Source organism: Micromonospora matsumotoense, assembly GCF_900091525.1.
Lineage (GTDB): Bacteria > Actinomycetota > Actinomycetes > Mycobacteriales > Micromonosporaceae > Micromonospora > Micromonospora matsumotoensis.
In genome coordinates, this window is sequence record NZ_FMCU01000003.1 from 459622 (window position 1) to 516433 (window position 56812).

Below are 56812 nucleotides of genomic sequence, written 5' to 3' on the forward strand. Positions count from 1 at the left end.
TCGGTGCTCAAGAGTTAACACGGTGGTCAATATGACCTGTTCAACTAGGGGGCGTCCGTCGATGCGATTCCCGCCGGCGGGCCGCCTGTCCACTACGGACTCCCCTCTTGAGGAGGATCGAGCCTTGCGCAAGCTGGGTAGCAGGACCGCACGTCTGGGCGTACTCGCCGGTGTTCTCGTCGGCGCGCTCGCCACCACCACCAACGCCGCCGTCGCGGCACCGGGCACCCCCGGCCCGGGACGGGCCGCGCCCGCGCCGCTGCTGGCCGGCAGCGCGGAGGCCGCGCCGGACCGGTACATCGTCGTGCTCTCCGACAAGCCGACCGGCACCGACCGCACCGACCGCCTCGCCCGGACCGGCCAGTCGGCCGCCGCCGCCGAGCGGGCCGGTGGCACGGTGCTGACCCGCTACACCCAGGTTCTCGAAGGGTACGCCGCCGTGCTGCCGCCGGCCGCCCTCGCCGCCGTCCGCAACGACCCGGCCGTGCAGTACGTGGAGCGGGACACCCGCATCCAGGGTGGCCTGACCAGCACCACCCCGGACCGGACCGGCCCGATGACGGCCCGGGCCGACCGCAGCCAGGCCGGCGGCGTCTCCATCCAGGCCGTGCAGAGCAACCCGCCGTCGTGGGGGCTGGACCGCATCGACCAGCGCAACCTGCCGCTGAGCAACAGCTTCGGCTACACCTCGACCGGTTCCGGGGTGACCGCCTACATCGTCGACTCCGGCATCCGGGCCACCCACGTCGACTTCGGCACCCGGGCCGCAGGGGTCTACGACGCGGTCGGCGACGGCAACGGCACCAACGACTGCCACGGCCACGGCACGCACGTCGCCGGCACCATCGGCGGGACCACCTACGGGGTCGCCAAGTCGGTGACCCTCCGGGCGGTCCGGGTGCTCCAGTGCGACAACTCCGGGTGGAGCACCGACCTGATCGAGGGCGTCGACTGGCTGGCCACCCACCACGCGACCACCTCGGTGGCGAACTTCAGCCTCCAGGGCTACGGCACCTCCGCCAACACCTCGATCGAGAACCTGATCGACCACGGGGTGTACCCGGTGTTCATCGCCAACAACTTCAACACCGACGCCTGCACCAACGGCCCCCGCTCCACCCGGGGAATCACCGTCGCGGCGACCGACATCAGCGACAACCGGGCCTCGTTCTCCAGCTACGGGACCTGCGTCGACATCTTCGCCCCGGGGGTGGACATCACCTCCGCCGGCATCGCCTCGAACACCGCCGTGGCCAGCGGCTGGTCCGGCACCTCGATGGCGGCCCCGCACGTCACCGGGTGGCTGGCCCGCTACCGGCAGACCAACCCGTCGGCGACCCTGGCCACCGCCAAGAGCGCGTTGATCACCGCCGCCAGCACCGGCAAGGTGATCAACCCGGGGGTCGGCTCCCCGAACCGCCTGCTCTACGCCGCACCGTGAGCGCGCCGGAGGGGCCCCGGGAGTGTTCCGGGGCCCCTCCGGGCCGCGTCGGTGTGGTGCGGCCTCGGGTGGACGGGCCACCCGGGGGCATCCCGTGGGCCGACCCGAACGCCCCGCTCAGTTCAGCGAGAGGCGTACGGCGGCGGTGAGGACCAACTGGGCCAGCGCCGCCGGCACCAGGACCAGCCAGCACAGCCGCTGGAGCTGGTCCTCCCGCAGCCGGGGGAACGACACCCGCAGCCAGATGATCACGAACGAGACGGCGAACACCTTCAGCAGGGTCCACAGCCAACCGAGCTGGGCGTCGGCGAACGGGCCCTGCCACCCACCGAGGAAGAGCACGGTGGTCAGCGCGGCGATCACCACGATCCCGACGTACTCGGCGAGCAGGAAGAACGCGAACCGCAGCCCGGTGTACTCGGTCATGTAGCCGAAGACCAGCTCGGAGTCGGCGACCGGCATGTCGAACGGGGGCCGCCGGATCTCGGCCAGCCCGGCCACGAAGAAGACGATCATCGCGGGCGCCTGCCAGAACAGCCACCACGGCTGCCACGCCTCGACGATCCCGCCGAGACTCAACGTCCCCGCCGCCATCGCCACCGAGGCGGCGGCCAACACCAGCGGCAGCTCGTAACCGAGCAGCTGGGCCGCCCCGCGCAGCCCGCCGAGCAGGCTGTACTTGTTGGCCGACGCCCACGCCGACATCAGCACCGCCACCACACCGACCCCGACCACCGCCAGGACGAAGAACAGGCCGATGTCCAGCGGCTGCCCGACCAGGTCGTTCGGGCCGAGCGGGATCACCAGCAGCACCAGCAGGTAGGGCACCAGGGCCACCACCGGGGCCAGCCGGAACACCGCCCGGTCCGCCTCACGCGGGGTGATGTCCTCCTTCTGGACGAACTTGATCCCGTCGGCGACGAGCTGCGCCCAGCCGTGGAAGCCCCCGGCGTACATCGGACCGAGCCGGCCCTGCATGTGCGCCATCACCTTGTGCTCGGCCTGGCCGACGATCAGCGGCAGGGTGAGGAACGCGACCAGCACCCCGCCGATCCGGATCACCAGCTCCAACCAGGTCGGCATCAGGCCGTACCCCCCTCGTCGCCGCCCTGGTCACCGCGCGCCGGCCGGGCCGGACGCTCCCGGGGCGCGCGGGCCGGGGTGCCGCCGCGCGGCCCGTTGCCCACGGTCACCGGGCCGGCCGGGGCCGGCACCAGACCCCACTCCCCCGGGGCGGGCACCCCGGGCGGGCGGACCACGCGGCGACCGCCGCCGGCCTCGGACTCGCCCGGTTCCTTCGCCCCCGGCCACGGTTTCGCCACCCGGGAGGCGAGCACGAACTCCTTGCGCAACGGATGCCCCTCGAACTCGGGCGGAAGCAGCAGCGGGGTCAACCCCCGGTGGCCGGCGAAGTCGATGCCGAACATCTCGTGGGTCTCCCGCTCGTGCCAGGCCGCCCCCGGGAAGACGTCGACCACCGACGTCACCGTCGGCGTCGCCCTCGGCACCCGGGTCCGCAGCAGCACCCCGTGCCGGTGCCGGGTCGACCACAGGTGGACCACGATGTCGAAGCCGCCGGCCAACTCGTCCACGGCGGAGAGCCAGTCGAAGAAGTCGCAGGCCAGCTCGGCGTCGTCGCGTACCGCGCGGAGGGTGTCCGCCCAGGCCGCCGGGGGTACGTCGACGGTGGCCCGGGCGTGGGCCTGCCCGCCGGACACCGACGCGGTCGCCTCGACCGGCGTGAGCAGCGCGACCACCCGCCGACCGACCTCTTCCGGAGTCATGCGGTTGATCCTATGGCCGTCGCCCCGGCCCCGGGTCCGCCCGCCCGGTCGTACGCGCCCGGCGGACACCTGGATGAGGTGAACGGACGGCCGTCCGCCGCGTCGCGGAGTGGTCCCGGACGGGGCGGCTGCCGCGTCGCCGGGGGTCCCGGGCGGGCATCTGTCGCTTTGCCGGGCGGGGCGGGACTGGGCGGGGAAAGATGGGGCCGTGCGCGCTGTGACGGTGACTCCCGGGGTCCGCGACTCGCTGCGACTGGTGCAGGACTGGCCCGAGCCGGCGGCCGAGGAGGGCGCCATCCTGGTCGAGGCGCTCGCCGTCGGCATCTGCGGCACCGACCAGGAGATCACCGCCGGGGACTACGGCGAGGCCCCGCCCGGTCAGCGGGAGCTGGTGCTCGGTCACGAGTCGCTCGGCCGGGTCCTGGAGGACCCGTCGGGCACCCTGCAGGCCGGTGACCTGGTGGCCGGCGTCGTCCGGCATCCTGACCCGGTGCCCTGCCCCAACTGTGCGGTCGACGAGTGGGACATGTGCCGCAACGGTCGGTACACCGAGCACGGGATCAAGGGGCTGCCCGGCTTCGCCCGGGACCGGTGGCGGGTGCAACCCAAGTTCGCCGTCGGGCTCGACCCGGTCCTCGCCCCGGTCGGCATGCTGCTGGAACCGGCCAGCGTGGTGGCGAAGGCATGGGACCACATCGCGCGGATCGGCACCCGCGCCGAGTGGAAGCCGCAGACCGTCCTGATCACCGGCGCCGGGCCGATCGGGCTGCTGGCGGCCCTGCTGGCCGTCCAGCGGGGGTTGTCGGTGCACGTGCTGGACCGCAGCACCACCGGGCCGAAGCCGGACCTGGTCCGGGCGCTCGGCGCGACGTACCACACGGTGCCGGTGAACGAGCTGGACTTCGAGCCGGACGTGGTGGTCGAGTGCACCGGTGCGCCGACGGTGGTGCTGGACGCCATGTGCAAGGTCGGCCCGGCCGGGATCGTCTGCCTGACCGGGGTGTCCAGCGGGGGCCGGACCATCGACTTCGACGCCGGGGCGCTCAACCGGGCGCTGGTGCTGGAGAACAACGTGGTGTTCGGCTCGGTCAACGCCAACCGGCGGCACTGGGAACTGGCCGCCCAGGCGCTCGCCCAGGCCGACCAGTCCTGGCTGAACGCGATGATCACCCGCCGGGTGCCGGTGTCGGCGTACGCCCAGGCGTACGCCCACGCCGACGAGGACATCAAGGTGGTGCTGGAGTTCGGCCAGTGAACCCCGCCCGCCGCGGCCGACCGGCGCACCCGGCGGACCGGGCTGCTCAGATGCCGGGGAGCCGGCCGTTGCGGAACAGGTCGACGAAGAGTTGGTGATCGGTGCGGGCCCGGACCCCGTACGCGTGGGCGAACTCGACCAGGTGTCCGACGAAGCCGTCGGTGTCGTCGCCGATCGCCGCGACGATCGCCTCCTCGGTGGAGTAGTCGACCAGGTCGTGGCTGGACTCGTCGTCGGCGACCGAGTGCATCCGGGCCACCGCCCGGCCCAGGTCGGCGAGCACCCCGGCCAGTTCCTCGGGCTCGTTGACGTCCGACCAGTCCAGGTCGGCGGCGTACGGGGAGACCTCGGCGACGAGCTGACCGACCCCGTCCAGCTCGGTGAAGCCCAACCACGGGTCGGCGTGCGCCTGCAACGCCCGTTGCGACTCGGCCGTCCGGTGGCCCTGGTGCCGGAAGTAGCCCCGGACCCGCTCGTCGTCGATGTGCCGGGCCACCGCCGGCACCTGCGCCTGCTTCATGTAGATGACCACGTCGTTCTCCAGGGCCTCGGTGTGCCCCTCCAGCAACAGGTTGTACGACGGCAGCCCGGCCGAACCGATGCCCACGCCCTTGCGCAGCACCACGTCCTTGATCTGGGTGGCGACCGGACGCAGCCGGGCCGTCGCCTCGGGCAACGTCTTCAGGTACGCGGTGAACGCGGCGCAGACCCGCTCCCGGGTCTCCCCGTCGATCTCGTAGACCCCGTCGCCGAGGGAGAACCGCCGCTCGTAGTTGTCGACGGTGGTCTGCGCGGCCAGCAGGTCGACCCGGGTGTTGAGGCGGGCCTCCTGGAGCACCCTGCGCAGCACCCCGTCGGCGTTGTCCAGCGTGATCGACCCGATCGCGTCGTCCCCACCGGCGGCGATGGCCCGCAACTCGGTCAGGTACGACCGGGCGAACCCGGTGACCAGGTCGCCGATCGCCTGGTCGGACAGGGCTTTGGCGTAGCCGAGCAACGCCACGCTGGCCGCGAGCCGCTTGAGGTCCCAGGAGAACGGCCCGACGTACGCCTCGTCGAAGTCGTTGACGTTGAACACCAGGTGCCCGGAGCCGTTCATGTAGGTGCCGAAGTTCTCGGCGTGCAGGTCGCCGTGGATCCACACCCGGCTGGTCCGCTCGTCGAGGAACGCGTCGTCGGCGAAGTCGCCGCGCTGGTCTGCGTAGAACAGCGAGGCGCTGCCCCGGTAGAAGGAGAACGGCGACGCCGCCATCTTGCGGAACTTGCGACGGAACGCCGCCGGATCGAGCGCCATCGACGCGCCGAACTCATCGGTCAACACGTCGACGATGAAGGCGGACCGCTTGTCCGCAGAGTCGTTCATGCCCGCACGCTAACCCCCACCCACCACCCCACCAGTTGCCCCCCGCCGACCCACCCTCCCCCGCCCACTCCACCCCCGCCCACTGCTCCGCCGCTCCGCCGCTCCACCGCTCCGCCCCCGCCGGCCGGCCCGCCCCCGCCGGCCGGCCCTCGTTGATCAAGAGCTTTACGTCAAAATCCCGCGAAGAACTGACCCAAACTTCTTGATCACCGAGCCGAGCGGCAGCCGCACCGCTCGGCCTGCCTGCTCCGGCGGGGTTGCGGGTGGCGATCAAGAGGTTTGGGCCAGGTTTTGGTGTGGAGATGACGTAAAGCTCTTGATCAACGGGGGCAGCGCGGGGCGCGGGAGCACGGGGCAGCGCGGGAGCACGGGGCAGCGCGGGAGCACGGGGCAGCAGCGCGGGAATACGGGAGCAGCGCGGGGAGCGGGTGGGGCGGGGGGTCAGGGGGTGGGGGGGCGGTGGATCGGGGGGGCGGTCAGGGACTCGACCGGGCGTGGGGGGTTGCCGTCGGAGGGGGTGACGTCCGCCAGGGGGGCGAGGGGGTCGGTGCGGTCGACGCCGCCGATGCCGGACTGCTCGGCGGCGATCTTCTCCTGGAGGCGGAGGATGCCGTGCAGCAGCGCCTCCGGCCGGGGCGGGCAGCCGGGCACGTAGACGTCGACCGGGATGAGCTGGTCGACGCCCTTGGTCACCGAGTACGAGTCCCAGTACGGGCCACCGCAGTTGGAGCAGGCCCCGAAGGAGATGACGTACTTCGGCTCGGGCATCTGGTCGTACAGCCGCTTGATCGCCGGGGCCATCTTGTCGGTCACCGTGCCGGAGACCACCATCAGGTCGGCCTGCCGGGGCCCGTGGGCGAACGGGATGACGCCGAGCCGGATGAAGTCGTGCCGGCCCATGCTGGTGGCGATGAACTCGATCGCGCAGCAGGCCAGGCCGAAGTTGAACACCCAGAGCGAGTAACGCCGCCCCCAGTTGAGGACGAACCGGATCGGCTCGCCGAGCACTGCCGGCAACTGCACGACCGCCTCCTCGTCCGGCCGGGCGACAACCGTTACGTCGCCGTGGCCGCTGCGCTGTCTCCCAATGGACAGTCAACCACAGCTGGCGGACGCAACCCGGTGCGCAGGCAGAGGGCAGGAGACGGTGGCGGTGGTCCAGTGCGTCTTCGGCACCCACGGCTGGCAGCAGGTGGTGGCCTTCGACCGGGACTCCACCGGCCGGGTCGTCACCGTCGGGCGGGTGGTCCTCAGCGCCCGGGAGCGGCCCCAGTGGCTGATCGGAGTGCAGGTACGCGGCGACGGGGTGGTCCGGGTGCAGGTCGGGGACATCTACCCGGGCGGTGGTTGGGCCGGTGAGTGGTCGCAACGGCAGTGGCGCGGTTACCGCTGGGACGGCGGGTCCTTCCGCCAGGTCTCCGGACCGACCACCTTCCCGGTCAACCCGCACGAGGTGAATCTCGTGGTCACCGCCACCGACCTGGTGCTCGGCGTCGCGCCGGACGGCTCCCGTGCCGGCGGCACGACGGTGCGGGTCCGCAACGTGGGCTCCGCCCCGGCCCGCTCCGTGGCGCTCCGGTTCGACCTGCCGGCGGCGCTGCGCCCGGACGGCGACGGCTGGAAGGCCTGCCGGACCGCCCCGGGGACGGCCGGCGGGCCGGTGCGCTGCGATCTGGGCGGCCTGGCACCGGGGGCGGAGTTCCGGCTGTCCCTGGGGCTGCGGGTGGCGCCCGACGACCCGCTCGGGGCGGGCACGGCCGAGCTGACCGCGCAGGCGTTGGACGCCGAGAACCAGGTCGTCGCGGAGGTGGTCGAGTACGACAACGTCACCCCGCTGCCCTACCGGTGACCAGCTGGCCGGGCACGACGACCGTGCCCGGCCGGCTGGTCGGGGCCGGCCGGCTGGTCGGGGCAGGGCCCGCGCGTGGGCAGGGCCAGGGGTGGGCAGGGCCGAGGGTGGGCAGGTCCCCAAGCGGGCAGGGCAGGGCCGGGGGTGGATCAGACGGGTTCGGGGCGTTCCGGGGGCTGCCGAGACAGCCCCCGGGACGGTCACCAGGTGGGGCGTTGCAGCAGGCCGACGAACTCCACCAGCAGGCGTTCCCGCAGCGCGGCGGGGGCGGCGTCGAGCAGGGTGTTCACCATCGCCATCCGGTCCGGCGGCCCCGCACCCAGCCCCAACCCGGCGGCGAGTCCGCCGATCAGTTCCGGGGTGAGCGCCGCCGGGGTCAGCGACCCGGCCAGGGCGAGCAGTTCGGCCGGCAACTCGACCGGCCCGGCCCGGCGGGCGGCGGCCACCGCGGCGGCCAGGTCCGGGCCGAACTCGGCCACCCGGGGCGCCACCGAGGCGGTCACCGTGAGGTGCACGCTGGCGGGCAGGTCGGCGTACCGGAGCTGGGGTTGGGTGTGCCAGCCCCGGGCGGTCAGCTCGTCGACCAGGACGAACAGGTCGAGCGCCGGGTCGGTGCTGGTGAAGCAGACCACTGTCGACTCCGGCTCGGCCATCAGCCGCAGCCCGTCGACCCCACGGACGGCGGCGGCCAGGCAGCCGACCGCGTCCCGGGTGGCGGCGGCGAGCCGCAGGTAGCCGTCGTCGCCGAGGTGCCGCAGGGTGGCGTACGCCGCGGCGATCGGCCCACCCGAGCGGGTGGAGGCGAGCACCGGGTTGACCATGGTATAGCCGGGCCAGTCGGCGTACGCGAAGAACTGCGGGGCACGCAGCGTCGCATCCCGGTGCAGCAGCACCGACACCCCCTTCGGGGCGTACGCGTACTTGTGCAGGTCGACGGAGATCGAGGTGACCCCGTCGACGGTGAAGTCGAACGGCGGCACCGGCACGCCCAGGCGGCGCAGGTAGGGCAGGGTCCAGCCGCCGAAGCAGGCGTCCACGTGGCAGCGCACCCCGGCCGCCGCCGCGACCTCGGCGATCCCGGCCACCGGGTCGATCACCCCATGCGCGTACGACGGGGCGGAGCAGGCCACCAGCACCGTCTCCGGGCGGATCGCGGCGGCCACGTCGGCCACCGACGGGCGCAGGGTGGCCGGGTCGACTCCGACCGTGTCGAGGGTGACCCGGAGCAGGTGGGCGGCCTTGGCGAAGGCGGCGTGCCCGCTGGCCGGCACCACGATCCGGGGTGCGGTCAGCTCCGGGTGGGCGTCCCGGGCCGCCTTGACGGCCAGGATCAGCGACTCGGTGCCGCCGCTGGTGACGCTGCCCACCACGTCCGGCGCGGCGCTGCCCGGCCCACCGCCGAGCAGCCCGCCGGTCGCCCCGACCAGCCAGTTCTCCATGGCCAGCAGGGACGGGAAGGCGGTCGGGTCGAGCCCGTTGACGTGGGCGCTCGTGGCGTGGGCCGCACCGGCCAGCGCGTCCAGCCCGGCGACCCCGGGGTCGTACACGTAGGCGAACAGCCGGCCGCCGTGCACCGGGCGGTCCTGCGCCCGGAGCTGCCTGATCTCGTCCAGCACCCGCTCCGCAGGCACCCCGTTCTCGTCGATCATGGAAGCGTGGTGCCCTTTCCGGTGGCGTGGGTAACCTCGGCGCCCGCCCGGCCGTCGGGCGCGGCGGGACCGGCAGGCGGCAGGTAGCGGTGCGGGCGCAGCAGCAGCGTGGCCGGGGCGATCAGCAGGGCCGGGATGAGGGTGAAGCCGAGCAGCACGCCCAGCCGGGCGGTGGAGGTCTGCGCGGCGGCGGTGCCGGTGGCCGAGGAGACGTAGCCGGACAGGGCCAGGACCAGGCCGTAGATCCCCGGGCCGAGGGCCAGTCCGAAGGTCTCCCCGGCGGTCCACAGGCCGGTGAACACCCCCGCCTGACGTCGGCCGGTGCGCGCGGTCGAGGCGGCCACGCAGTCGGGCAGCAGTGCCAGCGCGAAGACCTGCTGCCCGGCGTACCCGACGCCGAGGAGCGCGACCACCGCGTAGACGGCGGCGGCGGGCAGCACCGGCGCGGCCACCAGGGCCGCCGCCCCGGCGGCCAGCAGCAGCGAGGCGGCGACCAGCGCGGTCTTCTTGCCCAGTCGCGCGCCGAGCCGGGTCCACAGCGGCATCACCAGCAGCGCCGGCCCGACGAAGCAGGCGAACAGCACGGTGGGGCCGGTGGTCGGGTCCCGCAGGATCTGGGCCGCGAAATAGCTGACCCCGGCCAGCACGGTCGCCACCCCGGCGGACTGGACGACGAAGCAGAGCAGCAGCGCCCGGAACGGCCGGTCGGCGGCGACCACCGCGAGCTGGGCGCGCAGCGTCGGTTCGGTGGCGGTCACCGTGCCGGTCGCCGCCGACCGGGTGCCGAGGAACGCGCCGAGCGCGCCGAGCGCGATCAACACGGCGACGAACACCCCCATCCAACGGTGCCCGGCCACCCCCTCGCCGCCCGCGGTCACCACCATCGGGGCCACCGCGCCGGAGATCAGGATGGCCAGCGCCAGCACCGCGACCCGCCAGCCCATCAGCCGGGTACGCTCCGCCGCGTCGTCGGTCAGCTCGGCCGGCATCGCCACGTACGGGACCTGGAAGAAGGCGAACGCGGTGGCGGTGGCGAGGAACGCGACGGCCACGTACGCCCCGGCGGCCGGCCCGACGCCGAAGGGGGCGGCGAAGATGGCGGCGAAGAGCACCGCCAGGGCGAGCCCGGCACCGAGCAGCCACGGCCGGCGCGGCCCCCACCGGGAGCGGGTCCGGTCGGAGATCCGCCCGGCGACCGGGTTGACCAGCACGTCCCACGCCTTCGGCAGCAGCACCAGCAGGGCGGCCAGCCCGGCGGCCACCCCGAGCGTGTCGGTCAGGTAGGGCAGCAGCAGCAGGCCGGGCACCGTGCCGAACGCCCCGGTGGCCAACGAGCCGAGCGCATAACCCGCGTGCACCCGACGCGGCAACGGGTCGGGGCCGGGACGGCCGGCAGGCCGGGCCGGGCCGCCGTCCGAGGTGGGCACCCGGGCGGCCGGCACGGAACCGCCGACGCCCGTCCGGGACACCCCGGCGGGCGGCGCGGGCGGGGAGCCGGGCTCGGCCGGTGGCGCGTCCATGCGGCCGAATGTTACTCACGTTCCCGCCTGGTCACCGCCCCTCATCCGGCCACCATTTGGCGGCATCCAGATCCACCCCGGCGCCCCGCAGCGGGCAGCCCTCGGCGCGCAGCAGCGCCCGCGCCCGCACCTCGTGCCCGGGTGGCAACCGGCCCGCCGCGTTCACCACCCGGTGCCAGGGCACCCCGCCGCCGTGCCGGGCCATGATCGAGCCGACCAGCCGGGCCGAGGCCCGCCCGGACCGCTCGGCCAGCGCGTCGGCGATCGCCCCGTAGGACATCACCCGACCCGGCGGAATCCGCTCGACCAGCGCGAGCACCGCCTCCACATACTCCTCAGGCGTCACGACCGGCCAGGATATGGGAACGCGGCGGGGTCCGCCGGGACCGACCACGCAGAATGGGCGGGTGCGTGAAGCAGTCACCCAGGCCCGACGGATCGTCGTCAAGATCGGTTCGTCTTCGCTGACCACCGCCACCGGTGGCCTGGACGAGACCCGGGTGGACACCCTGGTGGACGCCCTCGCCGCGCTCGCCGCCGCCGGCCGCGAGGTGGTGCTGGTCTCCTCCGGGGCGATCGCCGCCGGGCTCGCCCCGCTCGGGCTCCCCCGCCGCCCGCGTGACCTGGCCACCCAGCAGGCCGCCGCCAGCGTCGGCCAGGGCCTGCTGATCGGCCGGTACGCGGCCGGCTTCGCCCGGCACCGGCTCACCGTCGGGCAGGTCCTGCTCACCGTCGACGACGTGACCCGGCGGGCGCACTACCGCAACGCGTACCGGACCCTGCGCAAGCTGCTCGACCTGCGGGCGGTGCCGATCGTCAACGAGAACGACACGGTCGCCACCGAGGAGATCCGGTTCGGCGACAACGACCGGCTGGCCGCCCTGGTCGCCGCCCTGGTCGACGCCGACCTGCTGCTTTTACTCTCCGACGTCGACGCGCTCTGGACCGGCAACCCGACCCGACCCGGCAGCACCCGGATCACCGAGGTACGCGGCGAGGCCGACCTGGCCGGCGTCGACATCGGCGGGGCCGGGCGGGCCGGGGTCGGCACCGGCGGCATGGTCACCAAGGTGGAGGCCGCCCGGATCGCCACCGGCTTCGGCATCCCGGTGGTGCTGACCGCCGCTCCGCTGGCCGGCGAAGCCCTGACCGGCGGCCCGGTCGGCACGTTCTTCCACCCGGCCCGACGACGCCCGGCGGCCCGGCTGTTCTGGCTGGCGCACGCCACCGCGCCCCGGGGGCGGCTGCACCTCGACCCGGGCGCGGTGCAGGCCGTGGTGGGTCGGCGCAAGTCGCTGCTGCCGGCCGGGATCACCGCCGTGGACGGCACCTTCACCGCCGGGGACCCGGTGGACCTGGTCGACGTCGACGGCACGTCGGTCGCCCGGGGGCTGGTCAACTACGACGCGGTGGAGCTGCCCGGCCTGCTCGGCCGGTCCACCGGGGAACTCGCCGCGGCGCTCGGCCCGGCGTACGAACGCGAGGTCGTGCACCGCGACGACCTGGTGCTGCTGTGACACAGGTGGCCCTGCGCGGGGGCACCTCCGGACACCCAAGGAGTGCGCAATGAGCGTCGTCGAGCAGGCCCGGCGGGCCCGGGACGCGGCGGAGGCCCTCGCCGTCGCCACCCGTACGGTCAAGGATGCCGCGCTGCACGCGATGGCCGACGCGCTGGTGGCGCGTACGCCGGAGATCCTCACCGCGAACGCGGCGGACCTGGCGGCCGGGCGGGAGGCGGGGCTGAGCGCGGCCGTGCTGGACCGGCTCGCCCTCGACGCGGGCCGGGTGGCCGGCATCGCCGACGCGTTGCGTGAGATGGCCGCGCTGCCCGACCCGGTGGGCGAGGTGGTCCGGGGTTCGACCCTGCCCAACGGGCTGGAGCTGCGGCAGGTCCGGGTGCCGTTCGGGGTGGTCGGGATCATCTACGAGGCCCGGCCGAACGTGACGGTGGACGCCGCCGGCATCTGCCTGAAGTCCGGCAACGCGGCGCTGCTGCGCGGGTCGTCGTCGGCCGCGCACTCCAACGCGGCGCTGGTGGCGGTGCTGCGCGACGCGGTGGACGGGGCCGGCCTGCCGGCCGACGCGGTGCAGCTGCTCGACGCCACCAGCCGCGACTCGGTCAAGGAGCTGATGCGGGCCCGGGGCCTGGTCGACGTGCTGATCCCGCGCGGCGGCGCGTCGCTGATCCGCACCGTGGTCGAGGAGTCGACGGTGCCGGTGATCGAGACCGGGGTGGGCAACTGCCACGTCTATGTGGACGCCGCCGCCGACCAGGCCAAGGCGGTGGCGATCGTCCTGAACGCCAAGACCCAGCGCCTCTCCACCTGCAACACCGCCGAGTCGCTGCTGGTGCACGCCGATGTCGCCGACGGGTTCCTGCCGGTCGTGCTGGCCGCGTTCGCCGAGGCCGGGGTGACCGTGCACGGCTCCCCCGAGGTCGCCGCGTACTCCCCCGCCGTGGTGGCGGCCACCGACGAGGACTTCGCCACCGAGTACCTCTCGGCCGACATCTCCGTCGCCGTGGTCGGCTCGCTCGACGCGGCGGTCGCGCACATCCGCCGCTACGGCACCGGCCACACCGAGGCGATCGTGACCGACTCGCAGGCCGCCGCCCGGGAGTTCGTGGCCCGGGTCGACGCGGCGGCGGTGATGGTCAACGCCTCCACCCGGTTCACCGACGGCGGCGAGTTCGGCTTCGGCGCGGAGATCGGCATCTCCACCCAGAAGTTGCACGCCCGGGGGCCGATGGGGCTGCCCGAGCTGACCTCCACCAAGTACGTGGTGACCGGGGACGGCCACCTGCGCTGAGCGGACCGCCCCGGCCCGCCCGGCCCGAGCGGAACCGCGCCATCCGGGAACGGGCGACCGGGGACGGTCACGCCCGGGGCCAGTGGCCCGCAGCCGGGCGCTGCGGGCCCGGGGTCACCAGGTGCCGGGCTCGTCGTCGGCCGGCGGGACCACGCGGGCCCGGCGCACGATCGGTGAGCCGGGCGGGGCGACCGGCCCGATCGGGCGGCAGGCACGGATCGCGGTGAGCGTGGTGTGCACGTCGAACTGGTGGCCGTCGTCGCTGCTCCAGCCGCCGTCGCTGCGCTGGGTCTCGGCGAGCCGCCTGCGGGCCGACACCAGCACCCACTGCTCCTCGCCCACCTCCACCCGACGCAACGTGGCGGCCAGCGCGGCCACGTCGGCCGGGGACAGCTGCGGCATCCGTTCGGCCAGCACCGCCTGGATCCGGGCCGACTCGTAGTAGAGCTGCTGGCGGTGCAGCACCGCCGCGCTCAGCCAACCGGCGGCGAGGAAGGACGGCCAACTGCCGTCCGGGGCGAGTTGCCCGGCCAGGGCCTGCGCCGCCGCCTGCACCACCCCGGCGTACGCCCCGCCGACCCGTTGGTCCAGCGGGCCTGCGGCGCGGGCGTCCCGGCCGGCCACGCTGAGCCAGAACGCGGCGTTGGCGGAGAGGTAGAGCCGGGCCTCCGGGTCGCCCGGGGTGGCCCACTCGGGGGCGCTGCCGGCCAGCCTCGGGTCCTCGTCCCAGCCGCCGTCGGGCAGTTGCCGGGCGGCCAGCCAGTCCAGGGAGCGCCGGGCGGCCGGACGACCGAGCGCGCCGAGATCGTCCAGCTCGGCCAGGCGGAAACAGGTGGCGTCGATGGACGGCACGTCGCCGCCGAGAAGCGCCGGCCAGCCGCCGTCGACGGTCTGCCCGACCTCGGCCGCGTCGAGCAGGTCGGGGGGTACGGGCGCACCGGTGCGCAGCCGGGACAGCCGGGCACGATCCACCGCGTCGCCATGCGCCACGACGAAACCGATCGCCGCATCCAAGTCCACCACGGCGCAGACGCTACCGGCGCGGACGCGATCCCGCCTCGGGGAATCGGTCGGGGCCGGGGGCGGTTCGTCGCCGGCCCCGGCCCCGACCACCGGTCAGTACGCGGGCAGCGAGGGATCGATCTGCTTGATCCAGGAGAGCACCCCGCCCTGGACGTGCACCGCGTCACGGAACCCGGCCGCCTTCAGCGCGGCGAGCGCCTCGGCCGAGCGAATCCCGGACTTGCAGTGCAGCACGACCTGCCGGTCCTGCGGGAGCTTCGCCAGCGCCTCGCCGGAGATGATCTCGCCCTTGGGGATCAGGGTGGAGCCGGGAATCCGGACGATCTCGTACTCGGCGGGCTCCCGGACGTCGACCAGGAAGATGTCCTTGCCGGCGTCCTGCCACTCCTTCAGCTCGGTGGCGGTGATGGTCGAGTCGACGATCGCCTCCTGGGCCTCCTCGGAGACCGCGCCGCAGAAGTCCTCGTAGTCCTCCAGCAGGTCGGTGACCGTGGGGTTCTCCCCGCAGAGCACGCAGTTCGGGTCCTTGCGGATCTTGATCCGGCGGTATTCCATCTCCAGCGCGTCATAGACCATCAGCCGGCCGACCAGCGGCTCACCGATCCCGGCGAGCAGCTTGATCGCCTCGTTGACCTGGATCGAGCCGATCGACGCGCAGAGCACACCGAGCACGCCGCCCTCGGCGCAGGACGGCACCATGCCGGGCGGCGGGGGCTCCGGGTAGAGGCAGCGGTAGCAGGGACCGTGCTCGGCCCAGAAGACCGACGCCTGGCCGTCGAACCGGTAGATCGACCCCCAGACGTACGGCTTGCCGAGCAGCACCGCCGCGTCGTTGACCATGTACCGGGTGGCGAAGTTGTCGGTGCCGTCGACGATCAGGTCGTACTGGGCGAATATCTCCCGGACGTTCTCCCGGTCCAGGGCGGTGTTGTGGATCTCCACCTGGACCAGCGGGTTGATCTCGCGGATCGACGCGGCGGCAGACTCGGCCTTGGACCGGCCGATGTCGGAGACGCCGTGGATGATCTGGCGCTGGAGGTTGGACTCGTCGACGGTGTCGAAGTCGATGATGCCGAGCGTCCCGACCCCGGCGGCGGCCAGGTACATCAGGGCCGGCGAGCCGAGGCCGCCGGCACCGACGCAGAGCACCCGGGCGTTCTTCAGCCGCCGCTGCCCCTGCACCCCGACATCCGGAATGATCAGGTGACGGGAGTAACGGCGGATCTCGTCAACGGTCAGCTCGGCGGCGGGTTCGACGAGCGGGGGCAACGACACGGTGGACTCCCCGGTGATCGGCTGGTGGCGAACCGAGCCATTGTCGCTCGGACGACCACCGCCCGGCCATGAGCAGTGACACCCCGTCCGACATACGGGAGGGGAATAACTCAGCTGCCGGGGATCAGCTCGCCGGAGTAGCGGGAGCCGTCGACGTACGGCCAGGCGTTGGCCACGCAGCCGTCCAGCCCGTATGTCTGCTGCTGCATCACCGGTGCCGGCTCGCCGGGGCCGGGGCAGGCCTGGTGCTCCTCGCCGAGTTCGTGTCCCACCTCGTGGTTCACCACGTACGTCCGGTAGACCGACAGCGGGGCACCGTAGTCCGGCACGGCGTCCATCCAGCGGGCCAGGTTGATGATCACCCGTCCGGGTAGCCGGCAGGAGGTGTAGCCCTCGGTGTCCAGCCCGCCCTCGGCGCACATCCGCTCGGAGGTGGCCGGGGTGGCCAGATAGATCGTGAAGTCGGCGGCGGCGGCCTCCGGGACCCGCCGGAACCGCAGTTCGCCGGAGCCGATCCAACTGTGGGGATCGCCCAGGGTGTCGTCCACGGCGGCGGCGAACGCGTCCACGTCCTGGCCGGTGCCCTGCTCCACCTCGATCCGGTAGCGGTACAGCGGGCCGTCGGAGCCGTACACCTCGGAGCGGCCGTCGGCGGCGGTGAAGCGGCCGGGTCCGCTGCGCGGGTAGCCGGTGGTGGTCGGGTCGCCGTCCGGTCGCCCGCCGCCCGGCCCGTCGGTGGGCCGTCCGCCGCCGGCCCCGTCGGCCAGTCGTCCGGCGACCGGCGCCGGGGTGCCCGCCGGGTCGTCCGGGTAGAGCCCGACGAACCCGCCCGCGCCGAGCAGGGCCAGGCCGAGCAGCGCGGCCCGGCGGCGACGGCGCAACCGGCGGCTGCGGTACGGCTCGCGTGCCGACCCGCCGTGCCCCGCTGCGGCGTGGCGCGATCCGCCGTACCGGTGCCCGGCGTGCGGGTCGGTGTGCCGCAGCATGGCGTGCGGGTCGGTGGCGCGCGGGTCGGGCCGGCCGGCGGCCGGCGGCTCCGGGTGCGCGGCGGAGTCGGTCGGGGTGCTCACCCGTTCAGCATGGCAGACTAATCGGTCATATCTGCTTTATTGCCACATATTACGAGAGCATGTTTCACATCCCCCGGAACGCCCCCACCGCCGACGGGTCAGAGCGCCGGGCCGGCGTACCGACGCCCGTCCAGGTAGGGCCACGGGTTCGCCGTGCAGCCACGCAGGAACAACGACTGCTGCTGCATCACCGGTGCCGGTCGACCCGCCCCCGGGCACCCCTCGTGGCGGTGCCCCAACTGGTGCCCCACCTCGTGGTTCACCACGTACGTCCGGTAGAGCGCCAGCGGCACCCCGGCCCGGACGAAGTGCGGCACCGACGTCCGCCACCGGTCCAGGTTGAGGATCACCCGCCCCGGCGCGCGGCACGACGTGTACGGCACCCCACCGACCCGGATGTCGACGCCCCCGGCCCGGCACAGCCGACCCGCCGTGCTCCGGGTCGCCAACTGGACCGTGAAGTCGTACGGCGCGTCTCCCGGCACCCGCCGCAGCCGCAACTGCCCACCGTCCACCCAACTGCCCGGCCCGGTCAGCGCCGCCTGCACCTGGTCGGAGAAGTCCCGGACGTCCTCGCCGGAGCCGTTCTCCACGGCCACCCGGTACCGGCGCAGCACACCGGACCGGCCGAGCGTCGCCCCGGCCCGGTCGTCGTACCCGAAGGTGCCCCGGCCGGCCGCCGGGACCGGCCCGGACAACGCCAACGGCGGCACGGTCGTGGTCGGGACCACCCCGCCGGGCTGCTCCGCCGACGGCATCGTGAACGGCGGCACGGGCCCGGCAGCAGTCGACGGACCGAGCAGCCCGGAGACGTCGGCGACCCCGGCCCGCCCGAGTTCGACGACCGGGCCCGTGGCCTCGGCGGCTCCCGGCGCGTAGCCGGTGGAGAACGCGGCACCGGGCGGCCCGGCGGAGGTCGCCACCGGGTGGGTGACCGGTCGACCGGCACCCGGCCGGGCCCCCGTGGTGACCGCCAGCCCGCCGGAGACCACCACCAACAGCAGCACGGTCGCCAGCACCGCCGGACGCGACCGGCCGATGACGACGGACGGGCGGCGCAGGGCCGTCCGGGGGCGGCGGATGCCACGGGACCATCGCGGACCGTGGCGCAGGAGCGCAGACATCCGGGTCAGGATGCCACCCCGGGCCGCCACGCCGCGTCACCATCGCACTCCGGCGCGTCGCCCCCGCCGGCCGGTGGCACGACGCCACCTGCGGTGGGCGGTCCGTCGACACCGGTCGTGGGCGGTCCGTCGACACCGGCGGCCGGTGGCGCGGGCGGTGGGGTCTCCGCCGCCTCGGCGAGCAGGTGCAGCACGGCGCGGGCCACCGTACGCGGCACCTCCAGCTGCGCCACGTGCCCGACGCCCGCCAGCATCATCAGCCGGCTGTCCGGGATGATCCGGGCGGTCTGCGGCGCCACCCGGACGTCCACCAGCCGGTCCTTCATGCCCCCCACCACCAGGGTGGGCGCCTCGATCGCGGCGGCGATCCGCCAGAGCGACCCCGGCCCCGGCAGGTACGACCGCAGGAAGCTCGCGACCAGCCCCCGGAACGTCCGGACGTACGCGGCGGCGTAGTGGGTCGCCTCGTAGCGGACCCGGATCTCCTCCAGCGCCTCCTGCCGACGCTGCTCGCTGATCCGGCTCAGGTCGGCCACGCACGCCTCCATCGCCTGCCGGGCCATCACCTCCGGGGCCAGTTGGGCGAGCCGCCAGGCGGCCAGCCGCTCCCCGCGCGGGATGGCCAGCAGCGGCAGCATCCGCCCCTGCAACGAGCGGCCGAAATTGAGGAACGGCAGGGCCGGCGAGATCAGCGTCAGGGTCCGCACCAGGTCCGGCCGGCGACCGGCGACGTGCACCGCGACCGCCCCGCCCAGCGAGTTGCCGAACAGGTGCACCGGGCCCCGGCCGGAGTGCTCGATCCAGCGCACCACCCGGTCGGCGAAGGACGGGATGGTGTACCTCAGCCCCGGCTCGCTGCGCCCGAAGCCGGGCAGGTCGATCGCCTGCCCGTCGAGGCGGTCGGCGAGCAGGCCGGCGAGGTCCGTCCAGTTCTGCGACGAACCGCCCAGCCCGTGCACGTACAGCGCCGGTTCCGCGTCCGGCCCGGTGGCCGGGGTGTCCCGGACGTAGGTGACCGTGCCGTCGAGGCGTACCGGCCGGCCGGGCCAGGGTGGGGGCAGCCGGTGCGGGGGCAGGTGCTCCTCGGGCCAGAGGGCGGCGCGCTTCATACCGGCAGTGTTACCGCCCTGCCCCCTCGCCGACAACGTGCCAGGTCAGGCGAGCAGTGCTTCGAGGCGACGGTTGACCGCCGCCAGGGTCGCCCGGACCACCGCCTGACGCGGGTCACCGGCGACCAGCGCCGAACCCGCCAACTGCTCCACCCAGCCGTCGCAGACCAGCAGCACCACCACGGTCGCCACCTCGCAGTTGCCGAACGGCACCACGGCGGCGTGCTCGACGAAGCAGCGTCCCCGCTCGGCGGTGCGCTCGGCGTGGCGCAGCAACTCGTCCACGGCCGCCGCGGCGGCCACCGCGCACAGCCGCAGCACGTAGCCGTCCACGGCCGGCCCGGTGGCGTGCCCGGCCGCCGGCTCACCGGCGGTGAGCAGGCGTACCTCGACGTTGGCGTCCAGGCCGAAGGTGCTCACCTGGACGTGGTCGATCACCACCCGGGGCCCCGGCACGCCGCCGGTGTCCAGCGGTCGCGAGGGCGCGGTCTCCGTCGTGGTCATCTGTCCGCCGGAGTACGACGCGTTGAGGGTGGCCGGGCTGCCGGTGGGTGGCAGCAGCGCCCCCGGAGTGGCCTCCTCCACGCTGGCCCGACCCCGATGGGTGGGCTGCCGACGTCGCCGGGGCACTCCGGACACGGTCGGTGACTGCTCGGCGGGCTGCTCCTCGCCGTCCCAGACCGCCCCGTCGGCACGTACCCCGGTGGCCGGTCGCTCCGGGCCGGGCCGGGCGGGCGGCTCCCCCACCGACCCGGCGGGATCACCGGTCGGGCGCTCCTCGACCGGGGGCGGCGGAACAACGGGCGGCACCACGGCGGACGGCGGGGCCACCGGCGACACGGCGGCGGGCGGCTCGACGGCGCGGGCCCGGCCGGTCGGGGCACCGCCCCGGTTCGGGTCCCCCCGGTCGGCCTGGCTGAACTCGTCGCGGCCCCGGGGGTCACCCGGGCGCGGCTCACCGGCACCCGGGCGCGGCTCACCGGTACGCCGGCGCAGTGGCGGCGGCACCGGGGCACTCGGCTCTCCGGGCAGGTTCTGCGGTGCCGCGGCGAGGCCCATCCGCTCCTGGAGCAGGCGGGCCACCAGCCGGCTCACCTCCGCCGGGTCCGCCCCGTCGGACAGGTCGAGTCGCAGGCTGTGCGCCCCGGCCGGGGTACGACGCAGCGCCGCGTCCCGCACCCCGGCCACCTCCCGTACGGCGTCCAGGATCGCGTTGACGTCGAAGCCCTCGGGGCGTTCCCGCAGCGGGGCAGGCTCGTCGTCCCGACGCAGGTGGGTGGCGATTCGGGCGAGCTCCGGGGTCTCTGCGGGGGGCTCCACGGCTGGCGGCTCCGGCACGACGGGCACGTCCGGCTCGGCGGGGACGCGCTGCGGCAGCACCGCCATGCCCCGGTCCGGCTTCCGCTCGTCCACCACCGGCTCGGTCGTGGTCAGCGGGTCAGGGGCGGATCGGCGCGCCGCGTAGGGGGGTGCGCTCGTCGGGACGGGCGCGGGGGGAATCCGGTCCAGGCGGCGTGGCCCGCTCGTGACGGGGGCACCGACGGCGGAGACGGGGGGCTCCGGCGGGTGGCCGGGAAGATCAGTGGGGGCGGCCGGCTCGGTCGGCACCGACCGGAGTCGGAACGGCTGATCGGCGCGACCGGGCGAGGTGGCCGGCCGGGTGGCCGGTTCGTCCCGAGGGAGTCGGAACGGCTGATCGGCGCGAGCGGCGGGCGGCAGACCGGTGCCCCGTTCCCCGCCGGGGCCGGCCGGCGGCCCGAGGGGTTCGGTACGCGACAGGGGCGGCACGCCGCGCGGCTCGTCCCGAGGGACGGGCGGCATACCGGGCGGCTCGTCCCGTGGCAGGCCGGCGAACGCGTCGTGGGCAGGAGGTGGCGGGCCGGTCGGCGCGTCGCGCGGCACGGGTGGCATGACGGGGGGCGCATCGGCGGGTGGGCCCACGGCCCAGGGGGGCCGCTCGGCCGGCCGGTCCGGCGTACGCGACCGCCCGGTCGGGGGCAGCTCACCCGCCGACCGGTCACGATCGGGCCGCTCCACCCGACCCGGCCAGTCCCGGCCGGACTGATCGGGCCGGTCCCGGTCGGGCCACTCCCGCTCGGTCCGGTCGGCCCACTCCTGCTCGGTCCGGTCGGCCCACTCCTGCTCGGTCCGGTCGGCCCACTCCTGCTCGGTCCGGTCGGCCCACTCCCGCTGCACCGGATCGGACCAGCCCCGCTCGGGCCGCTCTGCCCGACCGCCATGGTCCACCCAGTCCGGCCCGGACCGGTTCGTACGGTCGGCGTAGTCCCGCGCGGACCGGTCGGCGTAGTCCCGTCCGGACTGGTCGGAGAAGTCCCGTCCGGACCGGTCGGGGCGGTCCGCGGAGTCCCGCTCGGGCAGGTCGGCGCGCTCGGGCCAGTCCCGCTCGGGCTGTTCACGGTCGCGACCGGTGCGGTCGGACCAGTCGGGCTCGGGGTGGTCGGTGCCGGGGCGACCCGGGGCGGACCGGTCGACGACCGGCGCGACGGTCGGCTGATCCCGACCGGGCCGGGCCACCACCGGCGGCGTGGGCTCCGGCAGCGCCGGTGGGGTGACCGGCTCGGAGCGGGTCAGCTCGTACGGGCGGGGCACCTCCGACCGCACCGGCTCGTACGGGCGGGCGGGCTCGGCACGCACCGGCTGGTACGGGCGGGCGGGCTCGGCACGCACCGGCTCGTAGGGGCGGGCGGGCTCGGCCGACCACTCCGCCGCCCGTTCGGCGCGAGTCGGGCGGCCGACGGGCGGCTCCTCGTCCCGCGACCAGGAGGGCGCCCAGGTGCCACCCCAGCTCGGCCGGTTCCAGCTCGGGCCGGACCAGTCCGGCTCGTCCGGTCCGACGCCCGGTCGACGCCCGGCGGAGGACTGCTCCCCGCCGTGCTGTTCGGCACCGTGCTGCTCAGCACCACGAGGATCGGCACCACGAGGATCGGCATCGGCACCACGGGGATCGGCACCGGCGGTCGGCTCGGTGGGGGCGAAGCGGTCGGCCCCGCGCGGCCCGCCCTCGGTGGGAAAGCGGCTGCTCCAGTCGCGGGGGCCGTCGGTCGGGGGCGACCCGGCCTCGCCCCGCTCGGGGGCGTGGAAACCGGGGGGCACCTCGAACCCGGAGGCGGCGGTGCCCACCGGGGGGACCTGCACGGCCGGCGGGGCCGAGGTGGGAAGGCCGCTGCCGGGCCAGGGGCCGCGCCGGGGTGCGGCGGGATCGTCCGAGGAGTGCCGGGCAGCCTCCGGATCGTGCGGCGGCTCGGAGGGGGACGCCGGCCGCTGGGCCGGCACGACCAGTCGGTCACCGCCGGTGAACCCAGGGTCGTCGGCGGGGTGACCGGGCCCGCCGGGCGGGGCGCTCACCGGACGACGCAGGGGGGCCGGGAAATCCGGTGCCGAGTCGTGACCATTGCGGTGGGCCCGACCGTTGCGGTGGGCGTCCTCGCCGGCCGGTGGAGTGGGGAACGGCGCAGGCAGGTCACCGTGTCGGGACGGCTGACCACCCCAGCCGGCGGTGGGGTCGGGCCGGTGCCACGGTGATGCCGACTCCCGGTATCCCGGGGCGTCGGTTCCGCCGGACCACCCGGTCGCAGGTGCCCACCCACTGACGGAACGGGCCAGGTCGTCCTGCTGACCCGTACCGTCGTCATGCTCTCCCGGGGTGGCGGCACCGGGTTGCCCTGATTCACTCACCGCGCGCTCCTTGGTCGCCCCCGCTGAGGCTACCGTGTGGTGACAGTGGCGATAAGTTACAGCGGCGGGCCAATTCCGGGGCCGGGGCGAGTGCCCTGACCGGTACGGGGTGAAAGTGCCGGCTGGATGACGAAACTCGGAGGTTCCCATGACCGCTGTGGGGAACGGTGCCCAGACTGCCGGCCGGCCCACCCGGCTGCCCCGCTCAGCACGCCGTAAGCAGCTACTCGCGGCGGCTCAGGAGGTGTTCGTGGCCCAGGGGTACCACGCCGCCGCGATGGACGACATCGCCGAGCGGGCGGGGGTTTCCAAGCCGGTGCTGTACCAGCACTTCCCGGGAAAGATGGATCTCTACCTGGCGCTGCTCGACACGCACTGTGACGCCATCGTCGCCAAGGTGCACGACGCGATGCGCGGCACCAACGACAACAAGGAGCGGGTCGGCGCGTCGGTGCGCGCCTACTTCGACTTCGTCGACCACGAGAGCGAGGCGTTCCGGCTCGTCTTCGAGTCGGACCTGCGCAACGATCCGGCGGTCCGGCAGCGGGTGGAGCGGGTGGAGCAGGGCTGCATCGCGGCGATCACCGACACCATCATCTCGGACACCGGCGTCAGCCGGGCCCATGCCGAGCTGCTCGCCTCCGGCCTGGTCGGCGCGGCCGAGACCGCCGCCCAGTTCTGGCTGGCCGGTGGCCGGCAGGTGCCGAAGGCCGAGGCCGAGGCGCTGGTCGCGGCGTTGTCCTGGCGGGGCATCGCGAGCTTCCCGCTCCAGGGTGAGTCGGCCTGAACATCCCGCCCCGAGATCGGATAGCCTTCGAATCGGCGGCTATCTCGCCCACCTGAGGAGGCACAGTGGAGGTCAAGATCGGCGTGCAGTACGCGCCGCGCGAGCTGGTTCTGGAGAGCGCGCAGTCGCCGGCCGAGATCGAGCAGATCGTGACCGACGCCTTCGCCAAGGTCGAGGGGACGCTGTCCCTGACCGACGAGAAGGGTCGACGGGTCATCGTGCCGGTCGGCAAGGTCGCCTACGTCGAGATCGCCGAGGCGTCCCCCCGCTCCGTCGGGTTCACCGTTCGCTGAACCGGTCCGGCCCCTGCGGCGGGTGATCCCGCCGCAGGCCGGACCCGGCGGGTAGCGGATCACCGACCGTGTCGATGCCGGTCACCGTCCCCGGTCCGCGCTCCGGCCAGCGCCACCACCGGTGACCTAACAGTGACTCAGGTCACAATTTCCACCCCCGGCGAAAAGCTGGCCGTCCAGGTCAGGGGTGTGTGCCGACCTGCTCGGGTAGGATGAGGTAGTTGCCGTGGGCGCCGATCTGATCGAAGTCCTGCCCACGGCGCGCGTGCGGCCCGGTCCGGCGCGGCGATTCTCCGCCGCCGATCGCGTGGCCCGCGTCATACCGAACGCGCCCTGAGGACAAAACGGGGCGCACCACGAGAGGGCACCCCCAGATCCAGATGAGCGAACAGATTCTCGACCAACTGGAGGGCCAGGAACTGGTCCCCACCGCCCCGGTCCGCCCGGAGGCCCCCACGTTCGCCGCGCTCGGCGCGCGGCCCGAGACCGTCGAGGCCCTGGCCGCGGCGGGCATCACCCGCGCCTTCGCGATCCAGGAGTACGCGATCCCGATCGCGCTGCGCGGCACCGACATGATCGGCCAGGCCCCGACGGGCACCGGTAAGACCCTCGGCTTCGGCGTGCCGCTGCTGGATCGGGTCCTGGCGCCGGGCGAGGGCAGCGACGGCGTGCCCCAGGCGCTGGTCGTCGTACCCACCCGCGAACTGGGCATCCAGGTCGCCAAGGACCTCGCCGCCGCCGGGCGGACCCGGGGCGTGCGGGTGCTGCCGATCTACGGCGGCGTGGCGTACGAGCCGCAGATCGACGCGCTGCGCAAGGGCGTGGAGATCCTGGTCGGCACCCCCGGCCGGCTGATGGACCTGCAGAAGCAGAAGCACCTGCGGCTGGACCGGGTCCGCGCGCTCGTGCTCGACGAGGCCGACCGGATGCTCGACCTGGGCTTCCTCGACGACGTCGAGAAGATCCTGGCGATGCTGCCGGAGGACCGGCAGACCATGCTCTTCTCGGCCACCATGCCGGACCCGATCGTCACCCTCTCCCGACGGTTCCTGCGTCGGCCGGTGACGATCCACGCCGGGCACACCGCCGAGACCGGCCCGTCGCCGCAGACCCAGCAGCTGGCGTACCGCACCCACTCGATGAACAAGATCGAGATCGTGGCGCGGATCCTCCAGGCCGAGGGGCGCGGGCTCACCATGATCTTCACCCGTACCAAGCGGGCCGCCGACCGGGTCGCCGAGGACCTCGACTTCCGTGGCTTCGCGGTGGCAGCGGTGCACGGTGACCTGGGGCAGGGCGCACGGGAGCGGGCGCTGCGCGCGTTCCGGGCCGGCAAGATCGACACTCTGGTCGCCACCGACGTGGCCGCCCGGGGCATCGACGTCAGCGGCGTCACCCACGTCATCAACTACGACTGCCCCGAAGACCAGGACACCTACACCCACCGGATCGGTCGTACCGGTCGGGCCGGGGCGACCGGTGTCGCGGTCACCTTCGTCGACTGGGACGACATGCCCCGGTGGCACATCATCGACAAGACGCTCGGCCTGGACATGCCCGAGCCGCCGGAGACGTACCACACCTCTCCGCACCTCTACACCGACCTGGACATCTCGTCCGAAATGACCGGGACGCTGCCGACCGCCGAGCGGACCCGCGCCGGGCTCTCCGCCGAGGTCGAAGAGGACCTGGGCGGCCGTTCCCGCCGGGGCGAGACCGGCAGCCGGGGCCCCCGACGTGGTGAGGGCCGGGGCCGTGGTGACAGCGGCGGTCGCGGTGACAGCGGTGGCCGAGGCACGACCGGCGGTCGCGGCGAGCGGCGGCGGGGCCGCCCCGACACCGACGCGCCGGACGCCACCGAGACGCCCGTGGAGTCCGCCGAGGAAGGCACCCGTACCCCGCGCCACCGGCGTCGCCGTCGGGCCGGCGAGGTGGTCGTGGGCGAGGCGACCGCGGTGACCGGCGGGGAGTCCACCGACATCCCGGCGGGCGCGGACACCGAGCCGGCCGCCGCAGCCTCCGGACCGGCCGGCGACGGCGAGTCGACCCGGCCGCGTCGCCGTCGGCGTCGCCGTGCCGGCACCGGCACGGACACGCCGGCCGAGGCCAGCGCCGACTGACTGGCACCACCGACATCCCCCGGCCCGTACGGACGGCCCGGGGGATGTCGCGTTTCCGCCCGGTGCGGGCGCCAGCGGGTCATCTGTGCGGACCAGCGTGCGGGCGCCAGCGGGTCAGTGGTGCGGACCAGCGTGCGGGCGCCAGCGGGTCGGCCGTGCGGACCAGCGTCACCACCATCCCGGCCCCGAAGCCGGGCCGAACCCAGCCCGTAGCCAGGCCGTCAGCCTCCGTTCGGCCCCGGAGACGAGCAGACCCAGGTCATCCCCGAACTCCGGTTGGTGCGGGGGCACCATGATCAGATTGCGATTTCGCGTACTCGCATCGGCGGGTCGTCGGCAAAACTGCAATCTGATCTTGAGACCACTCCGAGTCTGCGCGGGTGAGGAGCAGACCGACTCCGGGTTTGCCGCGAGATGCCGCCGGTGCGGGGCGGCCGGTGCGGGGCGGCCCGAGTGCGGGGCGGCCCGAGTGCGGGACCGACCGGGCGGAAAGGATGATGGACCGATGCCGGAATCGTTGGACGCCGCCCTGACCGAGGTCCGGGCGTTGCTGCTCGACCCCGCCCTGACCCGTGCCGTCGCCGCCGGCCGACGCCGTGGGCAGCGCCCCTCCCTGGTCCGCGCCGAGCTACGCCCGGTGGCCCTCAAGACCGGCCCCCGGTTGCAGATCTCCACGTCCGACGGCGTCCGGCCGTACACCCGGAACGTGTCGCCGGGCGCGGAGGCCGACGCGGCGGTCGACGCGCTGCTCGCCGAGCCGTTCGGCAACTGGCACGTGGAGACCACCGGGGCGACCCTCCAGCTGCGGGTGACCAAGTCCGGCGAGGCCCAGGTGCACCGGGCCGCCGCCAGCCGCCCGGTGACCGGGCCGGTGGGGCACGACCGGGTGAAGGAGTACCTGCTCGATCCGGGGGACCCGATCTTCGCGGCGATCGGCGGCAACGCCGCCAAGCGGCGGCAGGTCGACGCCTTCCTCCGTGCGCTGGCCGCCACCCTCCCCGACGATCTCACCGGACGGCTGAGGGTGGTCGACCTGGGCTGCGGCAACGCCTACCTGACCTTCGCCGCCTACCGGTACCTGACCGGTCGCGGGCTGGACGTGGAACTGGTCGGGGTGGACGTCCGGGAGGATCAACGGCAGCGCAACACCGAACTGGCGGCCCGCCTCGGCTGGGCCGACCGGGTCTCCTTCGTGGCCGGCACCATCGCCGACGCGGTGGTGGAGCCCGCCCCCGACCTGGTGCTCGCACTGCACGCCTGCGACACCGCCACCGACGAGGCGTTGGCCCGGGCGGTGCGCTGGGACGCCCGGTGGGTCCTCGCCGCGCCGTGCTGCCACCACGACCTGGCGGCACAGCTACGTACCCGGCCGACGCCGGCCCCGTACGAGTTGCTGACCCGGCAGGGCATCCTGCGGGAGCGCTTCGCCGACGTGCTCACCGACGCGCTGCGGGCCGGACTGCTGCGGGCGCACGGCTACCGGGCCGAGGTGGTCGAGTTCGTCGACTCCCGGCACACCCCCCGTAACCTGCTGATCCGCGCCCGCCGTACCGGCGCGGGGGTCGCTGCCGGGGTCAACAGCCCTGGTGCGGGGGCCGCCGCCGGGGCCGACAGCACCGCCAGTGACGGCGGCACCGGCGGCGAGCAGCAGTGGGCCGAATACCAGCAACTGGTCGACCAGTGGCAGGTCACCCCGCGCCTGTCGACCCTGCTGGACGACCGGCCCACGCCGCCCGACGGGGTGTGAACCGGGCTCAGCGCCGCCGCCTGCCGGGTCGCTCCCCCGTCCCCCGGTCGAAGACCGACGAGATCCGCTCGCGCGCCCCACGCTCGTCCTCGCCGAGCGGGGTGGGGAACGGCACCACCGTGCCGGACGTCTCGGCGTTGCCGGCGGCGGCGAAGGCGTTCCAGGAGATGTCGACCAGGAGCCGCTTGAGTTCGGCGTGCCGGGCGGCGGCGCTGCGTTGCAGGGCCAGCCGCACGCCGAGCACCACCCCCACCAGCGTGGTGGTGACGGCACCGGCGGCGGCCAGGACGTGCGCCCCGGTCACCCCGTCACCGGTCAACACCAGCACCAGCAGCCAGGTCCAGAAGCCCAGGGCGAAGACCGCCGCTTTGGCGACGAAGAAGAGGCTGACCACACCCGGGCGATGCGGCACCGGACGGTCGGGCTCGGCCATGCTGCCCCTCCTCGGTGGTACGGAACGAATCGTGAACCGCAGATCTTCATGAGTCGGTGACAACTGCCGCCGCTCGCGCCCGCCGGCCACCGGGGCCACCACCTGCCCCGCAACTCTCCGACGGCCTAGTCGTCGGAACGGACGGACGGACGGACAATTGTCACGACGTCCCGTGGTACTACCCTCGAAGGGCGCACCGGACACCCGACTCCCACCGGAAGGGGACGATCTCACCGGCATGGGTTCGACAGAGGTTTCACCACAGATGGCGTTCGCGCGTTTCGTGCGACGGGCCATCGACGACGCCCGTGACGAGCGGGGTTGGACGGTGAGCGACCTCGCTGCCCATACCGGGGTCGGTCGGTCCACCGTCTTCCGTTGGCTCGCCGGCGACTGGCAGGACTATCCCGAACTGGCCAAGGTGCGCGGTTTCTGCGCCGCCCTCGACCTGCCGGTCGCGGCGGCCTTCCGGGCCCTCGGCCTGCCCGACTCGGGGCCCACCCCCCGCCGCCGCGCCGACGACGGCCCGGTGGAGGCGGACGTCCGGGTGATCCTCGACCGGCTGGCCGATCCGACGGTGCCGGCCGAGGAGAAGCACCACATCCGCGACCTGCTCCGCTACCTGGCCCGCCGCCCGGTCCGCCGGGCCGGCTGACCCCCTACGGCTGACCCCCTCCGGTTGGGCCCCTGCGGCTGAGCCCCGGCGGCTGCCCCTCTCCGGCTGAGCTTTTCGGCTGGCCCCTTCATCGGGCCGGGTGAGCCGCTCCGGCTGAGCCGCTTCGCCGGGCCGGGCAAGCACGCGGGATCGGCAGCGCCGCGCCGGGCCGGGTGTGCCGGTGGACGGGGTCAGCGGACCGTGAGCGTGAACTCGGCGGTCCGCACCACGCCCGCCACCTGGAAGTCCAGGTACATCCGGTAACTGCCGGGGCCGGGCGCGGTCAGCCAGAACGTCACCGTGTCGGTGGCCGGCCCGGGTCCCGGGTGCACGTGCAGGTAGCCCAGGTCGCCCTCGCGCAGGGCGACCAGATGCCCGTACGCGCCGAGGTAGCGCTCCAGGGTCGCCGGCTGCCCCGCCCCGTCCCGGACCCGGAACCGCAGCGGTACGGCGGCACCCACCTGCGCCGTGCCCTCGTAGTCGACGGTGAACCCGGCCACGGTCGCGCGGGTGGCCGGGGCCGGCAGCGGGCGGGGCGTGTAGTCCCCCGGAGCGACCAGGTCCACGCCCAGCGTGGCCGGGGTCTGCTGGCCGTCGTCGGCGAGCGCGGTGAAGTCCGTGTACGCCCGCCAGACGCCTGGCTGCGGCAGGGTCAGCGGGATCGACCAGGTGCCGTCGGCGGCCATCGTCGGGTGCAGGTGCTGGAAGCCGGTGAGGTCGCGGCGGACCACGACCAGGTGCATCGGCTTGTCGTGCACGATCGCGAACCGGGTGACCGGCCGTCGCTGGGCGTCCCGGATCTGGAACCGCAGTTCACCCGCCCGCCCGGCGACGAACTCCCCGCCCGACGGGGTGAGCGTGTAGCCGCCGGAGGTGACCGACAGGCCGGTGGCCGCGTCGCCGCCGGACTGTCCGGCGGTGCCGTCGTGCTGGTGCGCCCCGGTGCCCGGCGCGTGGGTGTGGTCACCGGTGGCGGCGGTCGCCACCGTACGGTCGATCGGCCTCCCGTTGGCCCGGCCGAGACCGAAGCCGAGCAGGACGGCGAGCACCAGGCCACCCACCACCAGCGCCAACCGCAGCGTGGCCCGGTCCGGTCCGACCGCCGACGCCCCGTCCCCGGCCGAGGTCCCGCCTGCGGACAGCACCCATCCGCCGGGCTCCACGGCGCTCCCGCCGAGGCCCCGTCCATCCCGGTCCACCGGCTCCGGGGTGCTCCCGTCGACGCCTGGGCCCTCCCGGTCCACCGGCTCCGGGGTGCCCTGGTCGGTGGCCGGTCCGCCGCTACCTGCCGGGCCGGCGGGCCGGGTGACGGATCGCTGGTCGGCCATCCGCCCACCGTACCGTCGACCCCGTCGGCACCGGGGCGACGGCCGGACACCGTGGCGACGGTCGCACTACGGCCGGCCGGGGAACTGATTCTCGTCGGCCCGCCACCGACCGGTCGGCCCACCACTCGGATCGGCCCACCGCTGTCGGCCGGGTCAGCCGGATGTCGGTCACCTGCGGTGGACCGCCTGCCGCCGCGATCGACCCGAGCCGGGTCAGCCGGTTGTCCACCGCCTGCCGTGGCCGCTCGCCGCCGTCATCGGCCCGGGCCGGATCAGCCGGCGACGGCGAGGGCCAGGGGGAGGACGTCGGGGGCACCGGCCCGGCGCAGCAGGCGGGTTGCCATCGCCATCGTCCAGCCGGAGTCGACCAGGTCGTCGACGAGCAGCACCGGACCGTCCAGCCCGGCCAGCGCCCCGGCCACCTCGTCGGGGACGGTGAAGGCGTCGTGCAGGGTGCGTACCCGCTGGGCGCTGTTGCCGCGCGGCCCGCCGACGCCGGCCGGGCCGGTGGGGGTGACCAGGCCGAGCAGCGGGAGCCGACCGACCGTGGCGATCCGCTCGGCGAGCGAGGCGACCAGGGTCGGATGGCTGCGGGAGCCGACCGCGACCACGCCGGACGGGCGGCGCGGCCACGGGTCGTCGCCGTGGGCCCACGCCTTCAGCACCTCCACCACGGCCGCCGCCACGTCGTCGGGGACCGGGCCGTCGGCCGTGTCCGGGCCGACCAGGGCGCGCAGCCGGCCACCCCAACCCAGGTCGGACAGCCGCCCCACTGCCCGGCCGGGCAGTGCCTGCTCCGTCGGCGGAATCCGCCCCTTCAGCGGTACGCCGACCGCGTCGAGGCCGGTCGGCCAGAGCTTCTTGGGGGCGATCTGCACCCCGGGGCGGCCGAGGAAGGTCTGCGCGGCGGTCAACGCGGGGTCGGAGACGTCGGCGGTGAACAGTGGCGCGGCACAGCGGTCACACCGGCCGCAGTCGTCCGCCCCGCTGTCGTCCAGGCAGTCCCGCAGGTAACGCATCCGGCAACCGGGCGTGCTGGCGTACTCGCGCATGGCCTGCTGCTCGGCGGTGCGGGCCTGGGCGACGCGACGCAGCCGGGCCTCGTCATAGGTCCAGGGCTCGCCGGTGGCGAGCCAGCCGCCACGGACCCGGCGGACCGCGCCGTCGACGTCGAGCACCTTGAGCATCAGTTCGAGGCGGGTACGGCGCAGGTCGACGATGGGTTCCAGGGCCTGGGTGGAGAGCGGCCGGTCGGTGTGCAGGGCGGCCAGCACGGTGCGCACCTGGTCCTCGGGCGGGAAGGCGAGCGAGGCGAAGTAGCGCCAGATGGCGGCGTCCTCGACACCGGGCAGCAGCAGCACCTCGGCGTGTTCGACGGCGCGACCGGCGCGGCCGACCTGTTGGTAGTAGGCGATCGGCGAGGGCGGCGCACCGAGGTGCACCACGAAACCGAGATCGGGCTTGTCGAACCCCATCCCGAGCGCGCTGGTCGCCACCAGAGCCTTGATCTTGTTGTCGAGCAGGTCCTGTTCGGCGGCGCGACGGTCGGCGTCCTCGGCCTGGCCGGTGTAGGAGGCCACCGACCAGCCGCGCCCCCGCAGGAAGTCGGCGGTCTCGGTGGCCGCCGCGACGGTGAGCGTGTAGATGATCCCGGAGCCGGGCAGCACGTCCAGGTGGTCGGCGAGCCAGGCCAGCCGGTGCGCCGGGCTGGGCAGGTCGAGCACGCCCAGCCGCAGCGACTCCCGGTCCAGGGTGCCCCGCAGCACCAGCACGTCGGCCCGTCGCCCACCGGCGTCGGCGGGCGACGCGGCTGGATCGGCGGTCGATGCGACGCCGTCGGCGCGAGTTCCGGCGGGCGACGCGGCGCGGTCGGCGGAGGATGTGGCGCGGTCGGCAGGGGGTGGGGTCGGTTCGGTGCCGAGTTGCTCGGCGACGTCCCGGGTCACCCGCTCGTTGGCGGTGGCGGTGGTGGCGAGCACCGGGGTCCGCTCGGGCAGGTTACCCAGAAAGGTACGCAGCCGGCGGTAGTCGGGCCGGAAGTCGTGCCCCCAGTCGGAGACACAGTGCGCCTCGTCCACCACCAGCAGACCGGTGGTGGCGGCCAGCCTCGGCAGGACGGTGTCCCGGAAGTCGGGGTTGTTGAGCCGCTCGGGGCTGATCAGCAGCACGTCGACCGCCCCCGCGTGGATCTCGGCGGTGATCTCGTCCCACTCGTCGAGGTTGGCCGAGTTGATGGTGCGGGCCCGGATGCCGGCGCGGGCCGCCGCCTCCACCTGGTTGCGCATCAGCGCCAGCAGCGGCGAGACGATGACCGTCGGGCCGTGCTCGCCGCGCTCGCGCAGTAGTGCGGTGGCCACGAAGTAGACCGCCGACTTGCCCCACCCGGTGCGCTGCACGCAGAGCACCCGCCGCTGGTCCACCACCAGCGCCTCGATGGCCCGCCACTGGTCCTCACGCAGCCGGGCGTGCGCGCCGGCCAGCCGCCGCAGCACCCCCTCGGCCCGCTCCCGCACCGCCACCCGATCCTGCTCCACCCGCTCCCGCACCTCCACCCGCCATTCCTACCACCCCGGCCGGACACCCCGACCCCTCACGCAGTTGATCAAGAGGTTTACGTAAAGATCCGCGCTCAGGGTGACGCAAACTTCTTGATCACCGGGGCGGGCGGGCGGTCACCGGGGGTGCCGGGTGGGAGGGGTGGTGGGGTGGGGGGTGCAGTCGTCGTGGTGGTCGGCTGGGCGTGTGCAGCGCCGGCCGGGTGTCAGTGGTCGGTCGCAGAAGACCCAGTGGCGTACGGACTGGGCGTCCTCGCGGGACACGGTGGTGCCGCCCCGGTCGACGTCGGACAGGAAGCCGAGTGCCCGGGTGATCGCCCGGGCAAGTCCCTGGGCGGCGACCAGATCGTCGGCGGCCACCGGCAGGTGGACGACGAACCGTTCCCGGCTCACCACCGCACGCCCGGCTGACCGACAGTGCAGCCTGTCCGGGTCACCACCGCACGCCCGTGCTGCTCGACGGCGAAGCCTGTCCGGGTCACCACCGCATGTCCGACGTGAAGTGGGTCCGCCAGGAGCGTAACGCGCGCTTGATCCGTTGGTTCTCCTCCCTGGTCAGGGCCAGGTCGCGCCGGGCCGCCGCCAGGTCGGCGGCCACCCGGTGCAGGAAGGCGTGCACCTCCACCGGGTCTAGCCCCCGCTTGACCAGGCCGAACTGTCGTTCCTCGACCTGTCGGGCGGTCAGCGGCCGACACGCCTGCGAGCGGTACCAACCACCGTTCGGCGGGCGCTCCGACCAGCGTCGTCCCGCCCGGCGACGGTGCGGACGAGGTTCCAGGCGATGACACAGGGGGCGGGTAAGGCCGCGCCACGGGCGGTGGCCGGATCGACCGAGCCACGGGCGGCGGAGCAGGGACAACAGGATGTGCATGGGTCACCTTCCGGGTCGCGTTCCATTCGGTGCAGTGGAAGGTGACCCGGCCCGCCGATAGGGGACGCGGACCGGGTCACCGGCCTCGGGACCGCAGCCCTGTTCGGCGGTACGGCCCCGGAGCCAACCCTGGGTGTCCGCCCCCGAGGTTTGCCGAACCAACCGGAACCGGACACCAGCAACCTACACCAGTATCTAGCGGTAGTCGACATTCAGTTATCGGAGCGTCGACAACTTGTTGCAGTTACTTGTGTAGGTAGGGCAAGATCAGGGATGCCGAACCAACCGGAGTCCTTGCCATGCCCACTGCGCCCGCGCCCTACAAGGTGATCGCCAACGACTTCACCGCAAAGATCAAGAGCGGTGAACTGAAACCGGGCGACAAGCTGCCCTCGACCCGTCAGATCGCCGACCAGTACAGCGTCAGCATGAACACCGCCTATCGGGCGATGTCACTGCTGCACGACCGCGAGCTGATCACCGGGCAGCCCGGTCGTGGCACCTACGTCGCCCAGCCCTCGACGCAGTAACCCGCCCGCCCCGGGGTCCGGAGACCTCGTGACGTCCACGATCAGGGGCCGCCCGGCCAGCGACACACGTGGCACGCCGAGCCGTTGGACCTGATGACGTCAGCGGATCAGACGATTCGTCGAGGCGCTCCGGGCCGGCATTCCCCCGTCCACCGCTGTGGCTTTGATCCTCGTCGGTCGGGGCTTCCCGGGCTGCCCCGGCTGGTCGGGATCGACGTGGGGGCCGGTCCGTTAGGGTGGGCCGATGCGGCGACTCTCCGAGGAGACGGTCCTGGCCGTCGGCAGGCTGACGTTGGCCGCGACCGAGCTGGAATACCTGCTCGCCGGCATCGGTGCAGGTCAGGCCGACGACGGCGACCTCGCCGCGATCTTCACCGCTCCCGGCGAGCCGTTGCAGGTGGCGCGACGCCGCGCCCAGCTGGCCTCCCCGGACCACCGTGCCGAGTTCGTCGGGCTGGTCGAGGCTGCCGCGACGTACCTCGTGCAGAGCCGGACGGCCGTACGCGCCCTGTGGTTCGACGGTAACCGCGTCGACGCGGCGACCTTCGACGAGATCGCCGGCCTGGTCCTGCGCTGCCGGGACCGGCTCCAGGCGCTGCACGACGACCTGACCCACCGCGCATCCGCGCCACCCCGCACCCGTTGACCGCCCGAGCGGGCCTCCACCGGCTCAGTCGGTGGATTGTGGAGAGTTGTTGCGGCCCAGGCCCAGGCGACAACAACTCTCCACAATCTGACAACCTGGACCACCCGACGTCCGTGCTACCCCGATCGAGGTAGTCGCTCCCCCAGCGTGCGCACGGCGGTCGACGACATCGCCGCCAGTTCGGGCTGGGCGGGCAGGAAGACGGTGGGGACGCCCAGCGACTGGTTCATCGCGGCGAGCCGGCATTCGACCTGCAGGTCGGTGGTGTTCCGCACACCCCGGACGATCACTCCCACCTGGTGGCGAAGGCAGTAGGCGGAGGTCAGCCCGCGCCAGGTGGCAACGGTGACAGAGGTCCATCCGGCCGGCAGCACGGCCCGGACAGCGGCGGCCCGCTCCTGCTCGTCGACGCCCGGATTCTTGCTGCTGTTGACCGCGACGAGCACGACCACCTCGTCGAAGAGGGTGCGTGCCCGGTTCACCACGTCCAGATGCCCGGGGGTGAAGGGGTCGAAGCTGCCGGGATAGACGGCACGCACGCGTACCCGACCGGGAGTTCCTGCCGGGGGCGGCCCGTCGATGCCCATGCCCCGACTGTAGGTTCCGGCCGTCACCACGTGCCAGCGAGACCATGTGTCGCGGCCGCACGACTCCTGGCCGGTCCGGGATCGCGCCTGGGCGAAGTCGCCCTCTTGATCCACTCCTGTGGGCCGATGTAGCGGTGTCCCGCCGCCCGGGACACCGCTACATCGGCGACATTGAGTTGATCAAGCACCCGACCAGACCCGGCCGGGGGCGGGCGGTCAGCGGGCGGTCAGCGGGCGGTCAGCGGGTGGACAGGCCGGCGCGGGCGGCGACGGCGGTGTCGGGCTGGTCGGCGAAGACGCCGTCCAGGCCGAGGCGGAGGAAGAGTTCGTACTCGGCGGTGATGTCGCCCCGGGCGTTCGGGTCGGTGCCGATCCGGAAGTCGACCGGGAGGAACTGGTTCTCGGCGCGGAACGTCCAGGCGTGCACCACCAGCTTGTGCCGGTGCGCGTCGCGGATCACCGTGGTCGGGGCGAGCAGCTTGCCGGTGGCGTCCCGGGGGACGATCAGGTTCTTGTTCAGACCGACCCCGTCGGCGTACTGGGCGATCCCGCGCAGGCCGGCGGCGGTGGCCAGGTCACGGTAGGTGCGCGGGTCACCGGCGGCGGCGAGGTCGTACGGCTGGCCGGTGGCGTCGAGGAGCTGGACCAGCGGCACGTCGATCATCCGGTCGAGCTTGCGCAGGTTGCCGGTCTCGAAGGACTGGATGAAGACCGGGTCGTTGCGGTGGTTCAGCTTGTTGCGGCGCAGCACCGCGACCAGCGGCTCCTCCAGCGGCAGCCCGATCGAGGCGAAGTAGCTGGGGTGCTTGGTCTCCGGGTAGACGCCGATGGTGCGGCCCCGCGCCTTGGACTCGGCGCGGGCCAGGTCCAGCACCTCCTGGAAGGTGGGCACCTCGAACCGGCCGTCGAACGCGGTGTTCGCCACCCGCACCTGGGGCAGCCGCTCCTTGGCCCGCAGGGTCTTCAGCTCGGCCAGGGTGAAGTCCTCGGTGAACCAGCCGGTGACCGGCACCCCGTCGATGGACTTCGTGGCCTTGCGGCCGGCGAACTCCGGGCGGCCCGCCACGTCGGTCGTACCGGAGATCTCGTTCTCGTGCCGGGCGACCAGCACACGGTCCCGGGTGGAGACCAGGTCCGGCTCGATGTAGTCGGCCCCCAGCCGGATCGCCAGCCGGTACGCCTCCAGGGTGTGCTCCGGGCGGTAGCCGCTGGCGCCCCGGTGGCCGATCACCACGGGCCGGTGGGTGGCCCGGTCGGCGCGGTCGGCGCGGTCCGCGTCGTCCTCGCGGGCCGAGGCCGCGCCGGGCACGGCCACCGGAACGGCGACGGCCACGGCGAGCAGCGCGCCGGCCACACCGAGGGCGGAAAGGGTACGTCGCAACGCGGTCTCCTTCGTCGAGGGGCACCCCGGCCCAGGCGCGGGACGCCCGGCAGGTGCCGATGGGGCGCCCTCAGCAGACCGGTCGCGGCTGACCGCCAGTTGGTCGTCGACTGGCCGCCAGGTGAACCCTGCGGGATACGCGATTCACCGACCCGATCCCGCCGTAATCGACAGGATTGTCTGGTGCGCCGGTTCCTTCGTCACCCCGTCCGGCTGGTGCCGCTCGGTTTCCTGGTGGCGATCGCGATCGGCACCGGCCTGCTGATGCTGCCCTGGGCGACCAGCGCGCACCGCTACACCCCGCTGGTCACCGCGCTCTTCACCGCCACCTCGGCGGTCTCGGTGACCGGCATGAACGTCACCGACACCCCGAACTACTGGAACGGGTTCGGGCTGGTGATGATCACCGTGCTCACCCAGGCCGGCGGCCTCGGCATCCTCACCGGCGCGGCCCTGGTCAGCCTGACCGTCACCCGCCAGCTCGGGCTGCGCAACCGGCTGCTGGTGCAGGCCGAGTCCGCCGACTACGGCATCGGCGACATCCGCCGCCTGCTGATGCGCATCGCCGGCACGGTGTTCGGCTGCGAACTGGTGATGACCATGGTGATCACCGGGCGGCTCTGGCTGACCTACCACTATCCCCCGGGCCGGGCGCTGTGGTCCGGGGTGTTCCACTCGGTCCAGGCGTTCAACAACGGCGGTTTCAGCCTCTACTCCGAGGGCCTGATCGCCTTCGCCCGCGACCCGTGGGTGACGCTGCCGCTGGCCCTCGGCGCGATCGTCGGCGGGCTGGGCTTCCCCGCCCTGTTCGAGGCGTTCCGGCAGTGGCGTCGCCCGGTCCGCTGGTCGGTGTCCACCAAGTTGACCATCTGGGGCAGCGTGGTGCTGCTGGCCACCGGCTTCGTCGGCCTACTCGCCGCCGAGTGGGCCAACCCGTTCACCATCGGCACCTACGACACCCCCGGCAAGGTGCTCGCCTCGTTCAGCCAGATCGCGCTCAGCCGCACCGGCGGCTTCGATGTGATCAACGTGTCGGCGTTGCGCGAGGAGAGCTATCCCCTGATCATCGCCCTGATGTTCATCGGCGGTGGCAGCGCCAGCACCGCCGGTGGCATCAAGGTTTCCACGTTCTTCCTGCTCGGATTCGTCATCTGGGCCGAACTGCGCGGCGAACCCGACGTCATCGTGGGTCGCCGCCGGATCGCCGCACCCAGCCAGCGGCAGGCGTTGACCGTGGCGCTGCTCAGCGTCGCGCTGGTGACCGTCGGCACGCTCGGCCTGACCGTGCTCACCACCGGCGTCCGGTTCAACGACACGCTGTTCGAGGTGACCTCCGCGTTCAGCACCACCGGGCTCACCGTCGGGCTGGCCGAGCGGTTGCCCGAGTCGGGGCAACTGCTGCTGACCGTGCTGATGTACATCGGCCGGATCGGGCCGCTCACCCTCGGCTCGGCGATCGCGTTGAACACCCGACGTCGGCTCTACCGCTACCCGAAGGAGCAACCCGTTGTCGGCTAGGGACGAGGACAACGGCGACATCGCCGTGATCGGGCTGGGCCGGTTCGGCTGTCACCTGGCCGGGGCGTTGGCCCGACTCGGCCACCAGGTGCTGGCCGTGGACCACGATGCCGCGCAGGTGCAACGCTGGTCGGCGTCGCTGGACCGGGTGGTGCAGGCCGACGCCACCGAGGAAGAGGCGCTGCGGCAGCTCGGCATCGGCGACTTCCGCCGGGTGGTGGTCGCCATCGGCGCCTCGGTGGAGGCCAGTGTGCTCACCGTGCTGGCGTTGACCGAGGTGGGCGTACCGCAGATCTGGGCGCGGGCGACCTCCCGGAAGCACGCCAAGATCCTGGCCTCGGTCGGCGCCCACCACGTGGTCTTTCCCGAGGCGGAGACCGGGGAACGGGTGGCCCACCTGATCGTCAGCCGGATGCTCGACTTCATGGAGTTCGGCGACGACTTCGCCATCGCCAAGGTGCCGGTGCCCCCGCCGCTGGTCGGCCACCGCCTCGGTGAGCTGGCCCTCCAGGAGCGCTACGGGGTGATGGTCGTCGGCGCGAAACCGGCCGGGGAACCCTTCCGGTACGCCGAGCCGGGCACCGTGCTCGGGCCGGGCAGCATCCTGGTCGTCGAGGGCGGGATCGCCCAGGTGCAGCAGTTCGCGACCCTGCGCTGATCACTTCCCCGCTTTTCCCCCGGCGGCTCCCGGCCCCTTGCCCGCTCCCGGGCCCTTGCCGGGCTGCTCGGCCTTCGGCTTGGGCTTCGCCGGGCCGGCCGCGCCGGAACCACCCTTGCCGGACGACTTGCCGGACGACTTCGCCGGCTTCTTCGCCGGTGGCTTCTTGGCTGCCGGCGGCTTCACCACCGGGGCGCTGCCGGCCACCCCGGAGACCCGCACCCCGCAGCTCGAATCGCCGACGGTGAACTCCAGCGGCAGCGGGTTGCCGCCGGTGTACCGGCCGGTCAACGAGACCTTCTCCGACCCGCCCGGGGCCAGCGCGGCCCGTCCGGCCGCCGGGGTGACCCGGACCAGCCGCCCCTCCTGGCGGACCTCGGGGGTGGCCCGGGTGACGGTCTGCTGGCCGGGGAAGGCGAAACTCATCGTCCAGTCCCGCAGTTCCCGGGGACCGGTGTTGGTCAGCGTGAGCTGGGCGGCGAAATCCTTGCCGGAGTCGCTGCGCAGCGCGTACTCGACCTCGCAGGGAATGGGCTCGGTCAACCCCATCCGGGCCTCGGTGGGCTGGTCGACGCCGCCGCTGGCCGGGCTGCGCGAGGTCACCCCCCAGATCGCCGCGGTGACCGCGACGAGGCTCGCGGCGGCCACCCCGGCCTCGATCCGACGGCGACGGGTGGCGGCGCGGCGACTGCGGGTCCGGCCCGAGAAGGGCAACGCGTCGGTGTCGGCCGACCAGGGCAGGATCGTGGTCCCGGCGTTGGCGAGCAGAGCCGGGTCGACCCGGCCGGGGGCCGGGGACACCGGCACGGCCGCGACCATCCCGGCCGCCCCGGCGAGGGTACGGGCCACCTCCGGGGTCGCCGGCCGGTCCTCGGGGCGCTTGGCCAGGCAGCGGCCGACCAGTTCGACCACCTCGTCGGGGAGCCCGCGCACCGGGGGCATCGGCTCCGGGTCGTGGTACATGTGCGCCCGCAGCATCTGGGTGGTGGTGCTGGCCTGCCAGGGCAGCCGTCCGGTGAGCATCCGGTAGAGCAGCAGCCCGACGGCGTACACGTCGGTGGCCGGGGAGACCTGGCCGTTGTCCAGGCGCTCCGGGGCGAGGTAGGCGGGGGTGCCGAGCAGGGTGCCGTCCGGCCCCTTCTCGCTCTCCCCGACCAGCGCCGAGATGCCGAAGTCGACCACCTTCACCCCGGTCGCGGTCAACATCACGTTGCCCGGGGTGACGTCCCGGTGCACCACCCCCCGGGCGTGCGCGGTGGCCAGCGCCGAGGTCACCTCGGCACCGATGGTCACCGCCTCCCGCCAGGGCAGTTGCCCGTCGCGGCCGAGCCGCGCGGTCAGCGGGCCGCCGTCCACCAGCTCCATCACCACGTACGGCACGGTCAGCCCGACCTGCTCGGACTCGCCGTAGTCGTACACGTTGGTGATGTTGGGGTGGCAGAGTCGCGCGGCGGCCTGCGCCTCGATCCTGATCCGGTGCCGGAAGGCCCGGTCGGTGGCCAGCCGGGAGGCCAGCACCTTCACCGCGACCTGACGGCCGAGCACCTGGTCGTAGCCGCGCCACACCACGGACATGCCACCCGCGCCGAGCTGCTCGATCAGCCGGTACCGGTCACCGAGGAGCTGTGCGGCGTTCCGGACTCCTGCACCCATGGTCGACCGAGTTGCCCGGGACGGCCCGACCTACACCTCGATGGTCGTAATCGGTCAGGAAAGTCACCCGATCAGGCGGTCGCGAGCAGTTGGTCCACCGGGGCGTAGTCGTCGGTCAACACCAGCGCCCCGTCGACGAACCGGGTCACCTCGCTGCCGGCGACCATGTCCGGGATCTTCGCCACGGCGCCCAGCCGGGTCCGCAGCGCGTCCAGCGGCAGCGGCGCGTCCGAGGCGACGATGAGGAAGTTGCTGCCCTGTTGCCCGGCGATCGCCTCCGGCGGCGCGACCAGCGCCACATGGTCGAACTCGGCGGCCACCGTCGCCAGCTCCGAACGGATGAACCGGCCCGGCGGGTAGTCGATGACGTTCTGCACGTAGATCCCGCCGGGGCGCAGCACCCGGTCGACCTCCGCCGCCATCTCCCGGGTGGCCAGGTGCCAGGGCACCACCAGGTGCCCGAACGCGTCCCCGACCACCAGGTCACGGCTGTTCGCCGGCTCCCCGCCGACCAGCATCCGGGCGTCCCCCACCTCGGCCCGCAGCCCCGGCCCGGTCCGGACGCCCAACTCCCGCCGGTCCAGCTCGACCAGCTCGCCGTCGATCTCGAAGACCACGTTGTCGGTGCCCGGCCGGGTGGCGCTCAGGTAACGGGGCATGGTGAACCCGCCCCCGCCCAGGTGCAGCGCGTCCAGCCGCTGCCCCTTCGGGGCGGACACGTCGGCGACCGCGCCGATCCACTGGGTGTACTCGTACTCCAGGTGGGTCGGGTCGTTCAGGTCGACGTACGAGTGCTGGGCCGAGTTGAGATAGAGCGTGCGCCCACCGTCCCGGGACGGATCACGCTCCACCCGGGCGCAGTGGTACGCGGTCTCCACGTCGCACGGGTTCGGCGCGACCGCGCTCAGCCCCGCCGCGACCAGCCCGAGCACCGCCAGGGTGGCCTTCATCCGGGCCGGACCGGGCAGCCCCGTGGCCTCCTGCCGACGCAGGTAGACCCCGAGCGCCAGACCGGCCACCCCGAGCGCCGCCGCCAGCCCGATCAGGATGACGGTGCTGGGCAGCGCCGCCACCAGCACGAACCCGGTGACCAAGGTGGCGGTGATGCCGCCGAGGGTGCCGATGCCGGAGAGCCGCCCGACGACCTGCCCGGTGCGCCGCAGGTCGGCCAGTTGCAGCTTCACCACCAGCGGGGTGACCGCCGACAGCAGCGCCGCCGGCACGAACACGGCCAGCGCGGTGAGCAGCAGGATGCCGCTGACCGCCCCGCCGCGCAGCAGCTCACCGGCGTACCGCACCACGGGCAGGGTGACGGCGGCGGCGATGCCGGCCAGGATCAGCGCCGGGGCGAGCAGCCCGCGCGGGTCCCGACGGTCGGCAAGCCAGCCCCCCGTCCACGCCCCGTACGCGATGGCGGCCAGCGCGATGCCGATCACCGAGCTGGTCACCTGGAGGGTCACCCCGACGTACGGGCCGACCAGGCGCAACGAGACCGTCTCCAGCACCAGCACCGCGCCGCTGGCGAAGAACACCAGGAACGCGGCGAGCCCGTTGGGCAGGGCGCGGGACGGGGCCGGCGCGGAGGGCGTCGGAGCGGTCACGACGTCGGACGATGAGCTGCTCACCGTCGCGATGCTACGTCCCGTTCCTGGGCCGGACCGTCAGTACATCGAAAGGTGAACATGGTTTGTGTGGTCGGCGGCCGGGCTGCCGGAGCCGCTGTACGCCTGCCAGCCGGTGTTCGGCAACCAGATCTGCCGATACCAGATCACGTAGAGCACGCCGAGCCGGCCGGCGTTGTTCTTGAAGTAGTTGGCCAGGCTGTCGCCGTACGCCTTGTCCCCGCCGGTGGCCGTCTCGTCCTTGAAGCCGCTGGTGGCGGCGGAGAAGTCGCAGGCCCGGCCCTTGGGGTGCTCGCCGCCCCCGCCGCTGCGGTGGCAGGACACGAACCGCTTGTAACCGGCCGCCTTGGCCTGCTGCATGGCGTGCAGGGTGCGCGGGGTGATGCAGCCGGAGGTGGTCGGGTCGTTCACCGAACACGACTCGCCCGGCCACGACCCGTCGGAGTTGCGCGGGGCCGGCTTCGCCGAACTCGACCCGCCGCTGAAGCCGGCGCTGCTGCCCGAGCTGACGGTGGCCAGGGCGCGCTCCGCCTCCCGCTTCTTCTTCGCCAGCGTGGCGAGCTGCTTCTGCTGCTCGCGGACCTCGGCGTTGATGGCGAGGGTGGCCTGGGTGGCGTTGTGCCGAGCCTCGGCGAGCGCACGGATCTGCTTGCTGTCCCGCTGGGCCATCAGGTCGAGGTCGGCGGCACGCTTGAGGAACGCCTCCGGGCTGGCCGTGTTGAGCAGCATCGACGTCGGCGTCAACCGGCCCACCCGGTACGACTGCGCGGCCACCTCGCCCACCTGGGCGGTCAGCTCACCCAGCCGGCCCTCGATCACCTTCAGCTCGGCGGTCAGCACGGTCTGCCGCCGCTTGGAGCTGTCCAGCTTGGCCTTGGCCTCGATGTGCCCCTTCGCGGCCGCCGTCAGCGCATCCTTGAGCTGCTTGGTGCCGCCCTCGCCGGGCTCCGCCGAGGCGGGCACCGCGCCGACACCGAGCAGCAGCGCCAGCGCGGCGAGCAGCACGGTCAACGGCCGACGCACGCGTGGCCGGGTCAGGCTGGTCCTGGGCACGGAGGTGTCCTTCCCTCTGCCGCCGACGCCCGCCCACAGGGCCGGTACGGCGGCGGTCCCGCCGGCCCCGGTTGGCGGCCTGGGGGCGGAGACCGCCGGTCACACTACCGCAATCACGCCCGGTGACCAGGCCCGTGACGACACCGGACAGCAACGCTCGACGGGGCGTGTCGGGCCGGTCGCCGAGGGTCCACCTCGTCGATCCCTCACCCGCCCGCAGGACGGTCCACCGCCCGGCCCCACCGACCCGCTGGGCCGGCAGGACGGCCCACCCGTCCGACGCCCACCAACCCGCCACGCCGGCAGGACGGACCACCGTCCGGCACCCACAAAGCCGCAGGCGGCGGGCGGTCAGTCGCCGAGCAGGGCGGCCCGGACCTCGTGCCAGGTCTGCTCGTCGGCGGCGACCAGCAGCCCCCGGCCGTCGTCGGCCGGGTGGTACTCGGTGCCGTCGAACCGGCGGGCCACCCCGCCCGCCTCGCGGACCAGCAGCGCACCGGGCGCATGGTCCCAGGGCAGGGTCCGCCAGAACATGACGAACTGCTGGTCACCGGTGAGCAAGTCGAGGTACTCCCGGCCGGCGCAGTGCTGACCGGGCAGCAGCTCCCCGATCCGGCTCTCGCCCGCCGCCACCCGGTCCCGGGTGGCCTGCGGCAGGTACTGGACCATCGCGGTGCCCCGCAGCCGCTCGGGCGCGACGGCGGCACCGGCCCGCACCGGCCGGCCGTCCAGCCGGGTGCCGTCGCCGGCACGGGCCACGGCCATCGTCCCGGCCAGCGGGTCGAACACCCAGGACGCGGCCGGCTCGCCCCCGCTGAGTAGGGCCACCATCAGGGCGAACGGCCGGCGGCCGGCAGCGAAGTTGCCCGTGCCGTCGACCGGGTCGACCACCCACACGTCGCCGCCGTCGCGCAGGTGGCGCAGCAACGACCCGTCCTCGGCCACCGCCTCCTCGCCGACGACCAACGACCCCGGCAGCAACCGGCGCAGCTCGGCCGAGATCCGCTCCTCGGCCCGCTGGTCGGCGACAGTGACCAGGTCACCGGGTGCCTTCTCGGTGACGTCGGCGGCGTCCAGCCGGCGGAACAGCGGCAACACCACGTCCGCCGCGGTCTCCCGCAGCAGCGTGTCGACGTCGTCGAGCAGTTGGTCAGCCACGAGGCGGCAGCTTGACCACGCTGACGAAGAACTCGTCGATCTGCCGGACCACCGCGATGAAGCGCTCGAAGTCCACCGGCTTGGTCACGTAGGCGTTGGCGTGCAGCTGGTAGCTGCGCAGGATGTCCTCGTCGGCCTGGGAGGTGGTGAGCACCACCACCGGGATGCGGCGCAGTTCCTCGTCGTTCTTGATCTCCTCCAGCACCTCCCGGCCGTCCCGGCGGGGCAGGTTCAGGTCGAGCAGGATCAGGTCCGGGGCCACCGCGTCCGCGTAGCGGCCCTCGCGCCGCAGGTAGGCCAGCGCCTCGGCGCCGTCGGAGACGACGGTCAGCCGGTTGCGGAGCTTGTGCTCCTCGAACGCCTCCTGGGTCATCAGCACGTCACCCGGATCGTCCTCGACCAGCAGGACCTCGATCGGGCTCTTGCCGTCCGCCGGCGCGGTCATCCCACCCTCTCCTTCGTACCACCCGTGGTGCCTTGCCCCGGCGGCCCGCCGGGTGGGTCCTCGTCCTGCGTGCCGCCCGGCTGCCGGCCGACCGGGGTCGGTCGGTCCGCCGGCTCGGGGTCCTCCGCCGGGACGGGCGTCTCCCCGGCCGGCAGGGACGCGGCGTCGTCGTCGGACGTCGTCGCCGTGGCGTCCCCGTCGGGCGTCGCCGTCGCCTCCTCATCGGCCGCCGGGCCCGCCTCGGCTGCCGCCTTCGCCGCCTCGACGTCCTCCGGCCGGGCCGGGAGGGTGAACCGGATCGCGGTCCCCTCGGCCTGGTCGGTGTCCACCCAGACCCGACCGCCGTGGTACTCGACGATCTTCTTGACGATGGCCAGGCCGATGCCGGTGCCCGGGTAGGCGTCCTTGGCATGCAGCCGCTGGAAGATCACAAAGATCTTGTCGGCGAACTCGGGCTCGATGCCGATGCCGTTGTCCTGGCAGGTGATCTCCCACTCGGCATCGACCAGCCGGGCCGAGACCCGCACCTTGGGCGTGACGTCCGGGCGGCGGAACTTCACCGAGTTGCTGACCAGGTTGACCAGCAGGTTGGTGAGCAGCGGCTCCTCGCCCCGGATCACCGGCAGCTCACCCCAGGTCAGCTCGGCGTCGGCGTACTGGCGGCCCGGCTCGGTCTGGCTGGCCACGTCGCCCATCACCCGGTTGAGGTCGACATCGACGAACCCGGTGGTGAGCCGGCCGATCCGGGAGAACGCCAACAGGTCGTTGATCAGGCGTTGCATCCGCTGTGCGCCGTCCACCGCGAACGCGATGTACTGGTCGGCCCGCTCGTCGAGCTGCCCCGCGTACCGGCGCTGGAGCAGCTGGCAGAAGCTCGCCACCTTGCGCAGCGGCTCCTGGAGGTCGTGCGAGGCGACGTAGGCGAACTGCTCCAGGTCACGGTTGGAGCGGGTCAGCTCCTCGGCCTGCTTCTGCAACTGGCTGTTGACCCACTCGATGTTCTCCCGGGCGGCCCGCACCTCCGCCAGGTCCTTGGCGATCTTCTGCCGCATCACGTCCACGTCGTCGGCGAGCCGGCGGAACTCCGGCGGCCCCGTCCCGGCGATGTGGTGCTGGTAGTCACCCTCGGCGACCTCCCGCACCTGCTCGGCCAGGCCGGTCAGCGGCCGGATCACCATCCGCTCCAGGGAGAGCAGCATCAGGGTGCCGGCGAACACGACCACGACCGCCGCGACGATCAGCAGCATCACCAGCATGTTGCCGGTCCGCTCGATGTCCCGGGCGCCCTTCTCCCGCTCGGCCAGGATCGCCGTCTGGAGGTCACCCACCGACGTCCGGATCTCGTCGAACTGCTGCCGCGCCTGGGCGGTGATCAACGCCTGACCGGCGGCCGTGCCGCTGCTCCCGGTGGTCGCGATCACCGGCTCGGCCACCGTCCGCCGCCAGCCGTCCGCCTGCTGCTGCACCGTTCGCAGCGCGTCGGCGACCCCGGGATAGTCACGGCTCAGGGTGGTGATGGTGGCGGCCACGTCGCGCTCCTGCTGCACCCCCTGCTCGTACGGGGCCAGGTCGGCGCGGTTGCCGCTCACCGCGTACCCACGGATGCCGGTCTCCTGGTCGAGCAGCGCGTTGAGCAGCTCCTGCCCCTGCACCCGCAGCGGGCCCGTGCGGGTGAGCAGGGCGTCGGTGTAGGCGCGGTTCTTCGCCGCCACCACCGCCTCGGCCACGGCCAGCCCGACCAGCAGCACGCCGACCACGGCCAGCAGCGCCAGCACCCGACGACGCAGGGTCCACCCCCGGCGGTACGTGTTCACCGGCCACCGCCCCGGCTGACCAGCAGCATGGCGACGTCGTCGGCGAGCGGCCCCCCGTTGATCTGCTCGGCCCGGCCGACCAGCCAGGCGGGCAGCTCGGACAGCGGCACGGCGTGGTTGGCGCGCTCCTGGAGCAGACCGGTCAGCCCGTCGACGTCCAACCGGTCGTCGCCGTCACCCACCCGTCCCTCGATCAGGCCGTCGGTGTACATCAACAGGGACCAGTCATCGGTGTCGAACTCCAGATCGAACGCAACGGGACGGCGGGGTCGTACGCCGAGCAGCAGACCCCCACGGGCCGGGACGGGCGCGACCTTACCGCCGGCGAGCAGCAGCGGCGGCGGGTGACCGGCCAGCCGGACGGTGGCCCGGTTGGCGGCCAGGTCGAGCCGGACGGTGGCGACGGTGGCGAAGATCTCCTGGAGCCGGCGCTCGCTCATCAGCACCTGCTCCAGGGCGGGCAGCACCTCGTCGTCGGGCACCCGGGCGAGGATCAGCGCCCGCCAGGCGACCCGCAACTCGACACCGAGGGCGGCCTCGTCCACCCCGTGCCCGCAGACGTCGCCGACGATCAGGTCCACCCGGTCGGGGCGGGTCTGCACCACGTCGAAGAAGTCCCCGCCGATCAGCGCCGCGTGCCGGCCCGGCCGGTAGAAGGTGTGCACCGCCACCTCGTCGGTGGTCATCAGCGGCTGGGGCAGCAGGCCCCGTTCCAGCCGGGCCGACTCGGCCTGGCGCAGCTCGACCTCGCGCAGCCGGCGGGCGTTCACGTCGGCCCGCTTGCGCTCCACCGCGTACCGCAGGGCTCGGGTCAGCAGCACCCCGTCGACCTGCCCCTTGACCAGGTAGTCCTGGGCACCCTCGGCGACCGCGACGATGCCCAGGTGCTCGTCGGAGCGACCGGTCAGCACGCAGACCGCCGCGCCGCTGGACATCTCCAGCACCCGGCGCAGCCCGTCCAGGCCCTGCGCGTCGGGTAGCCCGAGGTCGAGCAGGACGCAGTCGACCCCGGCGATGCGCTGGCGGGCCTCGCTGAGGCTGGTGGCGACCAGCAGGTCGATCATCGAGTTGGTCTCGGCGAGCAGCTCACCGACCAGGAAGGCGTCGCCCTCGTCGTCCTCGACCAGCAGCACCCGCAGCCGTTCACCCGGCGGCAGGTTGGCGTGGGACCCGAGCCCTCCGTGCGGGTACGGCGCGACGGAGGGCCCGGCCAGGCCAGGCCCCCGGTGCGACCGGGTCACCGCCGCGAGACGCGGGAGTTCGCTGGTGATGTCGGGCTCCTTCCGAGTGCCCTGCTGATCCTGTATTAGACAACGGTCGCACACAACACGGTCCGCCCGGTCCGGGCGTACCCGGGCAAGGCCGTCACCAGGTGAGCGTCCGGTCAGCGGCCCGCGTCACGGTTCGGTCCCGGTACGCCCCGGGCGCTGCCCGCCGGGGCAGGATGGTGCACCACCCCCGCACCACCTCCGAGGAGTCCCCGTGGGCGTACCCCCCGCCTCCGCCGCCGACCGGGCGCTGACCCGGCCCCGGCGTCGTCCGCTCGCCGCCCTGGCCGCCCTGTCGGCGCTGGTCGCGGTGGGCGCGGTCATGCTGGTCACGCTGACCACCCCGACGCCCCGGCCGGCCGACGCCCCGGCCGACGAGTTCAGCGCCGGGCGGGCCTACCGGACCGTGCAGACGGTGGCGGCCCGGCCGCACCCCGCCGGCAGTGCCGCCAACGACCAGGTCCGCGAGCACCTGGTCGGGGCGCTGCGCGGGCTGGGCCTGCAGACCGAGGTGCAGGACACCGTCGCCCCGGAGGCCGGGCAGCTCAGCGGGGCGGCCGGCGGGGCCACCGTCGCCCGGGTGCGCAACGTGGTGGCCCGGCTGCCCGGTACCGCCTCCACCGGCCGGGTCTTCCTGGTGGCGCACTACGACTCGGTGCAGACCGGCCCGGGTGGCAACGACGACGCTGCCGGCACCTCCACCGTGCTGGAGGTGGCCCGCGCGCTGACCGCCGGCCCCCGCCCCCGCAACGACGTCGTGTTCGTGCTGACCGACGCCGAGGAGGCGTGCCTGTGCGGCGCGGCGGCGTTCGCGGCCAGCCACCCGCTCGCCGCCGACGGCGGGGTGGTGCTCAACCTGGAGGCCCGGGGTTCCACCGGGCCGGTGATCATGTTCGAGACGTCCCGGAACAACGCCGAGTTGGTGGCCGCCTTCGGCCGGGGCGCCCCACACCCGGTGGGCACCTCGTTCGCCGTGGAGATCTATCGGGCGCTGCCCAACGACACCGACTTCACGGCCTTCCTCGACCACGACTTCGTCGGGCTGAACTCGGCCTACATCGACGGGGGCGCGATCTATCACACCCCGCTGGACACCCCGGCGGCGATGGATCGGGGCAGCCTCCAGATGCACGGCGACAACGCGCTCGGGCTGGCCCGGGAGTTCGGCCGCGCCGACCTGACGGCGCTACGCGCCGGGCACGACGCCACCTACTTCCCGGTGCCGGGCGGGCTGGTCCGCTACCCCGGCTGGCTGACCTGGCCGCTGGCCGCCCTGGCGGTGCTCGGGGCGCTGGCCCTGGGCTGGCTGGTCCGGCGCACCGGCCGGGCCGGGACGGGTCGCCTGTTCGCCGGGTTCGGGCTGGCGCTGGTGCCGATCGTGGCCGCCCCGGTCGCCGCCCAACTGCTCTGGGCGGGGATCACCGCGCTGCGCCCCGGCTACGCCGAACTGCTCGACCCGTACCGGCCGGTCTGGTACCGGTTGGCGGTGGTCGCGCTCGCCGCCACGATCCTGCTCGCCTGGTACGCGCTGGCCCGCCGCTGGGCCGGCCCGGCGGCGCTGGCCGTCGGCGGGCTCGGCTGGCTGGCCCTGCTCGGGGTGGTGCTGGCCGCGCTGGTGCCCGGTGGGGCGTACCTGGCCACCCTGCCGGCGCTGGCCGGCGCGCTCGCCGGCCTGGTCGCGCTGCGCACCCGGATCGACGGCCCGTGGCCGGTGGTCGCGGTGACCCTGGCCGGGGCGGTCGCCGTGGTGATCCTGCTGCCCACGGTGGTGCTCCTCTTCCCCGCGCTGGGAATGGCGATGGGCGGGGTGGCGGCGCTGTTCGCGGTGCTGCTCGGCCTGGCCGCGCTGCCGGTGCTCGACCTGCTGCACCCGGCCGCCGGCGGCCAGCGCGGCCTGGTCGCCGCCCGCGCCCGCCGCCTCGGCGCGCTGCCGGCCGTCGCCGCCGCGCTCGCCGCCACGGTGTTCGCCGGGGTCGGCCTGGCAGTCGACCGCTTCGACGCCACCCACCCCGTCCCCACCCACCTGATGTACGCCCTCGACGCCGACACCGGCACCGCCCGGTGGATCAGCCGGGAGGCGGACCCGCAGCCCTGGACCGACGGGTACGTCGACGGGCCGGCCGCGCTCGCCGGCTTCCCCGGCCTGGGCGGGACCGACCTGCGTACCGGCCCGGCACCGGCGGCGAACCTGCCCGCGCCGACGGTGCAGGTGCTGGCGGACACCACCGCCGGTGGGCTGCGCACCCTGCGGTTGCGGCTGCTCCCCCAGCGCACGGTCCGGCTGGCCACCCTGCACGTCGACGCGACCACCGCCGAGGTGACCCGGGCGGAGGTGGCCGGCCGGGAGGTGCCGGTCGGGCGGCAGCCGACCGTCGAGGAGGCGTCGCTGGACCGGTGGGGTTTCGGGATCGTGTTCCACGCCCCGCCTGCCGAGGGGGTCGAGATCACCCTGGCCATGCGGCCCCGGGCGGGGCAGGTATCGCTGCGGGCGATGGACGCCAGTGACGGGTTGGACGCGTTGCCGGGCTTCCGGCCCAGGCCGGCGGGGGTGGGGGTGGTGGGGTCGCACACCTCGGAGATGCTGGCGGTGGCCCGCACCTATCCGTTCTGACGCAAGGCGATCGAGAAGAAGGAGGCCATGTGATGCAGAACGTTGGTCCCGAGGTGAGCCACTACACCTGCCGCGTCACGTGGTCGGCCCAGGACAACGAGTTCGTCGCCACCTGTGCCGAGCTTCCCTCGCTGTCCTGGCTGGCTCCCTCCCAGATCGACGCCCTGCAAGGACTCCAGAACCTGCTGCGTGAGGTGGTCGCGGACATGGAAGAGCAGGGCGAGGAAGTACCGGAGCCGTTTGCCGAACGGAGCTATTCGGGCAAGTTCAACGTGCGCGTCGGCGAAAGCCTGCACCGCGAGCTGGCCACCCATGCCGCAGAGGACGGAATGAGCCTCAACCAGTACGTCGTACGGAAACTGTCGGCAGCCTGAACAGGGTGGGGCGCCCAGGACGGCCCGGATAACCGGTCGCCGGGGCCGGCGGGGCGGACTACGGTCCGCAGCATGCGGCTGGAGAAGGTCACCCCGAAGAACTACGAGGCGGCGCTCGGGCTGTCGGTGCGCCCGGATCAGGAGGATCTGGTCGGGCCGGTGGTCAAGTCGCTGGCCGAGGCGTACGTCTTCCCGGACATCGCCTGGCCGAGGCTGATCTTCGACGGCGACCGGCTGGTCGGCTTCCTGATGGCCTTCCTCGACTACGCGTGGGGCGACAACCCCGATGACGTCCGGTCCGGCCTGTGGCGGCTCAACATCGCGGCCGATGCGCAGGGGAAGGGTTACGGGCGGTTCGCCGTCGAGGCGGTGTGCGCGGAGATCCGTGCCCGGGGTGGCGACCGGGCGTACGTCACCTGGGTGCCCCGCGAGGGCGGGCCGGAGGACTTCTACCTGAAACTGGGCTTCCGGCCGACCGGCGAGCAGAGCGACGGGGAGACGGTCGCCGTCCTGGACCTCTGACAGTGCTGATGTGGGATCGGGGTCACCCGTCCGACCTGCTCACCTTTGACGAATTGGGGCCGACACCGCCTCAGCTGGTTGTCCGGCTCCGAGACCGTCCAGCGCTACCATGAGCCTCATGACCGCCGCACACGCGTTCGAGTATGAGGTTCCGCCTCATGCCGGTCCGCCGCCTGAAGCTGTCGAGGCGGCCGAGGAAGGAAACGTCGTCTACCTGACTCGCCAGGGGCAGCGGGTGGCAGCGATGGGACCACCGACGTCGCTCGATCCGCAGGGTCTTGAGAAGATCGGGCAGTACCTGCAAACGGTGGCCGGGAACCCGAACCGGACGCCCGCGCTGCGGACCTGGGCTCGCGAGCAGCTCGCGCAGCTTGACGAGATCATGGAACAGGTGATCAACGAGGAGGACGCCGAGGCATGCGACGACGCACTGGCGTCGATGCGTGCTGGTGAGTCGACGCAGCCGTGGAGCGCGGTCAAGCGGGAGCTCGACCTGTGACATGGAAGGTGGAGCTCACCAATGCTGCGGCGCGCGAACTGGCCAAGCTCGACCGCTCCACCCAGGTCCGCATCGGTGCCGCGATCGATCAACTGGCAGTTGACCCTCGGCCCGCTGGCTGCGTGAAACTGTCCGGTGGCGATACCAAATGGCGGATCCGGGTAGGTGACTTTCGGCTCGTCTACCTGATCCTGGACGACCAGGTTCTGATCGCAGTCGTGCGAATCGCCCACCGCAGAGACGTGTACCGGTCCTTCTAGGGCACGTCACTTCCAGCGAAAGTGGACGAAGAGGCGGCCGAAGTTCTTGGAGTCCTTCTCGACCCGGTGATAGAGCTGCTTGACGTCCTTCTGGTCGAGGAAGCGCAGCACCTTCTTCTTGAGCTGGCCGGACCCCTTACCAGGGATGATCTCGACCAGGGTGGCCTTCTTCGCCACCGCCTCGTCCATGATCCCGCGCAGGGCGCGGTCGATGTCGTGGCCCTTGTTGAAGATCTCGTGCAGGTCCAGCTTGAGCTTCATCCCGCCTCCCCCACCTGCGCAGCCCTCATGGCAGGCCCATCGTAGGCCCGCAGGTGTCGGGGTGAGGCTCAGGCTTCGTCGGGCAGGTTCGGCCGGTGCTCGCGGATCCACGCCTCGATGTCCTCGGTACGCCAGATCCGACCGGTGGCGAGCGACTCGTAGGGCTTCGGCCAGTCGGGGCGCTTCATCAACTGCTCGACGCGTTGCCTGCTCACGCCCAGCCTCATCCGGATCTCGTACGCGCCCATGAGATTCCGGCCCATGCACGGGAGGCTACCGGGTGCGCCTCGCCACTCTCAGCGACAAGTGGGCAGCCAGATAGCTGCCCCGCGGGCCGGGTCAGGCGGGCTGTTCCTCGTCGTCTGCCTCGCCGAGGTGGGGGCGGTGTTCCCGAATCCATGCTTCGACCTCTGCCTTGAGCCACACAGCACCCATCCCGAGCCGGTCGTACGGCTTGGGGAAGTCGGGCCGGTCGATGATCTGGCGCGCTCGTTGCCGGCTGACGCCGAGCCGCGTCGTGATCTCGCCTGCCCCGTAGAGGTGGCGTGGCACGGCGCGAGAGTAGCCAGACCGCCAGTGGTCAAACAGCAGCTAGTCTAGATGCAGCTTGGCAAATACACCCTTGCACCTTGACAAGTGACGGCAAGGTCAGCACGCTGGGGTGATGTCGCCGTACTCCCGCCGCGCGCTGATATCCGACCCTGCGGAGGTTCCGATGGAGGCCAGCCAGACCGGCGCACCCCGCCCCAGCGAGCCGCGTGGCCGGTTCATCGCCGGGACTCGACGGAGACCGAACGCCTCACCGGTACATGCGCGCGAGGGTGGGGCGATTCGGCCGCACGTGCCGATGCGGCCCCTCTGGTTGTGCCGGGTGTGTGCCGCTCCCTGGCCGTGTCAGCCCGCCCGCCTGCTGCTGACCATGGACTACCGGCAGGACCGGGTCGGGTTGTCCGTCTACATGGCCGGACGACTGTTCGACGCCACCGGCGACCTGGTCACCCTCAACCCGAACGCCGTCCCACCCCCGGCGGAGCTGTTCGAGAGGTTCCTGGCCTGGACCAGACGCAGAACCGGGCCGGAGGAAGGGTAGAAGCCCTCCCCCGGCCCGGCGTGGTCAGGGACTCAGCGACCGTTGCCGACCCGGCTCTCCACCCGGCGCAGCGCGGTCACGTAGTCGTCGTTGGTCGAGTGCATGGCCGCCGCGATGCGCAGGTGCCGCAGCGCGTCCGGGTAGCGGTTGAGCCGCTCCAGCGTCCGGCCCAGCACGTGGTGGGCGTAGTGGTCGCTGGGGTCCCGGTCGACCAGCTCCCGCAGCTGCTCCTCGGCGCGGCCGAGTTGGGCGGTCTGGAAGTACGCCCGGGCCAGCAGCTGACGTACGGAGGAGTTGCCGGGCTCGGCCGCCACGATCGGCTCCAGCAGCCGGACCGCTCCGCTCGGGTCACCCATCTCGAAGTACATGGTCGCCCGTCGGTACTCCGCCAGAAGATCCATCCCGACCCACCCCCTCGCGTCACGTCGCCATTGCTCCGACGCTGGCACAACACCGGGCGTACCGCGAGTGTTCCTGGGGGTGGACTTGTGGCTCAGGAGGTCGGGTCGTCCCGTTCGCCGGTCAACTGCCAGGCCCGGACCCCACCGACGATTCCGGCCGTGTTGGGCACGATCACCACGTCGTCGCCCATCCGGGCCACCTGCTCGGGGCGGATCAGCCGCGAGTTGCCGCCGCCGAGATAGAGCCGGTCCCAGCGGAACACCGGCCGCAGCCCGTCCACCACCTGCCGGATCCGTCGGGACCAGAAGGCGTCGCCGAGCCGCCGCCGCTCCGGCTCCCCGACGTACGTGTCGTAGGTGGTGCCCCAGCGGACCGGGGCGTGCGACAGCTCCAGGTGCGGGGCGAGCCGCCCGCCGTCGAAGAGCGCGCTGCCCAGCCCGGTGCCGAGGGTCAGCACCAGTTCGCAGCCGGTGCCCGCGACCACCCCGGCGCCGTGCACCTCGGCGTCGTTGAGCACCAGCGCCGGCATCCCGAAGGCCTCGGTGACGGCCCGCCGGGCGTCGTACCCGGACCACTCGGCGAGCAGGTCCGGGTCGACCCGGCTGCGCGGCCCGGACCGGGTCACGTAGTGCGGCGTGGCCACCACGACCCCGTGCCGGATCATGCCCGGCATCCCCACCGTGATCCGGTCCGCCCGGGGGAACCGCCCCGCCAACTCGACAAGCATCTTGACGAACAGCTCGGGCGGCAGCGGGTACGGGGTGTCCACCCGGAGCACCGGTGCCCGCAGGTTGCCACCTCCGTCCAGCACCGATCCCTTGATGCCTCCGCCCCCGCAGTCCACCGCCAGCGTCAATCCCACACCCTCACCTTGCCCCACCCGCCCCGCTCATCCCGCCCCTGCCCCACCTTTCGCCAACCGGGGGCGGGCGACCCGACCGACAGCGGGCGGCCGGGGGCCGACGGACCGCGAGGGCCGCATGGGTTTGTCGAGAGTTGTTGTCGCCGTAGCCGCCGTGCGAGGACCGCGCCGGTCCCGCCAGCCGGCGATCCGGCCAGGCTGTCGGCCCGCTGCGAGGTCCGCGACGCGCAGCCAGGAGCCTGGGCAGGCGTGGGCCGCGCCGCGCGGCGTCCTCGCCCGGATGGGCGGGCGATAGGCTCGGGGCCTCATGAGCGCCACGATGATCGTCAAAGGACTTGCCGCCGGGCACGGGGAGCGGATGCTCTTCAGTGACCTCGACCTGGTGGTCGCCCCCGGCGACGTGGTCGGACTGGTGGGGGTCAACGGAGCGGGAAAGTCGACGTTGCTGCGGACGCTCGCCGGGTTGCAGGGCGTGGAAGAGGGCAACGTCTCGTTGAGTCCGCCGGGGGCCTCGGTGGGATACCTGCCGCAGGAGCCGGAGCGGCGGGCGGGCGAGACGGTCCGCGACTTCCTGGCCCGCCGGACCGGAGTCACCGGCGCGCAGGCGGCGCTGGACGCGGCCACCGAGGCGCTCACCGAAGGCACGGCCGGGGCCGACGACGCGTACGCCGGGGCACTGGAGCGGTGGCTCGAACTCGGCGGGGCGGACCTGGAGGAACGCGCCGCCCAGGTCGCCGCCGAGCTGGGGCTGACGGTCGACCTGGACCACCCGATGACCGCCCTCTCCGGCGGCCAGGCGGCCCGCGCCGGCCTGGCCTCCCTGCTGCTCAGCCGGTATGACGTCTTCCTGCTCGACGAGCCCACCAACGACCTGGACCTGGCCGGCCTGGACCGGCTGGAACGGTTCGTCACCGGGCTGCGCGCCGGGACGGTGCTGGTCAGCCACGACCGGGAGTTCCTGACCCGGGCGGTGACCCGGGTGCTGGAGCTGGACCTCGTGCAGCAGCAGACCCGGCACTACGGCGGCGGCTACGGCGCCTATCTGGAGGAGCGGGAGGTGGCCCGCCGGCACGCCCGCGCCGATTTCGAGGAGTACGCCGACACCCGCGCCTCGCTGGAGGCCCGCGCCCGCACCCAGCGTTCCTGGATGGAGAAGGGCGTGAAGAACGCCCGCCGCAAGGCCCCGGACAACGACAAGATCGGCCGGAAGTTCCGGACCGAGGCGACCGAGAAGCAGGCGGCCAAAGCCAAGCAGACCGAGCGGCTGATCGAACGCCTCGACGTGGTCGAGGAGCCGCGCAAGGAGTGGGAGCTGCGGATGGAGATCGCCGCCGCACCCCGGGCCGGTGCGGTGGTGGCCTCGCTGCGCGACGCGGTGGTCCGCCGGGGCGACTTCACCCTCGGCCCGGTCACCCTCCAGGTCGACTGGGCCGACCGGGTGGCGATCACCGGGGCGAACGGCTCCGGCAAGACCACCCTGCTCGGTGCGCTGCTGGGTCGGCTGCCGCTCGACGCCGGTCACGCCGCGCTCGGCCCGGGGGTGGTGGTCGGCGAGGTCGACCAGGCCCGGGGGCTGTTCCTCGGCGACCAGCCGCTGCTGGAGGCGTTCGGTGCCGCCGTACCCGAGATGACGCCGGCGGATGCGCGGACGCTGCTGGCCAAGTTCGGCCTGCGGGCCGCGCACGTGCTGCGGCCGGCGGCGACGCTGTCGCCGGGCGAGCGGACCCGGGCGGCGCTGGCGCTGCTCCAGGGCCGGGGGGTCAACCTGCTGGTGCTCGACGAGCCGACCAACCACCTCGACCTGGCGGCCATCGAGCAGCTGGAGTCGGCGCTGGCCGGCTAC

Annotated in this window: 53 protein-coding genes (1 of these 53 cut by a window edge); 21 read left to right on the forward strand and 32 right to left on the reverse strand. The window is 73.6% G+C overall.

What is annotated here, in order from left to right; all coding sequences use genetic code 11:
* The first annotated feature begins 124 nt into the window (after positions 1 to 124).
* Complete coding sequence (locus tag GA0070216_RS09155; RefSeq protein WP_091242152.1) at positions 125 to 1441, forward strand: S8 family peptidase; 1317 nt, start codon at positions 125 to 127, stop codon at positions 1439 to 1441.
* Positions 1442 to 1558: 117 nt separating this feature from the next.
* Here GA0070216_RS09155 and nuoH read toward each other — a convergent pair whose 3' ends face one another.
* Positions 1559 to 2524, reverse strand: coding sequence for an NADH-quinone oxidoreductase subunit NuoH (nuoH, locus tag GA0070216_RS09160; RefSeq protein ID WP_091242156.1), 966 nt, complete (start codon positions 2522 to 2524; stop codon positions 1559 to 1561).
* On the reverse strand, positions 2524 to 3225 hold the full coding sequence (locus tag GA0070216_RS09165) for an NADH-quinone oxidoreductase subunit C (protein ID WP_091242158.1): 702 nt from the start codon (positions 3223 to 3225) through the stop codon (positions 2524 to 2526). The genes nuoH and GA0070216_RS09165 overlap by 1 nt, the downstream gene beginning before the upstream one ends.
* Before the next feature lie 208 nt (positions 3226 to 3433).
* Between GA0070216_RS09165 and GA0070216_RS09170 the strand changes: the two genes are divergently transcribed.
* Entirely contained in the window at positions 3434 to 4480 is a 1047-nt protein-coding gene (locus GA0070216_RS09170) for a glucose 1-dehydrogenase (protein ID WP_091242162.1), read from the forward strand.
* Positions 4481 to 4526: 46 nt separating this feature from the next.
* Here GA0070216_RS09170 and GA0070216_RS09175 read toward each other — a convergent pair whose 3' ends face one another.
* Both GA0070216_RS09175 and GA0070216_RS09180 read right to left on the reverse strand, forming a co-directional pair.
* Positions 4527 to 5843 (reverse strand): DUF2252 domain-containing protein, encoded by a 1317-nt coding sequence (locus GA0070216_RS09175; RefSeq protein WP_091242166.1) that lies wholly within the window; start codon positions 5841 to 5843, stop codon positions 4527 to 4529.
* A 441-nt stretch (positions 5844 to 6284) separates the two neighbouring features.
* Positions 6285 to 6866, reverse strand: a complete 582-nt coding sequence (locus GA0070216_RS09180) for an NADH-quinone oxidoreductase subunit B (RefSeq protein WP_091242168.1) — start codon at positions 6864 to 6866, stop codon at positions 6285 to 6287.
* Between the two features lie 124 nt (positions 6867 to 6990).
* On the opposite strand from GA0070216_RS09180, the gene GA0070216_RS09185 reads away from it, so the two are divergent.
* Complete coding sequence (locus tag GA0070216_RS09185; RefSeq protein WP_091242171.1) at positions 6991 to 7692, forward strand: COG1361 family protein; 702 nt, start codon at positions 6991 to 6993, stop codon at positions 7690 to 7692.
* A 200-nt stretch (positions 7693 to 7892) separates the two neighbouring features.
* On the opposite strand, the gene GA0070216_RS09190 is transcribed toward GA0070216_RS09185, so the two are convergent.
* The 3 genes from GA0070216_RS09190 to GA0070216_RS09200 are packed head-to-tail and all read right to left on the reverse strand — an operon-like array spanning position 7893 to position 11207.
* Positions 7893 to 9341: a pyridoxal phosphate-dependent decarboxylase family protein gene (locus GA0070216_RS09190; protein WP_091242176.1), complete on the reverse strand. Its 1449-nt coding sequence runs from the start codon at positions 9339 to 9341 to the stop codon at positions 7893 to 7895.
* Positions 9338 to 10861: an MFS transporter gene (locus tag GA0070216_RS09195; protein WP_091242179.1), complete on the reverse strand. Its 1524-nt coding sequence runs from the start codon at positions 10859 to 10861 to the stop codon at positions 9338 to 9340. Before GA0070216_RS09195 ends, GA0070216_RS09190 begins: the two co-directional genes overlap by 4 nt.
* Before the next feature lie 31 nt (positions 10862 to 10892).
* Positions 10893 to 11207, reverse strand: coding sequence for an MGMT family protein (locus GA0070216_RS09200; protein WP_088644748.1), 315 nt, complete (start codon positions 11205 to 11207; stop codon positions 10893 to 10895).
* Positions 11208 to 11220: 13 nt separating this feature from the next.
* On the opposite strand from GA0070216_RS09200, the gene proB reads away from it, so the two are divergent.
* Entirely contained in the window at positions 11221 to 12378 is a 1158-nt protein-coding gene (proB, locus tag GA0070216_RS09205) for a glutamate 5-kinase (RefSeq protein WP_091242182.1), read from the forward strand.
* 49 nt (positions 12379 to 12427) lie between these two features.
* Positions 12428 to 13669: a glutamate-5-semialdehyde dehydrogenase gene (locus GA0070216_RS09210; RefSeq protein ID WP_091242186.1), complete on the forward strand. Its 1242-nt coding sequence runs from the start codon at positions 12428 to 12430 to the stop codon at positions 13667 to 13669.
* A 114-nt stretch (positions 13670 to 13783) separates the two neighbouring features.
* Here the strand turns inward: GA0070216_RS09210 and GA0070216_RS09215 are convergent, their stop codons facing one another.
* From GA0070216_RS09215 to GA0070216_RS35350, 6 genes are all read right to left on the reverse strand, one after another.
* Positions 13784 to 14692, reverse strand: coding sequence for a prenyltransferase/squalene oxidase repeat-containing protein (locus GA0070216_RS09215; protein WP_176738886.1), 909 nt, complete (start codon positions 14690 to 14692; stop codon positions 13784 to 13786).
* 93 nt (positions 14693 to 14785) lie between these two features.
* The gene (moeZ, locus tag GA0070216_RS09220; protein ID WP_091242191.1) at positions 14786 to 15967 is read right to left on the reverse strand and encodes an adenylyltransferase/sulfurtransferase MoeZ; all 1182 of its coding nucleotides are present in this window, start codon (positions 15965 to 15967) and stop codon (positions 14786 to 14788) included.
* 110 nt (positions 15968 to 16077) lie between these two features.
* Positions 16078 to 17037, reverse strand: a complete 960-nt coding sequence (locus GA0070216_RS09225; protein ID WP_245722377.1) for a DUF3152 domain-containing protein — start codon at positions 17035 to 17037, stop codon at positions 16078 to 16080.
* Between the two features lie 98 nt (positions 17038 to 17135).
* Positions 17136 to 18161 (reverse strand): DUF3152 domain-containing protein, encoded by a 1026-nt coding sequence (locus tag GA0070216_RS35345; protein ID WP_245722378.1) that lies wholly within the window; start codon positions 18159 to 18161, stop codon positions 17136 to 17138.
* 5 nt (positions 18162 to 18166) lie between these two features.
* Complete coding sequence (locus GA0070216_RS09235; protein ID WP_091242195.1) at positions 18167 to 19270, reverse strand: alpha/beta fold hydrolase; 1104 nt, start codon at positions 19268 to 19270, stop codon at positions 18167 to 18169.
* A gap of 45 nt (positions 19271 to 19315) precedes the next feature.
* Positions 19316 to 22966, reverse strand: coding sequence for a hypothetical protein (locus GA0070216_RS35350; RefSeq protein ID WP_245722379.1), 3651 nt, complete (start codon positions 22964 to 22966; stop codon positions 19316 to 19318).
* A 148-nt stretch (positions 22967 to 23114) separates the two neighbouring features.
* On the opposite strand from GA0070216_RS35350, the gene GA0070216_RS09245 reads away from it, so the two are divergent.
* From GA0070216_RS09245 to GA0070216_RS09260, 4 genes are all read left to right on the forward strand, one after another.
* Positions 23115 to 23753, forward strand: coding sequence for a TetR/AcrR family transcriptional regulator (locus tag GA0070216_RS09245; RefSeq protein ID WP_091242199.1), 639 nt, complete (start codon positions 23115 to 23117; stop codon positions 23751 to 23753).
* A 65-nt stretch (positions 23754 to 23818) separates the two neighbouring features.
* Positions 23819 to 24046 carry a DUF3107 domain-containing protein gene (locus tag GA0070216_RS09250; RefSeq protein ID WP_091242202.1) on the forward strand — a complete coding sequence of 76 codons (228 nt, stop codon included), beginning with the start codon at positions 23819 to 23821 and terminating at the stop codon, positions 24044 to 24046.
* A gap of 380 nt (positions 24047 to 24426) precedes the next feature.
* A complete protein-coding gene (locus GA0070216_RS09255; protein ID WP_091242205.1) occupies positions 24427 to 26166 on the forward strand; it encodes a DEAD/DEAH box helicase in 1740 nt (579 codons plus the stop codon).
* Between the two features lie 505 nt (positions 26167 to 26671).
* On the forward strand, positions 26672 to 27913 hold the full coding sequence (locus GA0070216_RS09260; protein WP_091242209.1) for a class I SAM-dependent methyltransferase: 1242 nt from the start codon (positions 26672 to 26674) through the stop codon (positions 27911 to 27913).
* A gap of 7 nt (positions 27914 to 27920) precedes the next feature.
* On the opposite strand, the gene GA0070216_RS09265 is transcribed toward GA0070216_RS09260, so the two are convergent.
* Positions 27921 to 28346 (reverse strand): hypothetical protein, encoded by a 426-nt coding sequence (locus tag GA0070216_RS09265; protein WP_091242212.1) that lies wholly within the window; start codon positions 28344 to 28346, stop codon positions 27921 to 27923.
* A 238-nt stretch (positions 28347 to 28584) separates the two neighbouring features.
* Here GA0070216_RS09265 and GA0070216_RS09270 point away from each other — a divergent pair, with 238 nt between their 5' ends.
* Positions 28585 to 29001 carry a helix-turn-helix domain-containing protein gene (locus tag GA0070216_RS09270; RefSeq protein WP_091242216.1) on the forward strand — a complete coding sequence of 139 codons (417 nt, stop codon included), beginning with the start codon at positions 28585 to 28587 and terminating at the stop codon, positions 28999 to 29001.
* A gap of 191 nt (positions 29002 to 29192) precedes the next feature.
* Here GA0070216_RS09270 and GA0070216_RS09275 read toward each other — a convergent pair whose 3' ends face one another.
* From GA0070216_RS09275 to GA0070216_RS09290, 4 genes are all read right to left on the reverse strand, one after another.
* Entirely contained in the window at positions 29193 to 30329 is a 1137-nt protein-coding gene (locus GA0070216_RS09275; RefSeq protein ID WP_245722380.1) for a hypothetical protein, read from the reverse strand.
* Positions 30330 to 30601: 272 nt separating this feature from the next.
* The gene (locus tag GA0070216_RS09280; protein WP_091242708.1) at positions 30602 to 32863 is read right to left on the reverse strand and encodes a RecQ family ATP-dependent DNA helicase; all 2262 of its coding nucleotides are present in this window, start codon (positions 32861 to 32863) and stop codon (positions 30602 to 30604) included.
* Between the two features lie 138 nt (positions 32864 to 33001).
* Positions 33002 to 33277 carry a hypothetical protein gene (locus GA0070216_RS09285; protein ID WP_091242711.1) on the reverse strand — a complete coding sequence of 92 codons (276 nt, stop codon included), beginning with the start codon at positions 33275 to 33277 and terminating at the stop codon, positions 33002 to 33004.
* Positions 33278 to 33362: 85 nt separating this feature from the next.
* Complete coding sequence (locus GA0070216_RS09290; RefSeq protein WP_091242220.1) at positions 33363 to 33755, reverse strand: DivIVA domain-containing protein; 393 nt, start codon at positions 33753 to 33755, stop codon at positions 33363 to 33365.
* A 299-nt stretch (positions 33756 to 34054) separates the two neighbouring features.
* Here GA0070216_RS09290 and GA0070216_RS09295 point away from each other — a divergent pair, with 299 nt between their 5' ends.
* Together GA0070216_RS09295 and GA0070216_RS09300 are read left to right on the forward strand one after the other, a co-directional pair.
* Positions 34055 to 34285: a winged helix-turn-helix domain-containing protein gene (locus GA0070216_RS09295; RefSeq protein WP_091242223.1), complete on the forward strand. Its 231-nt coding sequence runs from the start codon at positions 34055 to 34057 to the stop codon at positions 34283 to 34285.
* A gap of 244 nt (positions 34286 to 34529) precedes the next feature.
* On the forward strand, positions 34530 to 34931 hold the full coding sequence (locus GA0070216_RS09300) for a hypothetical protein (RefSeq protein WP_091242227.1): 402 nt from the start codon (positions 34530 to 34532) through the stop codon (positions 34929 to 34931).
* A gap of 116 nt (positions 34932 to 35047) precedes the next feature.
* On the opposite strand, the gene coaD is transcribed toward GA0070216_RS09300, so the two are convergent.
* Entirely contained in the window at positions 35048 to 35518 is a 471-nt protein-coding gene (gene coaD / locus GA0070216_RS09305; RefSeq protein ID WP_091242230.1) for a pantetheine-phosphate adenylyltransferase, read from the reverse strand.
* A gap of 238 nt (positions 35519 to 35756) precedes the next feature.
* Positions 35757 to 36899 (reverse strand): glycerophosphodiester phosphodiesterase, encoded by a 1143-nt coding sequence (locus GA0070216_RS09310; RefSeq protein ID WP_091242235.1) that lies wholly within the window; start codon positions 36897 to 36899, stop codon positions 35757 to 35759.
* 183 nt (positions 36900 to 37082) lie between these two features.
* Here GA0070216_RS09310 and GA0070216_RS09315 point away from each other — a divergent pair, with 183 nt between their 5' ends.
* Together GA0070216_RS09315 and GA0070216_RS09320 are read left to right on the forward strand one after the other, a co-directional pair.
* Complete coding sequence (locus tag GA0070216_RS09315; RefSeq protein WP_091242236.1) at positions 37083 to 38417, forward strand: TrkH family potassium uptake protein; 1335 nt, start codon at positions 37083 to 37085, stop codon at positions 38415 to 38417.
* Positions 38407 to 39075, forward strand: coding sequence for a potassium channel family protein (locus GA0070216_RS09320; RefSeq protein ID WP_091242239.1), 669 nt, complete (start codon positions 38407 to 38409; stop codon positions 39073 to 39075). The genes GA0070216_RS09315 and GA0070216_RS09320 overlap by 11 nt, the downstream gene beginning before the upstream one ends.
* Here GA0070216_RS09320 and GA0070216_RS09325 read toward each other — a convergent pair whose 3' ends face one another.
* The 7 genes from GA0070216_RS09325 to GA0070216_RS09355 form a co-directional block, all read right to left on the reverse strand.
* On the reverse strand, positions 39076 to 40728 hold the full coding sequence (locus tag GA0070216_RS09325) for a serine/threonine-protein kinase (RefSeq protein WP_091242241.1): 1653 nt from the start codon (positions 40726 to 40728) through the stop codon (positions 39076 to 39078). It lies immediately after the preceding gene.
* 71 nt (positions 40729 to 40799) lie between these two features.
* Positions 40800 to 42353, reverse strand: a complete 1554-nt coding sequence (locus GA0070216_RS09330) for a fused MFS/spermidine synthase (RefSeq protein ID WP_091242244.1) — start codon at positions 42351 to 42353, stop codon at positions 40800 to 40802.
* A 36-nt stretch (positions 42354 to 42389) separates the two neighbouring features.
* The gene (locus tag GA0070216_RS09335; RefSeq protein ID WP_091242248.1) at positions 42390 to 43403 is read right to left on the reverse strand and encodes a coiled-coil domain-containing protein; all 1014 of its coding nucleotides are present in this window, start codon (positions 43401 to 43403) and stop codon (positions 42390 to 42392) included.
* Between the two features lie 351 nt (positions 43404 to 43754).
* Positions 43755 to 44561, reverse strand: coding sequence for an inositol monophosphatase family protein (locus tag GA0070216_RS09340; RefSeq protein ID WP_091242252.1), 807 nt, complete (start codon positions 44559 to 44561; stop codon positions 43755 to 43757).
* On the reverse strand, positions 44554 to 45006 hold the full coding sequence (locus GA0070216_RS09345) for a response regulator (RefSeq protein WP_091242255.1): 453 nt from the start codon (positions 45004 to 45006) through the stop codon (positions 44554 to 44556). Before GA0070216_RS09345 ends, GA0070216_RS09340 begins: the two co-directional genes overlap by 8 nt.
* The gene (locus tag GA0070216_RS09350; protein WP_091242259.1) at positions 45003 to 46820 is read right to left on the reverse strand and encodes a sensor histidine kinase; all 1818 of its coding nucleotides are present in this window, start codon (positions 46818 to 46820) and stop codon (positions 45003 to 45005) included. The genes GA0070216_RS09345 and GA0070216_RS09350 overlap by 4 nt, the downstream gene beginning before the upstream one ends.
* On the reverse strand, positions 46817 to 48061 hold the full coding sequence (locus GA0070216_RS09355) for a PP2C family protein-serine/threonine phosphatase (protein ID WP_176738887.1): 1245 nt from the start codon (positions 48059 to 48061) through the stop codon (positions 46817 to 46819). The genes GA0070216_RS09350 and GA0070216_RS09355 overlap by 4 nt, the downstream gene beginning before the upstream one ends.
* Before the next feature lie 241 nt (positions 48062 to 48302).
* On the opposite strand from GA0070216_RS09355, the gene GA0070216_RS09360 reads away from it, so the two are divergent.
* The 5 genes from GA0070216_RS09360 to GA0070216_RS09380 all read left to right on the forward strand — a co-directional run bounded on the left by GA0070216_RS09360 (position 48303) and on the right by GA0070216_RS09380 (position 52354).
* Complete coding sequence (locus GA0070216_RS09360) at positions 48303 to 50699, forward strand: M28 family peptidase (RefSeq protein WP_091242263.1); 2397 nt, start codon at positions 48303 to 48305, stop codon at positions 50697 to 50699.
* Between the two features lie 32 nt (positions 50700 to 50731).
* Positions 50732 to 51073 (forward strand): type II toxin-antitoxin system HicB family antitoxin, encoded by a 342-nt coding sequence (locus tag GA0070216_RS09365; protein ID WP_091242716.1) that lies wholly within the window; start codon positions 50732 to 50734, stop codon positions 51071 to 51073.
* A 72-nt stretch (positions 51074 to 51145) separates the two neighbouring features.
* Positions 51146 to 51595 carry a GNAT family N-acetyltransferase gene (locus GA0070216_RS09370; protein ID WP_091242265.1) on the forward strand — a complete coding sequence of 150 codons (450 nt, stop codon included), beginning with the start codon at positions 51146 to 51148 and terminating at the stop codon, positions 51593 to 51595.
* A gap of 118 nt (positions 51596 to 51713) precedes the next feature.
* Entirely contained in the window at positions 51714 to 52094 is a 381-nt protein-coding gene (locus GA0070216_RS09375) for a hypothetical protein (RefSeq protein ID WP_141723029.1), read from the forward strand.
* On the forward strand, positions 52091 to 52354 hold the full coding sequence (locus GA0070216_RS09380) for a type II toxin-antitoxin system RelE family toxin (protein WP_091242271.1): 264 nt from the start codon (positions 52091 to 52093) through the stop codon (positions 52352 to 52354). The genes GA0070216_RS09375 and GA0070216_RS09380 overlap by 4 nt, the downstream gene beginning before the upstream one ends.
* Before the next feature lie 6 nt (positions 52355 to 52360).
* On the opposite strand, the gene GA0070216_RS09385 is transcribed toward GA0070216_RS09380, so the two are convergent.
* From GA0070216_RS09385 to GA0070216_RS09395, 3 genes are all read right to left on the reverse strand, one after another.
* Positions 52361 to 52615: a Smr/MutS family protein gene (locus tag GA0070216_RS09385; protein ID WP_091242274.1), complete on the reverse strand. Its 255-nt coding sequence runs from the start codon at positions 52613 to 52615 to the stop codon at positions 52361 to 52363.
* 68 nt (positions 52616 to 52683) lie between these two features.
* Positions 52684 to 52878, reverse strand: coding sequence for a helix-turn-helix transcriptional regulator (locus tag GA0070216_RS09390; protein WP_205789268.1), 195 nt, complete (start codon positions 52876 to 52878; stop codon positions 52684 to 52686).
* A gap of 76 nt (positions 52879 to 52954) precedes the next feature.
* On the reverse strand, positions 52955 to 53167 hold the full coding sequence (locus tag GA0070216_RS09395; RefSeq protein ID WP_091242277.1) for a helix-turn-helix transcriptional regulator: 213 nt from the start codon (positions 53165 to 53167) through the stop codon (positions 52955 to 52957).
* Between the two features lie 367 nt (positions 53168 to 53534).
* On the opposite strand from GA0070216_RS09395, the gene GA0070216_RS09400 reads away from it, so the two are divergent.
* Positions 53535 to 53705 (forward strand): hypothetical protein, encoded by a 171-nt coding sequence (locus GA0070216_RS09400; protein ID WP_245722381.1) that lies wholly within the window; start codon positions 53535 to 53537, stop codon positions 53703 to 53705.
* 32 nt (positions 53706 to 53737) lie between these two features.
* Here the strand turns inward: GA0070216_RS09400 and GA0070216_RS09405 are convergent, their stop codons facing one another.
* Both GA0070216_RS09405 and GA0070216_RS09410 read right to left on the reverse strand, forming a co-directional pair.
* A complete protein-coding gene (locus tag GA0070216_RS09405) occupies positions 53738 to 54106 on the reverse strand; it encodes a tetratricopeptide repeat protein (RefSeq protein WP_088644718.1) in 369 nt (122 codons plus the stop codon).
* A 92-nt stretch (positions 54107 to 54198) separates the two neighbouring features.
* Positions 54199 to 54969, reverse strand: a complete 771-nt coding sequence (locus GA0070216_RS09410) for an ROK family protein (protein WP_091242281.1) — start codon at positions 54967 to 54969, stop codon at positions 54199 to 54201.
* Between the two features lie 307 nt (positions 54970 to 55276).
* Between GA0070216_RS09410 and GA0070216_RS09415 the strand changes: the two genes are divergently transcribed.
* A protein-coding gene (locus tag GA0070216_RS09415) for an ABC-F family ATP-binding cassette domain-containing protein (RefSeq protein WP_091242284.1) crosses the window boundary here: on the forward strand, positions 55277 to 56812 show its 5' portion. The gene runs 102 nt beyond the window's last position; 1536 of the gene's 1638 nt are visible here — the first part of the coding sequence; the start codon lies at positions 55277 to 55279; its stop codon lies off the right edge, out of view.

Bases quoted from the DNA above. Each gene is read 5' to 3' on its own strand.
- nuoH (WP_091242156.1), bottom strand. From the start codon at position 2,524: ATGCCGACCTGGTTGGAGCTGGTGATCCGGATCGGCGGGGTGCTGGTC.
- GA0070216_RS09165 (WP_091242158.1), bottom strand. From the start codon at position 3,225: ATGACTCCGGAAGAGGTCGGTCGGCGGGTGGTCGCGCTGCTCACGCCG.
- GA0070216_RS09175 (WP_091242166.1), bottom strand. From the start codon at position 5,843: ATGAACGACTCTGCGGACAAGCGGTCCGCCTTCATCGTCGACGTGTTG.
- GA0070216_RS09190 (WP_091242176.1), bottom strand. From the start codon at position 9,341: ATGATCGACGAGAACGGGGTGCCTGCGGAGCGGGTGCTGGACGAGATC.
- GA0070216_RS09195 (WP_091242179.1), bottom strand. From the start codon at position 10,861: ATGGACGCGCCACCGGCCGAGCCCGGCTCCCCGCCCGCGCCGCCCGCC.
- proB (WP_091242182.1), top strand. From the start codon at position 11,221: ATGGGAACGCGGCGGGGTCCGCCGGGACCGACCACGCAGAATGGGCGG.
- GA0070216_RS09210 (WP_091242186.1), top strand. From the start codon at position 12,428: ATGAGCGTCGTCGAGCAGGCCCGGCGGGCCCGGGACGCGGCGGAGGCC.
- GA0070216_RS35345 (WP_245722378.1), bottom strand. From the start codon at position 18,161: ATGTCTGCGCTCCTGCGCCACGGTCCGCGATGGTCCCGTGGCATCCGC.
- GA0070216_RS09235 (WP_091242195.1), bottom strand. From the start codon at position 19,270: ATGAAGCGCGCCGCCCTCTGGCCCGAGGAGCACCTGCCCCCGCACCGG.
- GA0070216_RS09245 (WP_091242199.1), top strand. From the start codon at position 23,115: ATGACCGCTGTGGGGAACGGTGCCCAGACTGCCGGCCGGCCCACCCGG.
- GA0070216_RS09255 (WP_091242205.1), top strand. From the start codon at position 24,427: ATGAGCGAACAGATTCTCGACCAACTGGAGGGCCAGGAACTGGTCCCC.
- GA0070216_RS09260 (WP_091242209.1), top strand. From the start codon at position 26,672: ATGCCGGAATCGTTGGACGCCGCCCTGACCGAGGTCCGGGCGTTGCTG.
- GA0070216_RS09265 (WP_091242212.1), bottom strand. From the start codon at position 28,346: ATGGCCGAGCCCGACCGTCCGGTGCCGCATCGCCCGGGTGTGGTCAGC.
- GA0070216_RS09270 (WP_091242216.1), top strand. From the start codon at position 28,585: ATGGGTTCGACAGAGGTTTCACCACAGATGGCGTTCGCGCGTTTCGTG.
- GA0070216_RS09275 (WP_245722380.1), bottom strand. From the start codon at position 30,329: ATGGCCGACCAGCGATCCGTCACCCGGCCCGCCGGCCCGGCAGGTAGC.
- GA0070216_RS09290 (WP_091242220.1), bottom strand. From the start codon at position 33,755: ATGCACATCCTGTTGTCCCTGCTCCGCCGCCCGTGGCTCGGTCGATCC.
- GA0070216_RS09295 (WP_091242223.1), top strand. From the start codon at position 34,055: ATGCCCACTGCGCCCGCGCCCTACAAGGTGATCGCCAACGACTTCACC.
- GA0070216_RS09300 (WP_091242227.1), top strand. From the start codon at position 34,530: ATGCGGCGACTCTCCGAGGAGACGGTCCTGGCCGTCGGCAGGCTGACG.
- coaD (WP_091242230.1), bottom strand. From the start codon at position 35,518: ATGGGCATCGACGGGCCGCCCCCGGCAGGAACTCCCGGTCGGGTACGC.
- GA0070216_RS09325 (WP_091242241.1), bottom strand. From the start codon at position 40,728: ATGGGTGCAGGAGTCCGGAACGCCGCACAGCTCCTCGGTGACCGGTAC.
- GA0070216_RS09345 (WP_091242255.1), bottom strand. From the start codon at position 45,006: ATGACCGCGCCGGCGGACGGCAAGAGCCCGATCGAGGTCCTGCTGGTC.
- GA0070216_RS09365 (WP_091242716.1), top strand. From the start codon at position 50,732: ATGCAGAACGTTGGTCCCGAGGTGAGCCACTACACCTGCCGCGTCACG.
- GA0070216_RS09370 (WP_091242265.1), top strand. From the start codon at position 51,146: ATGCGGCTGGAGAAGGTCACCCCGAAGAACTACGAGGCGGCGCTCGGG.
- GA0070216_RS09375 (WP_141723029.1), top strand. From the start codon at position 51,714: ATGACCGCCGCACACGCGTTCGAGTATGAGGTTCCGCCTCATGCCGGT.
- GA0070216_RS09385 (WP_091242274.1), bottom strand. From the start codon at position 52,615: ATGAAGCTCAAGCTGGACCTGCACGAGATCTTCAACAAGGGCCACGAC.
- GA0070216_RS09390 (WP_205789268.1), bottom strand. From the start codon at position 52,878: ATGGGCCGGAATCTCATGGGCGCGTACGAGATCCGGATGAGGCTGGGC.
- GA0070216_RS09400 (WP_245722381.1), top strand. From the start codon at position 53,535: ATGGACTACCGGCAGGACCGGGTCGGGTTGTCCGTCTACATGGCCGGA.
- GA0070216_RS09405 (WP_088644718.1), bottom strand. From the start codon at position 54,106: ATGGATCTTCTGGCGGAGTACCGACGGGCGACCATGTACTTCGAGATG.